This is a genomic window from [Mycobacterium] fortunisiensis (genome assembly GCF_019050325.1).
Classification (GTDB): Bacteria; Actinomycetota; Actinomycetes; order Mycobacteriales; family Mycobacteriaceae; genus Mycobacterium; species Mycobacterium fortunisiensis.
Genome location: NZ_VOMB01000004.1, coordinates 56,780 through 114,450 on the forward strand (window position 1 = coordinate 56,780; position 57,671 = coordinate 114,450).

Sequence of the window (57,671 nt, forward strand, 5' to 3'; positions counted from 1 at the left end):
CGCATTGGTGGACCGGCCCGAGGCGCTGGCCGCCGACCCGATGCTGGTCAAGCGTCTGCGCCGGATGCGGGCGACCCGGCAGAAGGCGCGGGCCGCGCGGCGGCTCGGCTTCGATATCACTACCTAACGGTCACGCAATGTGGGATCGGGCGGCTCGCTCGATACAGTGGTGGCGATGAATCAGCGAGACTCCTCCGGGCTACCCCTGCGCGCCATGGTGATGGTGCTGTTGTTCCTCGGGGTGGTGTTCCTGCTGGTCGGTTTCCAGGCGATCGGCTCGGACGACGACTCTGCCGAGCAGCAGTCGCCCGTGGCCACCACGTCGGCGACCACCACCACGAAGACGTCGGCAAAGGCCGCACCGGCCGCCGACGTCAAGGCCGACGTGCGGGTGTACAACATCTCCGACGTCGCCGGTGCCGCCGAGACCGCGGCCAACCAGCTGCGCGAGTCGCACTGGAACGTCACCGAGACCGGCAACCTGGACCCCATGGACGGGGTGAACGGCACCACGGTGTTCTACGGCGACACTCCCGATGAGAAGGAAGCCGCCGAAAATGCGGGCAAGGTGCTGCACGCACCGGTGGAACCCCGCCGTCCGGAACTTCTCGAGCAACCACCGGGCGTGATCGTGGTCGTCACCGGCTAGGCTTTGGGCCATGCTGAAGCCCGTCAGTGTTGCCGTCTTGTTCGCTGCCCCTGTTGTCGCGCTGAGCGCCTGCAGCCCGCCCGGTCAAGTGCCGTCCGACGCGCCCGGCACCACGCCGGCGATCTGGACCGGATCGCCGTCGCCGTCGGCCGCGCCCGGCGAGCACGGCGGTGGTCACGGTGCCCAGGGCACCACCGGCGGCGAGACGCTGACCGCCGAGCTGAAGACCGCCGACGGGACCTCGGTGGCGACGGCCGATTTCCAGTTCGCCGACGGATTCGCGACCGTGACGGTCGAGACGACCGCGCCGGGCAAGCTGGCCCCCGGATTCCACGGCCTGCACATCCACTCGGTGGGCAAGTGCGAGGCCAACTCGGTGGCTCCCACCGGTGGCGCACCCGGCGACTTCAACTCGGCCGGCGGCCACTTCCAGGTGACCGGCCACAGCGGTCACCCCTCCAGCGGTGACCTGAGCTCGCTGCAGGTCCGCGCGGACGGTTCGGGCAAGCTGGTGACCACCACGGACGCCTTCACCGCCGAGGATCTGCAGGCCGGCGCCAAGACCGCCATCATCATCCACGAGAAGGCGGACAACTTCGCCAACATCCCGCCGGAGAAGTACCAGCAGGTGGTTGGCGGCGCACCCGGCCCCGATCAGGCGACGCTGGCTACCGGCGATGCCGGCAGTCGGGTGGCGTGCGGTGTCATCGGCGCCGGCTGACAGCCGGATCGACTTCGCCGGGTCGCCCCGGCCAACTGTCGGCGTCGAGTGGGAGTTCGCTCTCGTCGACGCCGACACCCGTGACCTGAGCAACGGCGCCGCCGAGGTGATCGCCGAGGTGGGCGAGAGCCCACACGTGCACAAAGAGCTGCTGCGCAACACCATCGAGATCGTCACCGGAATCTGTGACAACACCGGTGAGGCGATGGACGATCTGCGCAGCACGCTCGGCCCGGTACGCCAGATCGTGCACGACCGCGGCATGGAGCTGTTCTGCGCGGGCACCCACCCGTTCGCGAAATGGTCGGCGCAACAACTGACCGACGCGCCGCGCTACGCGGAGCTGATCAAGCGCACCCAGTGGTGGGGCCGGCAGATGTTGATCTGGGGCGTGCACGTGCACGTCGGGATCTCCTCGGCGCACAAGGTGATGCCGATCATCTCCTCGCTGCTCAACCAGTACCCGCACCTGCTGGCGCTCTCGGCGTCGTCCCCGTTCTGGGAGGGGGAGGACACCGGGTACGCCAGCAACCGGGCCATGATGTTCCAGCAGCTGCCCACTGCGGGCCTGCCCTTCCAGTTCCACACCTGGTCCGAGTTCGAAGGTTTCGTGCACGACCAGAAGAAGACCGGCATCATCGACCATCTCAACGAGATCCGTTGGGACATCAGGCCGTCACCGCACCTCGGCACGATCGAGGTGCGGATCTTCGACGGGGTTTCCAACGTGCGCGAGCTCGGTGCCCTGGTGGCGCTGACGCACTGCCTGATCGTCGATCTCGACCGCCGCCTCGACGCCGGTGAGCAGTTGCCGACCATGCCGCCCTGGCATGTGCAGGAGAACAAGTGGCGGGCCGCGCGGTACGGCCTGGACGCGGTGATCATCCTGGATGCCGACAGCAACGAGCGGTTGGTCACCGAGGATCTTGATGAGTTGCTCAATCACCTTGAACCGGTTGCCAAGTCCTTGGGATGTGCCGACGAGCTGGCGGCGGTCACCGACATCTACCGCGGCGGCGCCTCCTATCAACGTCAGCGGCGGGTGGCCGAGGAAAACGACGGCGACCTGCGTGAGGTTGTGGACGCACTGGTCGGTGAACTCCAACTGTAGGGATGAGGGTCATGTACCGGTGGGCTGTGGCGGCAATGCTCGGGTTGGGGATCGCGCTGGGCGTAGGACTCACCGGCTGTAGCACCACCACCGCCGGCACACCGATGGCCGATCCCGACCAGACCGGCCTGTCCACGACGACCACCAAACGCACCCCCAGCTGGACTACCGAACCGTCGCGCCCGTCGCTGCCGGGCCCACGCACCGGTGGGGTCGCCGCCACCCCGCCACCGAACGGCATGTCGACCACGTGCCGCGAATACGTCGGTCTGGATGAATCGACCCAGCTCGGCATGGTTGAACTGCTCGGCGAGAACGGCTACGCGGGGATGAAGCGCAACCCGTTCCTGTGGATCTCGTACATCAGGGTGAAATGCGTGCTGGCCGACCGCGACGCGACCGTGGTCGAGGCGATCAACGAGAAGACACCGGGCGGCTGATCCGGCGGCTGATTGACCAAACACCGAACCGAGGACGATCCTGACGCCATGACGGTCTCACCGATGTTTCCGCTCGAAGTGGCCATGCTGCCCGGTCAGGAACTGCCGTTGCGGATCTTCGAACCCCGGTATGTGGCGATGGTCGGTCACTGTATGGCCATGCCGGAACCGTCTTTCGGGGTGGTGCTGATCTCGGCCGGCCGCGAGGTCGGCGGCGGGGACCGGCGCTGCGACGTCGGGGCGCGGGCGAAGATCGTGGACTGCCGCGAGTTCGGGGTGGGCAAGTACCGGCTGCTGTGCGTGATGGGGGAACGGTTCCGGGTGCAGCGTTGGCTCGACGACGATCCATACCCGCGCGCCGAGATCGAGCCCTGGCCCGACGACGCCGACGCCCCGGCCGCCGCCGCCCGCATCAACGAGGTCGAAGAGCGGATGGTGGCGCTGCTGGACCGGATCGGCGAGGCCCGGGGCACGCCGATCCGCAGCCGCGAGATCGTCGAATCCGCCGCGGTGGACCCGGAGAACCGGTTGTACGCCCTGGCCGCCCGGCTGCCGATGGGCCAGGCCGACCGCTACTCGCTGTTGGCCGCTCCCTCGGAGGCCGCCCGCGTGGAGGTGCTCAGCGAAGCGGTGGACACCGTCACCGCGATGGTGGAGTTCCAGCTGTCCGAGTAACCGGCCCGCGTTTGTACGACCGAAATCCCGGGATGTCAGAGCCGAATGCCTTCGACGAAGTCGGTGAGCATGGTGCCCTCGGTGGTGTCCGCGGGCAGCGGGCGGTGGTAGCGCGCCAGCAGATCGTCGGCCGGCAGCGTCGACACCTCCCACCGGTGTTCGCTCAGCCAGGAGCCGACGTCGTCGCGTTCCTCGATGAACCACAACTGATCGGGATCGGGCATGTCCTCACCGGCCGCGGCGGACTCGGCCCGCATCTGCTCGATGCGCTCGCGGCGACGGGCCAGGTGCTCTTCGGAGAAGAAGTCGGCGCTGAACGCCTCGACCGCGATCCGGCTGTCCCGCGCCGACAGGTCGTCGATCCGCTCGAACAACAGGTGCTGGGCGTCGGCGGGCAGATAGGGCAGCAGGCCTTCGACCGACCAGGCCGTCGGCCGGCTCGGGTCGAAACCGGCCTGTCGCAACGCTTCCGGCCAGTCCTGGCGCAGGTCGACCGGTACGGCGACGTAACCGGCCGTGGCGGTGACCCGGTGCGCCGCCAGCACCTCCTGCTTGAACCGCAGCACCTGGGGCTGGTCGATCTCGAACACCACGGTGTCGTGGACCCAGGGCAGCCGCCACACGCGGGCGTCCAGGCCGGCGGCCAGGATCACCGCCTGACGGATGCCCGCCGCGCCTGCGGCCAGGAAGAATTCGTCGAACCACTTGGTGCGGGAGGCGGCATAGTTGCCGATGGCGCGGATCCGATCGGCCATCACCCCGGCCGGTGGCCGCCAGCCGCGTTCGGCGGCAGCGTCGAGGAACAGCTGCGCATATCGGTCGGTGAACAAGGGGGATTCGGCGGCGGTCTCCCGCGCCCGTGCCATCGCCACCCCGAGCGCAGTGGCGCCCACGCTCTCGGTGATGTCCCAGCTGTCGTCGTCAGTTCTCGTCATCGCTATCAGTCTCCTCGAACTCCGCCATGTCGTCACGGACCAGCAGATCGTCGCGAATGTTCTGCTCGCGGTAGGCCAGTTGCCCGACGCGGTTGGCGATCACCGGAGCGGTGATCAACGTGAACAACCCGGTGAGGATCACCATGCCGATGTCGGCATGCCCGCGCAGCCGGATCGCGGCCCCGGCCAGCACCAGCAGCAGGCCGAGAACCTGCGGCTTGGTGGCCGCGTGCATGCGGGACAACGTGTCGGGGAAACGCACCATCCCGATGGCCGCCGTCAACGCCAACGCCGATCCACTGAGAATCAGCACCGCGGTGAGGATGTCGAGAAAGTTCATCGCGGCCCCCGGCGGCCGTGAAGTCCCCACTGTCCCCGCCGAACCCGTTGCCGGGCCGGGGGCTCCTCGACGTCGGGCACCCGGAACCGGGCCACACTGATCGAGCCGACGAAGCTGATCAACGCCAGCGCGGTCAGGCTGTAGGTGACCGTGGTGTCGATGCTGAAGGCCGCCCAGGTGCCGATGCCGCACATGGCCACCGCGATCAGGGTGTCCAGCGCGACCAGACGGTCCAGTGTGCTCGGCCCGGCCAGCACGCGGAACATCGTGAGCGCCGAAGCGGCGATCAGCATGACCGCCGCGACGATCCAGACGGTCATCATGTGTGCCCCGCCTCCCGCTCCGGTGACGGCCGCCAGTCCTCGTCCCGCTCAAAGGTCGCCACCAGCAGTTGCTGTACCTGCTCGACCTGCCGGTGGAACCGGTACATCGTGTCCTCCGATCCGGCGTCGATGACGTGCAGGTAGAGAACGCGTCGAGCCTGATCGATCTCCAGCACGATGGTGCCGGGAATCAGGTTGAAGATGTTGACCGCCAGCGCCAGGACGAGGTCGGATTTCAGGGCGGACAGGTCGGCGCGCAGCACTGCCACCTTCGGTGGTGGTCCGGGACGGATCGCCAGCCAGGCCACCTGCCACGACGACATCAGCAGGTAATAGACCACCAGCACAAGGAGTTTCAGCAACGACAGCGGATGAAGCCGACCTTCGACGGGCACCGCGGGCAGCGGCAGCAGCACGGTGATGGTCAACGCCACCGCGAGGCCGCTGGCCACGTTGGCCGCGGTGAAGTGGCCCCACAACAGCACCCAGACCAGAACCAGGAAGCACACCAGCCAGATGCGCAGCAGGACATGTCGCAGGCTCATGGGGCAGCTCCCAGCACCGCGGTGATGTACTGCCCCCGGTCGAGGACTTCGGCTGCCGAGCGTTCGGTGTAGCCGAAGATCGGCCCCGCCGCGACCGTCAGCGCCAAGCCCACGGCGATCAGCGCCCCGGTCGGCACCAGCATGCCCGCCGGCATCCGCCCCACACTGTCGCGATCGGCGAACTCGATGTCCTCGATGTCGTCGAGCAGCACCGCCGGCGCCGCCCCGGAAAGATGGCCCTCGGGGGCATCGGCCCGCGCCCGCCAGAACGCCTTCGTCCAGACCCGGGCCACCACATACAGCGTCAGCAGGCTCGTCACCACCCCGCCGGTCACCAGGGTCCAGGCCAGCACCGAGCCGTTCTGGGCGCCGGCCTCCATCAGCGCGATCTTGCCGATGAAACCCGAGAACGGTGGAATGCCACCCAAGTTCAGGGCCGGGACGACGAACACGAACGCCAGCAGCGGGCTGGCCGCGGCCAGGCCACCGAGCCGGTTGAGGGTGGAGGCGCCGGCCTGCCGCTCGATCAGGCCGACCACCAGGAACAGCGTCGTCTGCACCACGATGTGGTGGGCCACGTAGTAGATGGCCCCCGACATGCCCAGCTCATTGCCCAGCGCGACGCCGAACACCATGTAGCCGATGTGGCTGACGAGCGTGAACGACAGCAACCGCTTGATATCGCTCTGCGCGATGGCGCCCAGGATGCCGATCACCATGGTCAGCAACCCGGCGATCAGCAGCACCGTGTCCAGGGTGCCGCCGGGGAACAGCAGGGCGTGGGCCCGGATGATCGCGTACACACCGACTTTCGTCAGCAACCCGGCGAACACCGCGGTGACCGGGGCCGGCGCGGTGGGGTAGGAGTCGGGCAGCCAGGTCGACAGCGGGAACACCGCGGCCTTGATGCCGAACGCCACCAACAGCACCGCGAACAGGGCGTTGCGGGTGCCGGCGGGCACGTCGTCGAGGCGGACCGCCAACTCGGCCAGGTTCAGCGTGCCGGTGGCGGCGTACACCAGCGCGATGCCGATCAGGAAGATCAGCGAGGACACCATCGACACCATCACGTATGAGATGCCGGCCCGCACCCGTTCCTCGCTGGCGCCGATGGTCAGCAACACGAAGCTCGCCGAGAGCAGCACCTCGAAACCGACGAACAGGTTGAACAGGTCCCCGGCCAGGAATGCGGTGCAGACACCGGCCGAGAGCACCAGATAGGTGGGCAGGAAGATCGACACCGGCTGGCGTTCGTCACCGTCGCGGATACCCTGCCCGATGGCGTAGACGACCACGGCCAGCAGCACGATCGCCGACACCACCAGCATCATCGCCGAGAGTCGGTCGACGACCAGGGTGATGCCCAGCGGCCCCATGCCCGGCACGCTCTGTCCCCACCCGCCGACATGCAGCACCAGGGTCCCGTCGCGGTCGGCCAGATAGACCAGCGCCGCACACACCGCGACGGTGGCGGTCAGCGCGGTCTGGGTGATGATGCGCTGCAGTTGCGCCCGCCGTCCGGCGATCAGGGTCAGCGCCGCGCCGAGTGCCGGGATCAGCACCGGCAGGGGGATCAATGCCTGGGCGGTCATTTCGACCCCTCGAAACCGGGCAGCGCGTCGAGCTCGTCGGGCGCGTCGGTGTCGAGGTGGATGTCGGGTTGCGGGATCGTCGGCTCCTCCTCGTCGTCTTCGGTGCCGATCTGCTGCGAGACGCGGGTGTCCTCGGGGTCATTGCTGACCTCTTCCACCGTGGTCAGCCGGTAGGCCCGGTAGGCCAGCGCGAGCACGAACGCGGCGATCCCCATGCTGATCACGATGGCGGTCAGGATCATGCCCTGCGCCAGCGGATCGGCGGTGGTGGTGGCGCCGTTGCTGGTGCGACCCCGGATCGGTGGGTTGCCGCCGACCCCGCTGACGGTCAGGATGAGCAGGTTCACCGCATTGCCGATCAGCAGCAGTCCCAACAACATTCGGGTCAGGTTGCGCTCCAGCAGCAGGTAGACCCCGGTGCTGGTCAAGCCGCCGATCAGGATCAGCGGAATCAGGAACGTCGTCATCGTGTCACCGCCTTCGTGGTCACGGCGGTCTCCACGTCCACCCGCGCGCCGAGGCTGCGCAGCACATCGAGCACCAACCCCACCACGATGAGGTACACGCCGAGATCGAAGAACAGTGCGGTCACCAGTTTGACGTGGCCGAAGACCGGAAGGTCGAACTGCAACACCGCCGAGGACAGTGCGGGTGCGCCCAGCAGGATCGAGATGACGGCCACGCCGGCCGACAGTCCCAGCCCGGTACCCAGGATCTTGCCCGCGTCCAGCGGCAGTGTCTCACCGAGCTCGTAGCGCCCGCCGGCCAGATACCGCAATACCAGGGCCAGGCCCGCGGTGAGTCCGCCGGAGAAGCCGCCGCCGGGGGTGTTGTGCCCGGCGAAGAAGAAGTACGCCGACAGCACCATGATGAGCGGGAAGATGATCCGCGTCGCGACCTCCAGGATCAGCGAGCGATATCGCGGATCACGCATCTCCGAGCCGCGCAGCCAGGTGACATCGCCGATGGCCGGGCTGTAGGCGAAGACCGGCGCGATGTCGGGCTGCCCGGCGGGCGCGGTGACGCGCGGGGCGGTGCCGACCCTCGGTGCGGTGCCGAAGCGACGGTGGCGGAACACCAGGGAGGCCACCCCGGTCGCGGCCACCAGCAACACCATGACCTCGCCCATGGTGTCCCAGGCCCGGATGTCGACCAACAGCACATTGACGGTGTTGGCGCCGTGGCCGCGGTAGTAGGCGGCGTCGGGCAAGAGCTCGGCGATGCCGACGCCGGTGCGGGCGGCCATCGCGTAGACCGTCAGGGTGGTCACGGCGGCGCCGACGGCCAGGGCCAGCAGGGCACGCGGCAGCCGGTGGCTGTTGATCTTGGCGGCGTCGGACTCGGCCGGCAGGGTGCGCAGCACCAACACGAAGATCACCAGGACCAGCGTCTCGACCAGGAACTGGGTCAGGGCCAGATCAGGTGCGCCGTGGAAGGCGAAGATCGCGCCGCAGCCGTACCCGGCCACCCCGATCAGCAGCACCGCGGCCAGCCGGTTGCGCATCAGCGTCGCGCCGATCGAGGAGGCCAGCATCAGTAACCCGATCACCACGACCAGCGGTGAGTCCCACAGCGCGAAGTGCGGGTGATCGCGGGTGCCCACGGCCAGGGCGCCGAGGGGAAAGGCCACCAGCGTGCACAGGATCACCGACTGGGTGACCGGCAGCGAACCGCGCTGAGTCGAACCGGTGAGCCGGACCGAGAGCACGTCCAGACCACGGATGGTGGCGTCGTATATCCGGTCGGCGTTGCCCAGTGGAAGGTAGGCGACGCGATTGCGGGGCAACCGACGCCGAATCAGGAATGCCGCGACGCCGGTGGCAAGGACCACCGCCGACAACACCAGCGGCAGGCCCAGCCCATGCCAGAGAGCCAGGTGGTAGCCGGATCCGCCGGGGATCGAGTCGGTGTATTCGTCGAGGGCGGCATCCAATCCGGCCGGCCACAGACCGAACAGCAGTCCGGCCGCGGCCAGGACCGCCGGGGCGGCCAGGAACGTCACCGGCGGGCGGTGCATTTCGGCCACCCGGGCACTGGGGCGGTCCAGCCCCTTGTCGCTGAACGCGCCCCACAGGAAACGCAGGCTGTAGATCGTGGTGAACACCGAGCCGATCACGATGCCGGCCAGCACATAGGGCGCCGCGGCGCCGAGCGCCGGACTGTGCGCCACCGTCTCCAGATCGGCCTCCTTGGCGACGAACCCGAAGAACGGCGGCAGCGCGGCCATGCTCGCGGTGGCGCCGACGGCGATGGCGAACAACGGTTTGTGGTGACGGCCCAACCCGGCCAGCCGCCGGATGTCACGGGTCCCGGTGGCGTGGTCGATCACGCCCACCACCATGAACAGTGCGGCCTTGAACATCGCGTGCGCGCACAGCATGGCCAGCCCGGCCAGCATCATGTCGCTGCCGCCGGCCCCGACCATCACGGTGATCAGTCCCAGCTGACTCACCGTGCCGAACGCCAGGATCAGCTTGAGGTCGTACTCGCGCACCGCGCGCCAGCCGGCGACCATCATGGTCACCAGCCCCAGTCCCACCACCATGGGACGCCACAGCGGGGTGTCGGCGAACCCGGGCGTCATCCGGGCCACCAGGTAGACGCCGGCCTTCACCATGGCCGCGGCGTGCAGGTAGGCGCTCACCGGGGTGGGGGCGGCCATCGCCCCGGGCAGCCAGAAGTGCAGCGGCACGATGGCCGATTTCGACAGCGCGCCGACGAGGATCAGGGCCACACCGATGGTGGCGGCGGTGCCGGTCGGCGGCGCGGCGATCAGCTCCGACAGCAGGTAGGTGCCGGCCAGGTGGCCCAGCACCACGATGCCGATCAGCATCGCCAGCCCGCCGAACGTGGTGACCAGCAACGCCTGGGTGGCGGCCCGGCGGCTGGTGGCCCGCTCGGCGTAATGGCCGACCAGCAGGAACGACAGCACCGTGGTGGTTTCCCAGAAGATGTAGAGCACCAGCATGTTGTCGCTGATCACCAGGCCGAACATGGACCCGGAGAAGGCCACCAGCTCGGCGGCGAAGCTGGGCAGCCGCTTCTCGATGCGGCCGTCACGGTGATGGAAGTAGTCGGCGCAGTAGAACAACACCAGGGCACCGATGGCCAGCACCAGCACGCTCATGATCGCCGCGAGCGAGTCGAAGCGCAGCGTGATGTTCATCGACAGCTCTTCGACCCATGGGATGTTCAGGGTCGGCACGTGATCGCTGTCGGGCCAGTTCAGGGCGACCCAGACCAGCGAGCCCAGCGGCACCAGGGCCAGCGGATAGAACGCCATCCGTCCCCATCTGGCCACCAGAAGCGGCGCCAGCGCGGTGGCAACCGCGTGGGCGAGCAGGACGGCGAGCATGGCACTCCGATCGGGTTGGGGTCGGGGTGTCAGCCTTATAGCTAGATATGGCTTTTTCGGCTTCGGTTACCCCATTCTACGTGGGCTGTTGTGGCTGCTCCGCAGGCCCGGTCACCGGGCCCGCAGTGAAACGCCGCTCAGAACTCTGCTCAGAACTCTCCTCAGAAATAGCGCAGCCAGACGTACACCCAGGCCAGGGTGGTGCTCAGGGCAGTGACGACGATGCCGTAGCGGGTGAACCGCCAGAAGCTGATCGGGTGCCCGGCCCGCTGCGCGATGCCGATGGCCACCACGTTGGCACTGGCTGCGATCGCGGTGCCGTTGCCGCTGAAGCAGGCGCCCAGCGCGAACGCCCACCACAGCGCCTGGCCGGTCTGCAGGTCCGGGGTCTGGGCCACCATGCTTTCCACCACCGGCGTCATCGTCGCGGTATAGGGGATGTTGTCGACGAACGCTCCCACCACCGACGAGCCGAACAGCAGCGCGGTGGCCGCACCGAACCAGTTGTCGCCGAACGCGGACTCGGCCACCGATCCGAGCGCCCCGATGACGCCGGTGTGTACCAACCCGGCGACCATCACGAACAGCCCCATGAAGAACACCAGCGTCGGCCACTCCACCTCGGGCAGCACCTCGGCCACATCGATGTCGGTGACCAGCAACATGGCCCCGGCGCCCAGCAGTGCCACGATCGAGGGCGCCACGTGCAACACCGAATGCAGTGCGAACCCGACGATCACCACGTTGAGCACCAGCAGCGAGCGGAACAGCAGCCGCGTGTCCTTGATGGCACGGCGTTCCTGCAGGGCCATCACCTCGTCGATGTGCACCTTGCCGGCATGCAGCTCGGAGCCGAACAGCACCCGGGTGAACAGCACGAACGACGCGAAGATGATCACCACGATCGGGGCCATGTGGATCAGGAAGTCGTTGAAGGTGAGGCCGGCACGGCTGCCGATGATGATGTTCGGCGGGTCACCGATCAGCGTCGCGGCGCCGCCGATGTTGGAGGCGAGCACCTCGGCGATCAGATAGGGCTGGGGTGCGATGCGCAGCCGGTCGCAGATCACCAGGGTGACCGGCGCGATCAGCAGGATGATCGTGACGTTGTCGAGCACCGGTGAGGCGAACGCGGTGATCGCCATCAGCATGACCATCAGCCGCACCGGACTGCCGCGGGAGCGTTTGGCCGCCCAGATCGCGAGGAAGTCGAAAAGCCCGGTCTGCTTGATGACGCCAACGATCACCATCATCCCGAGCAGCAGGAAGATGACATTCCAGTCGATGCCCTCGTGCTCGGAGTAGAACACCTTCGCGCCGGGGATCAGCCCGAGCAGGGCCATCAGGCCGGCGGCGATCAGAACAGTTTTGACCTTGTCGGCTCGCTCGGTGGCGATGAACCAGAAGGCGACGACGAAGATCGTCAGCGCCAGGGCCGGGGCGAGCACGAGCCCGGGGGGTCAGTCGCCGGGACCGGCGACGGCAAGGCTGGTCAACAGCCGCTCCAGGGTCACCGCGCCGGTGAGCCGTCCGCCGCTGTCGACGACGGCGATCAACGGGCTGCGCTTGTTGGCCATCACCGTGGCGATCTCCAACAGGGTGGCGTCCGGCGTCACGGTCGCGGGCTTGGTGGCGGGCCCGGGCAGGCAGTCGCCGACGGTGAGTTTGCCGGGCCCGTGCCAGAACAGGTCGGCGTGGATCTCGTCGACGGTGCGGACCAAGGCCGGGTCGTCCTGGTAGGACTCGGGGATCGCCAGGCGCAGCACCTGCGTGCCCGGCAGCACCGCCACCGGACGGCCGCTGTCGTCGACCACCACGAGGCCGGGCAACCGGTTGACCACCATCAGCTGGACCGCTTTGGAGACCGGATCGTCGATCCGGACCGTGGGCAGGTGAGCCGCGATTTCATGTGCCTGCATGAGCTCGTTCCAATGCGTTGCCAGTGTCATTGTCCTCGTTCTCCGAGTGCTCGTTCTCCGATCGGCCCGTGTCGCGGCTCCTCCCAGCGGTGGTGTCAGTGTGTGCGGGTCGGTGCCCGCTGACCATCGGGGCTGACACCCATTCCGACGGGGGTGCGGCATGTATGGACAACCACACTGGTCACAGGTCACGCTGGGGTGGTGAAACCGGCGCGCACCCCGGCGGCCGCGTTGTTCCGGCGGGTGTTCTTGATCAACGGGCTGATCTTCACGCTGGGCACCCTGATCCTCGCGTTGTCCCCGGCGTCGGTGTCCGCCCGCATCAAGATCACCGAAATCCCGGTGCTGCTGGTGGGTTTGGTGGTTATCCTGACGGCCAACGGTCTGTTGTTGCGTTCCAGTCTTGCCCCACTGGATCGGCTCGCCGCGTCGATGCGGCGAGTCGATCCGCCCAAACGTACCGACCGCGTCGACCACCGCGACAGCGGCGACCTGCAACATCTGATCGAATCGTTCAACGCGATGCTGGATCGGCTGGAGACCGAGCGCACCACGGCGAGCGCGTCGGCGCTGGCGGCCCAGGAGAACGAACGTCAGCGCATCGCCCGGGAGCTGCACGACGAGATCGGCCAGACCCTGACCGTCGCGCTGCTGACCCTCAAACGCGCCGTCGATCGGTCACCGGCGGCGATCCGTGGCGAGCTCGCCGATGCGCAGGAGATCGTGCGGTCCAGCCTCGACGAGGTGCGCGAGATCGCCCGACGGCTGCGCCCGGAGGCGTTGGAGGATCTCGGGCTGCACAGCGCCCTGAATGCGCTGTGCAGCGACTTCGCTCAGGCCAGCGGGATCGCCGTGGTCAAACACATTGCCCTGCAAGAAGATCGGCTCAGGTCCGAGGTCGAGCTGGTGTGCTACCGGATCGCCCAGGAGAGCCTGACCAATGTGGCCCGCCACTCCGGGGCCCGCAAGGTGTGGGTGGACCTGCACACCGGGCGGGACGAGCTGACGTTGCGGGTCGCCGACGACGGCCGCGGCGGAGTGGAGGTCGAAGGTGCCGGCATCAACGGGATGCGCGAGCGGGCCCTGCTGGTGAACGCCGAGCTGACGCTCACGTCCCCGGCGGGTGGTGGCACCGAGGTCCGGTTGGTGATCCCGGTGCGGAGTAGCTGACGTGGCGGCCCGCATCCTGCTCGCCGACGATCACGCCCTGGTCCGCAGTGGCCTGCGGATGATCATCGACGCCGAATCCGATCTGCAGGTGGTGGCCGAGGCCGCCGACGGGTACGAGGCGCTGGACGCGCTGGAGTCGACGCCGGTGGATCTGGCCATTCTCGATATCGCGATGCCGCGGATGACGGGGTTGCAGGCCGCGCGGGAGATCAACCGGAGCCATCCGCATGTGCGGATCCTGATCCTGTCGATGTACGACAACGAGCAGTACTTCTTCGAGGCGCTCAAGGCCGGAGCTTCGGGGTATGTGCTGAAGTCCGTGGCCGACCGGGACCTGTTGGAGGCATGCCGGGCCACCATGCGCGGTGAACCGTTCCTCTACGCCGGGGCGGTGACCGCGCTGATCCGCGATTATCTGCACCGGTCCCGCCACGGTGGGGAGTTGCCGGAGACCATCCTCACGCCGCGTGAGGAGGAGGTGCTCAAGTTGATCGCCGAGGGGTACTCGACCCGGGAGATCGCCGCGACGCTGACCATCAGCGCCAAGACCGTCGACCGGCACCGGACCAACATCCTGGCCAAGCTCGGGTTGCGGGACCGGTTGGCGTTGACCCGCTACGCGATCCGGGCCGGGCTCATCGAACCGTGAGTGGACGCACCTGGCGGCCGATGCGTTTGAGGGTTTGGCGGACCGCCACCGCGTGGCCGCCCGAGCCGATCACCAGGGCGCGGTAGATCTTTCCGTGCAGGCCAGGGAAGTCCGCCCAGGTCTGTGAGCGCACCCTGGTGCGGTGCGGGCCGAGCTCGTCCAACTCGAAGATCCATTCGTACACCGCGAACGGGTGCCGGCCCTTGAGGACGAGGCGTTGGCGCGGGGTGCACTCGCCGATGGCGAAGCCGAGTGGCGGGCGCGGGGCTGCGGGGTCGGTGCACATCGTGCGCAGGACGGCGGCCCATGTCGTAGCCGCGTCGGCGTCGAGGATTGTGGCATGCTCATCGATATAGGGTAAACGTTCCATATAGAAGGACTGTACTAGATCATGGCGCCTCCGCGGAAGCATGGAACCGACGCGATCTTGGACGCGACGCGGGCGTTGGTGCTTGCCGAAGGGCCCCGGGCGGCAAGCGTTGCGGCGATCGCCAAGGCCAGCGGCGCCCCGGCGGGCACGCTCTACCACCGGTTCGGCAACCGCAACGGGGTGCTGGCCGCGGCCTGGCTGCGCGCGTTGGACCGGTTCCAGAGTCGGGCGATGGCCGCGACGGGAGAGGACCCGGTGGAGATCGCCGTGTCGATGGGGGTGGCGGCCGTGGGTTTCGCCCGCGAGTTCGGTGACGACGCGCGTATGCTGCTGACCATCCGGCCCAGTGACCTGCTCGACGGTGCCCCCGACGCCGAGTTCACCGCGACGCTGGCGGCGATGAACGTCCCGCTCATGGAGCGACTGCGCGAGCTCACGCGCCGCGTCTACGGCGACGACGATGCCCGCGCGATGGATGCAATGTCGCGCGCCGTCGTCGATCTGCCGTATGCGGTGGTCCGCCGGCACGCGCACGATGCCGAGTTGCCGTCGTGGCTGGAGGCGGACCTGGCCGCGGCGATCCGTACGTTGCTGACCACACCGCTGACTACGCCGGCGTCGACACGCAGCGGCGCCAGGTGACCGGACCGGTGATGCCGTCGGATTCGATGCCCTGGCTGCCCTGGAACTCCCGGACGGCCTGTTCGGTGACCGGGCCGTAGGCGCCGTCCACCGCGACAGGCGCCGCTTGCCGCAGGTTCATCCGGACCTGGATGCCCTTGACGGCCTCACCGGTGCTGCCGCGCCGGACCGTGATGAACAGCCGCGACCACGTCACCGGGCCCACGATGCCGTCGACGACGATGCCCTGGTTGCCCTGGAACCGGCGCACCGCCTGTTCGGTGACCGGCCCGAAGACGCCATCAGCGCTCAGGTCGAATCGCCTGGCGCGCAACAGATGTTGCAGGATCCGGACGAAGGGGCTCTCGTCGCCGCGCTGCAGTTCGATGATCTGTGCCGGTTGGCCGGTTTCGTCGCCGAGCGGGTTGAGCAGGTCGGCCCGTCCTTCGAACGCGAACAGCAAGAGATCCACCATCCGGAACGTCAGCGGGTCGGGGCCCAGGGTGGGCCGCCAATGCGGATCGCGCACAATGGAATACGTGCTGCCCTCCATCGCCCGGTGGAAGGTTTCGGCCACGATACGGCCGCCGACGCCGGTGAGCCGGCCGCCGTTGAGTTCGGCCTCCCGCAGGATGTAGGGCCACAGCGGGGTGTTGGTCACGAACTCGGTGCGCACAGCGGGGGTCAGCCCGGTGAGGTCGACGCCGGTGCCGGCTCCCTCCACGAGCTGCTTCTCGCTCAGCTCGGCAACGTTGGCGAGGGTGGCCATCTGCTGACCGCTGGCGAGCTTGACCATGTTGGCGCGGGACAGATTGCGGAACGCCAGATTGGCGTGCAGCGGCGGCACCGGGTCGTTGCGGTCACCGAACGAGCCGGCCGGCAGGGTGGCCAGCGGGTCGGTGAGCCTGGTGTCGATGGCGCGGGCATGGTTGAACTTCGCCTTCGGCACCACCAGATCCGGACGCCCGGCTTCAGCGAAGTCGTACAGGCGCCGGAAGTCGGCAATCCAGTTGGACGGCAACGGAAACTGGCCCGTCAGGGAGCCGCTGGTGCCCGAGAAGTCGAACAGAAACGACAGGGTCCCGCCGCCGTTGTCGAAGATGCGGTTCCAGTGATACGCGTCGCGGACCATGCTGTGGCCGAGCCGGAACGCCGCCACCGAGAACTCGATCGGCATCGTGGGTGCATCCCCGGGCACCACGGACGTCTCGAAAAGTGTGCGTCCGTTGGTGAATACGTCCTCGATGATGCCGGGGTCGACGATCCGGGGCAGATAATCGGTGCGCAGCATCCACTGGTAGTGCTTGACCACGCGCTCTTGCGCCGCCTCGAACCTCGCCGCGACGGGCCCGGGGGCAATGGTGTCGGCCACCCGGTTGTGGAACCGGATGAAGGCGAGATGCGTCTGGGCCACCGCCAGGTTCTCGTCGTTGCGGTGGTCGGGGATCAGGGCGGTGCTCTGCTGTGGGTCCCGCGGCAGGTCGAAGCCGTCGAAGGCAGGCAGATCACCGATCGAGGCGGTGCGGCCCATCTTCAGGTGCAGTCCGTCGGTGTAGAACTGCGGGTCCGCCGCCGGGCCATGGCCGTACAACGAGTCGAGGTCCAGGCTGGGCGAACGCCCCTGGATCAGCTCGTCGACCGTCAGGTCCGATCCGAGGTCGGCCACGGTGTTGTCCCTGGTCATGTCATGGTCGACGAATTGCCCCAGATAGGTGTACCCGGCCGGGACGTCGTCGTCGGCATCCGGTGGTTGCGTGGTGATCGCTTCGGCCAGCGCCGTCACGAGTTCCGCGCTGGCCGGCGTCCCCGGCGGCCCGATGCGGGAGAACCGGAACTGCCTGAGTTCGTCGGCGTCCGACAGATGTGGCGTGGCCGCGGCCTTCCCGTCAGACGTCAGGATGCCTTCCCCGACGACAAAGAAGCTCTCTCTACCGTGTCGCATGACCTTCCCCCTTCACGTGGTGTGTCCGTGCGGGTCAGTCAATGCCGCGCCACGGCGGGCGTCGTGAGTAATGCACTACCTGTGTTCGAGTGGGCGATCGGTATGGTCGGGCGCATGGATGGTGACGCTTCCCGTGTGGTCTCGGCCCGCCGAGAAATCGCGGCGCCGGCCGAGGTGATCTTCGAATTGATTGCCGACCCGGCGCAGCAGCCGCGCTGGGATGGCAATGACAACCTGGCCGAGGCGCCGGCCGGGCAGCGCGTGCGTGCGGTCGGTGAGGTGTTCGTCATGACGATCACGAAGGGCAGCGACCGCGAGAACCGCATCGTGGAGTTCGAGGAAGGACGCCGGATTGCCTGGCGCCCAGCGGAAGTCGGCAAAGAGCCGCCCGGCCATCTGTGGCGCTGGGAGCTGGAACCGTTGGGCGACAACCGAACCCTGGTCACCCACACCTATGACTGGTCGCAGCTCACCGACGAGAAGCGGTTGGTCCGGGCCCGCGCGACCACTTCCGACAAGCTGCGGGCGTCGATCGATCGGCTGGCTGCGATCGCCGAGCCGTAGCCGCAGCCGAGCCGTAGCCACATTTGCCACACTGGCCCCTGCGTGGAAACGGTAGGCGTTGTGCCCGCCTGTGCGCGACAATCGAGCGACAATCGCCACCTGGGTCACGCTGACAACTCCCATCCCAAGTCCATTCATTACACGAGTTACTGACGGCGCATTCGCCTCGTGCGCAACAGAATTCGGGTTGTCCAGCTATCAGCGACACTGTCGCTCGTAGCTGGACACCGGGCTGATGAGGCACAAGAGGCCTCAGTTGCGTCAGTGCCGGATGAGCACATCGCTGCTGTGGCTCGTGATATACCAGGGACCTGAGAGGCGATTGTCGCTCGATTGTCGCGCATAGGCGGGCAGCTCGAGTAGACGTTCGGCGCAAGCGATTTCGGGGGCGTACCTCAGCGCCAGGCCATACCTCAGCGCCCGGCGGAAAACTCCCGCAACGACGCCACCTGTGCCGCATCGAGCGACGGCCGCACGGTTTCGCGGGCCTTGGCGACATCGGCTGCGGTGACGTCGGCGGCGTCGATCGAGCGGCGCATCGCGGTCAGCGCCGATTCGCGGAGCAGTGCCACGCAGTCGGCCGCGCTGTACCCGTCCAACTCCGCGGCCAGGGCATCGAGATCGACGTCGTCGGCCAAGGGGATGGATTTGCCTGCGGTGCGCAGGATCTCGCGGCGGGCATCGGCATCCGGGGGTTCGACGAACACCAGCTTCTCCAGCCGTCCCGGCCGCAGCAGCGCCGGGTCGATGAGATCGGGGCGGTTGGTGGCCCCCAGCACCACGACGTCGCGCATCGGTTCGATGCCGTCGAGCTCGGTCAGCAGCGAGGCCACCACCCGGTCGGTCACGCCTGAGTCGAAGCTCTGCCCGCGGCGTGGGGCCAGCGCGTCGATCTCGTCGAGAAACACCAGCGACGGAGCCGAGTCGCGAGCCCGGGCGAACAGTTCGCGCACCGCCTTCTCGGATGAGCCAACCCATTTGTCCATCAGCTCAGCACCTTTGACCGCGTGCACGGAAAGCTTCCCGGAACTGGCCAGGGCACGCACCACGAACGTCTTGCCGCAGCCGGGCGGCCCGTACAGCAGCACACCCCGTGGCGGCTCCACGCCCAGGCGCGCGAACGTGTCCGGATGCTGCAGCGGCCACAGCACCGCTTCGGTGAGTGCCTGTTTGGTCTCGACCATGTCGCCGACGTCATCGAGCGTCACCGAGCCGACCGACACCTCTTCGGCAGCCGACCTCGACAGCGGCCGGATCACCGTCAGCGCTCCGGTGAGATCCTCCTGCCACAGCACCGGCTCGTTCCCGTCGGCGCTGGCCCGGGAGGCGGCCCGCAAAGCCCCTTCGCGGACCAGGGCCGCCAGATCTGCCACCACGAAACCCGGTGTGCGGTCCGCGATCTCACCGAGGTTGAGCTCGGCGGTCGGAACACCGCGCAGCAGTACCTCCAGCAGGGACTTGCGGGTGGCGGCATCGGGCAGGGTCAGCGCGAGTTCGCGATCGCACAGGTCCGGGGCGCGCAGCCGGGAATCCACCCCCACCGGCACCGCCGACGTCGCGACGAACGCCGCCCCACGGGTCCCGACGGCGTCCCGCAACTCGGCGATGATCAGCGCGGCGACCGGCTCGGGGGCCCGGTCCGTGGCGGCGGGAAGCAGCGCGTCGACATCCGAGATCAGCAACACCCCACCGCCGTCGCGCACGGTGGCCACCGCGTCGGAAACCCGACTGAGCCGGTCGTCGGCGGCCAGCGCGCCCACCTCGGGGCCGTCGAGTTCCACCAGCCGCCGCTCGGCGCAGACCGTGCGCACCATGGTGGCCTTGCCGACCCCGGCGGGGCCGGTCACCAACACCCCGAGATGCGGTGTGGCACCCAATGTTTCGAGCAGCTCGGGCTCGTCGAGGGACAGCTTGAGCCACTCGGTGAGCTTGCCGGCCTGGACGTGGGAGCCCTTGAGATCGTCGAAGCTGACCGCAGGCTCGGCGCTGGCCGGGCTGATCGTGTGCGCGCCGACCGTCGTGTCCACGGTGGTGCCGGTGGCGTCGGCGCTCCCGGAGGGACCCGGCTCGATGCCCGACCCCCACGACACCACCGAATTCGGCTGGATGCTCACCGGTCCGCGCGGATCGACACCGGTCACCGTCAGCAACTCCGAGGTCCAGGTGATCCCCACCGACGACGCCAACGCCGCGGTGGCCGCCGACGACGACGTGCCCGGGCCGAGATCGCGGGGCAGCAGGGACACCGTGTCGCCCACCGTCATCACCTTGCCCAGCAGGGCCTGACGCAGCGTCGCCGACGAGATCGAATCGGTGGCCAACTTGGACCCGGTCACCGTGACCGCCCGGGCGCCGTACACCGTCACCGGGGCCACGATCACCGTGGCGTTCTCCCGGATCCCGGCGTTGGACAACGTGACGTCGTCGAGCAGGGCGGTGCCGGCCGGGGTGCCCCGCGGCGCCAGCCCGACCACGGCTGCGGTGGTGCGCGATCCGGTCAGGGCAATCGCGTCCCACTCCCGGATGCCCAGCGCGGCCACCGCCTCCGGATGCAAGCGGACCACGCCGCGCCGCGAGTCCAGCGCCGAGGTGTTCAGCCGCGCGGTGAGACGCAGATGCCCGAGCGCGTGATCCTCGTCGACCTCGAGCTCCGACATCTCAGCGCCCTGGCTTCCGCAGCCCCAACCGGGCCATCGACCGGCGGTGCGGCTGCGCCCGGCGAATCGCGCGGCGCTGGGCCCGGCGCTGCTGCGGCTTGTCGTCCCACGACTCGGGATGGCTGGCCACCCACTTCTTGGTACGCACCGCAAACGGGATGTGGAGCACGTAGGCCACGATAATCACCATGATCACGATGTAGCCGTAGAACACCGAGGCGGCCACACCGATGGCGACCAGCGCCAGCAGCGGGGCCACCATGTTCGGCGGCACCGCGAAGGTATGGATCTTGCGCATCGGGATCCGGCTGACCACCAGCAGCGAGACGCCGACCATCCAGAGCGACACCGCCCACTCGCTGGTCCACCAGCCCTCGCCGAACTGCATCTTGGCGGCCAGCAGGCCGATCGCCCCGATCGCGCCGGCCGGCGCGGGCATGCCGACGAAATACTCCTTCTCGTACGCGGGCTGATCCACGTCCAGCAGCGCGTTGAACCGGGCCAGCCGCAGCACGATGCACACCGCGTACAGCAGCACCACGATCCAGCCGATCCGGGAATGCGACAGCAGGGTGCCGTAGACGATGAAAGCCGGTGCCACACCGAAATTCACCGCATCGGCCAGGGAATCGATCTCCTCACCCATCTTGGAGGTGGCGTTGAGCATCCGGGCCACCCGGCCGTCGAGCGCATCGAGGATCGCCGCCACCGCCAGAAAAGCCATCGACTCGGTGGGCCGTTCGTCGAGCGCCATCTTGACCGCCGACAAACCCAGACAGATGGCCGCCACCGTCATCGCGCTCGGCAACATCCGCACGCTGAACGGTGGCGGCTTGATGCGGGGCCGCACCCGGGCTTTGATCATTGCAACCCCGCGATCATTGCAACCCCGCGATCATGGCAACTCCGCCAGGACGGTCTCCCCGGCCAGCGTCCGCTGACCCGGCGTGACAAGCAGGTTCGAGCCGGCGGGCAGGTAGGTGTCCAGCCGGGAGCCGAACCGGATCAACCCGTACGTCTCGCCGATGTCCAGCTTGTCGCCGACGTGCGCGTTGCACACGATGCGCCGAGCCACCAGCCCGGCGATCTGCACGGCGATCACCTCGACGCCGTCGGGCGTGCAGATGACCACGCTGTTGCGTTCGTTGTCCTCGCTGGCGGCTTCGAGCTCGGCCGAGTGGAAGCGACCGGGACGATGCTGGACGGCGACCACGTCACCGCCGATCGGGGCGCGCTGCACATGCGCATCGAGCACCGACAGGAAAATGCTGACCCGCGGCAGCGGAGTGTCGGGCAGGCCCAGCTCGGCGGGCGGCACCGCGTCCTGGACCAGGCACACCAGCCCGTCGGCAGGCGCCACCACCACGCCGGGGCGGGTCGGGGGGACCCGTGGCGGGTGGCGGAAGAACGCCGCGTTGGCGCCGGCGGCCAGCAGTCCGGCCCGCCGCACCCAGCGGTGCTTGCGGCCCAGGGCCGCCACGGCCAGGCTGGCGCCGACGAACGGCAGCCCCGCCGAATGCATCGGCGGAACACTGGAGCGCACCAGGGCAACGAGGCGTTCTGGTCCGGAAGGGAGATCGGGGCGTCTGGCCATCGGGAGGATTCTACGTGCGGACGGTGCCGGATTCGTCAGCTCAGGTCCCAGACGGGGACCGGCGACCCGGCAGCCAGTTCGGTGACGTCCTCGCCGATTTCCAACAGGCAGTTCGCCGAGGCGAGCCAACGCAGATGGTGCGACGCCGGCGGGCCATAGCTGCTCACCGAATCTCCGCTCAGCACACCGCGGCGGAACTGCCGTTTCCCGCGCGGCGAGGTCAGGTCCTCGGTCAGCTGCGCGGTACGGCGCGGCCGGTCCGGGTGAGCATGGCCCATCGCGGTACGCAGCGGCGAACGGACGAACACCTCGAAGGACACCAGCGCACTGACCGGGTTGCCGGGCAGCGTCACGATCGGCACCCCGCCGACGGTGCCGGCCCCCTGCGGCATGCCGGGCTGCATCGCCACCTTGACGAACTTCACCTGATCCGACAGCGAATCCTTGACCACCTCGTACGCGCCGGCGCTCACGCCGCCGGTGGTGATGATCAAATCGGCCTCGCCGCTGTGGGCGGCCAGCGCGGCGCGGAACGCGTCGACATCATCGGCCGACATCGGGGCGATCGTGGCCTGGGCGCCGGCCTCGCGGACCGCGGCGGCCAGCATCACCGCATTGGACTCGTAGATCTGCCCGGGCTGCAACTCGGCACCCGGTGCCACCAGCTCGGTACCGGTGGACATCACCATGACGCGTTGCGGCGGCACGACGGGCAGCGTCGCCAGACCCAGCGCCGCGGCCAGGCCCAACGCGGCCGGGCTGATCACCTGGCCGGCGTGCAGCACCGCGGTGCCGGCGGTGACGTCCTCGCCGGCGCGGCGGATGTGCTTGCCGGGCGGGGCCGAGGCGCGGATGGTCACGACGTCCGTCGCACCGTCGGTGGCCTCCACCGGAATGACCGCGGTGGCACCGGACGGCAACGGGGCGCCGGTCATGATGCGGTGCGCGGTGCCCGGCTGCAGGGTCAGCGGGTCGGTGCGGCCGGCCGGGATGTCCTCGGCGACCGGAAGCCGCACCGGAGCGTCCTCGGTGGCCGACGCGATGTCGTCGGCCAGCACGGCGTAGCCGTCCATCGCCGAGTTGTCGAAACCGGGCAGTGACAACGGCGCCACGACATCGGCGGCCAACACCAGCCCGAGCGTGTCCGACAACGGTAACTGCTGTGCCGCACGGGGTTTGATGAGCCCGGCCACCACCTGCTGGTGCTCGTCGACGGTGCGCATGCTCACACCGGGAAGTGCACGCCGGTGAGCTCTTCGGACACGGTCCAGAGCCGGCGCTGCAGGTCTTCGTCGTGCGACTGCGGGCTGGAGGACACCAGCTTCGGATACCCGCGCATCTCCTGGAAACCGTCCGGACCGTAGTACTGCCCGCCGCGCACGTCGGGATCCGTCGCCGCGCGCAGCGTAGCCAGCGCACCCTTCAGCGCGCTGTTGACGAGCAGCGCGGTCACCTGGTTGACACCCGGCAGCCCGGCACCGGGGATGTGGCGGGTGAGCTCGGTGGCCGAGACGCCCGGGTGGGCGGCCACCGCGATCGTCGGCGCGTTCTTGGCGGCCAGGCGACGCTGCAGTTCATAGGTGAACAACAGATTCGACAGCTTGGACTGCCCGTAGGCGGCCACCCGGTTGTAGCTGCGCTCCCACTGCAGATCGTCGAAGTGGATGGCGGCCTGGATCCGGTGCGCCACGCTGGCGACCGCGACCACCCGCGACCCGTCGACCGGCAGCAGATGGTCGAGCAGCAGGCCGGTCAGCGCGAACGCACCCAGATGGTTGGTGCCGAACTGCAGCTCGAAGCCGTCGACCGTGGTCTGCTTCGGCGGGTACATCACGCCGGCGTTGTTGATCAGCAGGTCGATCCGCGGATAGGCGGCCTTGAGCTCGTCGGCGGCGGTGCGCACCGAGTCGAGGGAGCCGACATCGAGTTTCTGCAGGGTGAGGTCGGCGTTCGGCACCTCGGCGGTGATCCGGTCGACGGCCTCGCGGCCCTTGTCCAGGTTGCGGACCGCGACGACGACGTGTGCGCCCTTGGCGGCCAGCACACGCGCGGTCTCATAGCCCAGACCGGTGTTGGAGCCGGTGACGATCGCGATCCGGCCGGACTGATCGGGCACATCGGCCTCGGTCCACTTGGAGTTGGCACTCATGCCTCGAACTCTACGGGTGGTCCGGCCGTCTCACACCGCTGAGATCAGTGAGGCCGATGACCGCGTGCGCATGACGTGATCGATATGGATCTGCCCGGCGATGAACCGCGCGTTGTCCGCTACGGCGGCCAAGCCCGTCCGGGCAAGCGAGTTGCCTTCGGGCAGCCCGGCGTAATACAGCCCGGGCAGTGCGCCCAGCATGCCGCCGCGCTGCAGCGGTACCCCGTCCTCGTCGAGCGCTTGAGCGGGCAGTATCCGGTAGTCGGGCCGGAATCCGGTGCACCACACAATGGTTGAAATGTCGTGCTGTGCCAGGTCGAGCCGGGTACCGAAACCCGCGATCACGTCGAGATCCACCGCGGGTGCCGGTGGCTGCGCGGGTACGACGAAGCCGCGCTGGCGCAGCCCGGCGTCGATCTTGTCGATCACGGCACGGAACGAGAGCGCCGATTCCTCGGCGACGTCGACGACGTTGTCCGCCAGCGTCAGTACGGTTCCGCGGGCCCCGCGCGCCGAACCGACAAGGACGACGCCTTTGGCGGCCAACGTGCCGAGATTGAGTTCGGCGGTGCCAAGCCTGTTGCCGCACACCGGCAATCCGGGAAGCCGTGCTCCATCGGCGGCCCCGGCGGTGACGAAGTCGTCGTACAGCGAGAACGCGTGCATCCATTCGTGGATGGTGCGGCCACGGTGGCAACGGGGCCAGGCGCGGTGTCGCCCCACCGACAGGAAGACCCGTCGTCCGGCATCGCTGAGTTCGTCGGCGATCTGCTGACCGCTGATGCCGGCACCCACCACCAGGACCGCCCCGGCCGGAAGCGAGCCCGGATTGCGATAGTCGGCCGAATGGACTTGGTGGATCGCCGAAGCGACGTCGCAGGACAGGCTGGGCTTGCGCGGCTGGGCGTAGCCGCCCACAGCCGCGACGAGGTTGCGTGATTCGACCGTCGCGCCGTCGTGCAACCGGGTCCGGAACCGCACGTCGTCCTCGGGTGAGCCCGGACCGCCCTCGACGGCCTGTACCGGGGCGTGCTCACGGACCACCAGGTTGCGGTCCCGCACATAGTGGCGCAGATAGCCGGCCACCTGTGGGCCCGAGGGCAGGGCGAGCGGGTCGTCGCCGTCGTAATCCCACCCGGGCAGCCGGATCGACCGGTTTCCGCTGCCGACGAGCAGGCTGTCCCACCGCTCATGCGCCCATCGTTGGCCGATCTCGCCCTTGTCGAACACGATCGCCTCGTGGTCGATTTCCTGTAGTGCTCCGGCCACCCCGCAGCCTTGCTGACCTGCTCCGATGATGACTGTCTCGCAGTATTCGGTTCCCATGGGAGGGCCTTTCTTTCCGCGCCGATTAGTTAGGGTGGCCTAACCAGAACATTTCAAGTCGGCTTGAAATCAAGGGCCGTGAGCGCGGTGGTGACATGAGTGATGACGACTTCATCGGCATCGGTGCGGCTGCGCGACGGTTCGGTCTGGCCGAATCGGCACTGAGGTACTGGGAGAAGCGCGGCCTGCTGCACCCTGCCCAGCGCCGGTCCAGTTGGCGGTTGTACGGCCCGGAGCAACTCCACCGGATCGGGCTGATCAAGATGTGGCGGGAAAGCGGCCTCATGAGCCTCGACGAGATCGCCACGATTCTCACCGTCGGCGACCATGACTGGCGTGACGCCGTCCGGGACCGCCTCGATGCCATCCAGCGTCAACAGGATCGGTTGGCGAAAGCCAGGGACCACCTTGAGCACTTGCTCACCTGCCCGGACGAGAACCCCGCCGAAGACTGCCCGTACCTGCGTGCGATGACATCTGGGTACCAGGCCCGGTGAAACGGATGCTGGACGGCACCCCGGCGCCATAGCAGGGTGGGAGCCATGCGCAATGTGATCGCGGTTCTGCTGAGCTTGCTGCTGACCGTGACCGGCTGCACCTCGGGCGAGGGCACGGCCGATCCGTTGTCCGCGTGGAACGACGTGCCGGCCAAGACGTCGATCACGGAGTTCGTCGAGCGGGTCACCACCGGCGACACCCCGGACTTCGTCGAACCGGAGGACCGCATCGCGGTGTTCGACAACGACGGCACGCTGTGGGCGGAGGCGCCGCTGCCCTTCCAGGCCGCGTTCGTCATCGACGAACTCAAGCGTCGGGCACCGCAGGAACCAGCGCTGGCCGCCGACCCGATGGTGCAGGCAGCGCTCAACGGGGACGTGGCGACCCTGCTGGCCGGGGACCGGCACGAGGGTCTGTTGCACGTGCTGGCGCTGACCCACACCGGCATGACCACCGGCGAGTTCGACCAAGCGGTGACCAACTGGTTGGCGCGCGCTCGGCATCCGCGCTTCGACCGACCGTACGACCAGCTGACCTACGCGCCGCAGCAACAGCTGCTGTCCTATCTGCGGGACAACGGTTTTCGTACCTACATCGTCTCCGGCGGCGGTGCCGACTTCATGCGGGTTTTCTCCCAACGTGTCTACGGCATCCCGCCCGAGCAGGTGGTCGGCTCGACCGGCACCACCAGATACGAACTGCGCGATGGCAAGCCGGTACTCGTCAAGACCCTGGATTACGTCTTCGTCGACGACAAGGCAGGCAAGCCATCGGGGATCCACGAATTCATCGGGCGCCGGCCGATCCTGGCCGTCGGCAACAGCGACGGGGACCAGGCGATGCTGGAGTACACCACGATCGACAACCCGCTGCCCAGCCTCGGCGTGCTGGTGCACCACACCGACGCCGAGCGGGAATACGCTTACGACGCCGATCCGCCGGCTTCCGGAAAGCTCGTCACCGCGCTGCAGGAAGCCGGCCCGCGGGGCTGGACCGTCGTCGACATGAAGAACGATTGGAACACGGTGTTCGCCCAGTGAAACTGACCGATCCCGCACATCCGCCCAGCCGTAAGGCCCCACTGGTGTGGGCGCTCAGCGCCGCCATCCCATGGGCGTTCCTGGGCTTCGCCCAGCTGATCTGGCTCGTGCTGGACCGGCGGATGCTGTGGCTGCACGGCCTCGCCGCGCTCGCCACGATCCTCGGCGCGGTGCTGTTCATCGTGGTGGTGCCGATGTGGCGTTTCCGCGTGCACCGCTGGGACATCCACGTCGGATCCGGCACACCCGCGGTGTACACCCGCACCGGGTGGCTGGTGCAGGAGCGGCGCATCGCACCGATCTCGCGGGTGCAGACAGTGGACACCTACCGCGGCCCGCTGGACCGGCTGTTCGGCCTGGCCAACGTGACGGTGACGACGGCCTCCTCGGCCGGCGCGGTGCGCATCGTGGCGCTGGACGACGACGTCGCCGAGCGGGTGGTGGCGCAGTTGACCGACATCGCCGCGATCGGCGAACAGGACGCGACATGACAGGGCCGGCTGTCGAGCCGGCCTGGCAGCGGCTGAGCCCACGTATGCTGCTGGTGCACCCGGTCCACGAAGTGCTGCAACAGATTCCACTGCTCATCGGTGCGGTGGTGCTCGGCTCGGCCACCGGCAACTCATGGTGGACGATTCTCGCGCTGGCCGCCACCGTCGGCGTCGGGCTGGCCCGCTGGTTCACCACCGGCTACCGCATCGAACCCGACGAGGTGCAGCTGCGCACCGGCCTGCTGCAACGCAAGGTGCTGTCGGTGCCGCGTAACCGGATCCGGTCGGTGTCCACCGACGCCCGGCTGCTGCACCGGCTGCTCGGGCTGACCGTGCTGCGGATCAGCACCGGGCAGGAAGCCAAGGGCGACACCGCATTTGCCCTCGACGCGGTCGAGGCGCAGCAGGTGCCGCGGCTGCGGGCGATCCTGCTGGCCGATGCCGTCCCGGTCGCCGACACCCCGGCCGGCCGCGAACTGGCCCGCTGGCAGCCGTCGTGGTTGCGATACAGCCCGCTGAGCCTGACCGGCCTGGCCATGATCGCCGCCGCGGTGGGCGTGGTGTATCAGGCCGGAGCTGGTGCGGCACTGGAGGATTCAGCAGTCGCACGATCGGGTGTGGCGGTGGCCGAACGCCTGGGTGTGCTGCTCAGCGTGATCGTGGTCGTCGCTGCGGTGCTGCTAGCCTCGGTGGTGTTGTCGGTGTCGAGGTCGTTGCTGACGTACGGGAATCTGGTACTGCGGCGCGATTCCGACGTGCTGAACCTGCAGCACGGGCTGGTGCGGCTGCGCGAACACACCTACGACATGCGCCGGATGCGTGGCGGCACACTGCGGGAACCACTGCTGGTGCGGGCCTTCGGCGGGGCGCGGCTGGACGCCGTGATGACCGGTGTCGGCGGCGAGGGCGAGGCCTCACTGCTGCTGCCGCCGTGCCCGGCCGGCACCGCCCGGGCTGTGCTGGCCGAGCTGATCGACAACCCCGGGGTGGTGAATGCCGCCCTGCTGGGCCACGGCCCGGCCGCGGTGCGGCGGCGTTGGACCCGGGCCCTGACGCTGCCGGTCGTGCTGGGCGCGGCCATGCTGGTGCTCGGCGTGCCGGCCTGGGCCTGGGCGCTGTGGGCGGTGCTCGCGGTGGCGGCGGGGTGCCTGGCCGCGGACCGGTCCCGATCGCTCGGCCATCTGGTGCGCGACGGCTGGCTGGTGGCCCGCGCCGGCAGTGTTGAGCGGCGCCGCGATCACCTGGACACCGCCGGGATCATCGGATGGACGGTGCGCCAGACGTTCTTTCAGCGTCGTGCCGGGGTGGCGACCCTGATCGCGGCGACCGCGGCGGGGGAGAAGCGGTACGCCGTGCTCGATGTTCCCGCCACGCAGGCCTGGGCCGTCGCGGTGGCCGCCTCACCCTGGGTGGCCGACAACGGCTGGGCCGGCGGGGTGGCGGGCCCCGAGTTGCGCTGAACTCGCCGCCGTTTACTGTCGCTGCATGGCTATCGGTGGAGTGCTCTTCGACATCGATGGTGTGCTGGTGACCTCCTGGCAGCCCATCGACGGCGCAGCGCAGACGTTGCGGGTGTTGGAGGAGCACCAGATCGCCCGGTCCTACCTGACCAACACCACCACCCGCACCCGCGCGCAGATCGCCGAATTGCTGTCCGCGGCCGGTATGGAGGTTGCCGCCGATGAGGTGATCACCGCGGCGGCGTTGACCGCCGAGTACGTGCGGGACCGCTACCCGGGCGCCCGATGCTTCCTGGTCAACAGCGGGCAGATCGGCGAGGACATGGCCGGCGTCGACGTCGTCTACTCCAGTGAGTTCACCGGGCCGCGCGCACCCGAGCCGCCGGATGTGGTGCTGCTCGGCGGAGCCGGCCCGGAGTACAACCACCTCACCCTGAGCTGGGTGTACGACTGGATGGCCCAAGGGGTGCCGGTGGTGGCCATGCACCGCAGCACCGCCTGGAACACCAGCGACGGCCTGCGCGTCGACACCGGCATGTATCTGACCGGGATGGAGGCGACCTCCGGCCGCAAGGCCACCGCCGTCGGCAAGCCCGCCCCGGAAGGGTTCCTGGCCGCCGCCAACCGACTGGGCGTCGACCCCGACGAGATGTACATGATCGGCGACGACCTCAACAACGACGTGCTGGCCGCGCAAGTCGTGGGGATGGCCGGGGTGCTGGTGCGTACCGGCAAGTTCCGTCAGGACACGTTGGACCGTTGGGCGGCCGACGAATTCGCGATGCAACCCAACCATGTCATCGATTCGGTGGCCGATCTGCCCGAGTTGTTGGGGTTGTAGGGGTTATCGCCCCGCGGGCTGCCGCCTCCTCCGCGCGGCCGCGCCGCCGTTTTCCACCCCTGGGTCGTAGATTTTGGCTGAGCGCGACCCCTGGGTAGAAATCAGCGAGCAGCCGATAGGTGGAGTACCCGCTACACCGTGTAACGCTTGTAGTAGCCGGCCTGCCGGTCGGCGATCTGCTGCTCGCGGTCGTAGACGTCCTGGTTGTCCTGCACGTTGTCCTTGACGTCGTCGAGTTTGACCACCGTCGTCGTCACCGTCGGCGCGTCGCTCGAATCCGGGTCGACGCCCTGGAACCGGATCGAGATCGTGCCCTGGTTCAACCCACCGGTGGACACCCAATTCGCCACGCCCGGATCATTTTTGGAGATCACCACGGTGTAGGTGCCGTCGGGGTTGCCGTTCTCGTCGAGGTTCTGGATGGCCTGCCCGTTGTTGAGGCTGGTCTGCTGATCCCAGTAGTTGTCGGTGATCGTCCAGTCGTTGTAGACCGGCACGCTGAAGTACGTCGCAGTGCCCGGATCGATGGTGACGATCATCGCCTCGTCGTCGGCCAACTGGAAGTACCCGGCACTCTGCAGCTGGGTGGACAGGAACGCCGCGTTGTGCGCCGGCTCGGACAGCGTGTTCGGCTCGCGCAGCTCCCCGGTGACCGGGTCGGTCGTGGCGACCTGCATGTAGGTGTTCTCCCCGCTGATCCCGGTGACGAGCATGAGCAGCGCCGTCTCGGTCGACGACAGCAGCAGCGGAGCCTTGTCGAATGCCGGGATCAGTGAGACCAGATTCAGCAGCGCCGAATTCTCCACCACCGCAGGCCCGATGCCCGGAATCGCGAACCCGCCGATCTGCCCGAACAGGCTCTCCGGCGGACCGCTCACCCGTTCGATCGTCAGTGTCATCGGCTGCTGGGTGTCCCAGTCGGACATCGTGTTGCGGGTGGTGAGAATCGTTGCGTTGGAAGGCAGTTGCAGGTGGTTGGTCTCGCCGTCCTCGGCCGGCCGGGCGCTCACCGTGATGACGAAGTCGCCGTTCTCGTCGACCACGATGTCCTTGCCGCTGAGATTGGCCGCGGTGGTGCCGGTGATCCCGGTCAGCACACTGATGTTGGTGTCGGTCGGGTCGGTGCCGGGCTCGATGTGGCCCCTGATCACATACTCCGACGCCGCGTTGACGCCGCTGAACCGATAGACGGTATCGGGGTTGTCGTACCAGACCCGGGTGCCACCGGCATCCTGCCCGTACCAGCTGTGCGGCGGGTTCACCTGCAGCAGCAGCTTCGGATCGTTCGAGTTGAGCAACAGGAACTCGGTAGCGGACTGGTTGGCGTATTCATCGGCGGCCTTGTTGAGCTGCGCCAGGTTCGCGGCATCCGGGCCGCCCACCGTGGCGAAGTTCTTCATGGCCTGGACGTACCAGGCCACCTTCAGTACCGCTTTGGCCAGCTGCACGACGGGCGTATTGACGATCTGGCGGACCTGCTGCTCGGCGGCCAACTGCTCTTCGGTGGCCAGGGTGCTGTCGGTGGTCTGCGAGGCGGAGGTGGTGGTGCTCTGCACGGCGGTGGCCTGGACCGCGGCGGGACTGGTGCTCGCCACGCTGCTGGACGTCACCAGTTGACTTTGCCGCCGCGTCCAGCCCAGCGCCGTCCACAGGGCGATGTTCTCAATCGGGTTGGGCGCCTTGGGGGATCGCGGGGCCAGCCCCTCCAGCGACAGGACGGTCGACAGCAACCCGGGCCGGGGTGCCGCCGCGGCCGGGGCCAACCGGGTGGCCTTCGGTGTTGGGGTGAACACCTGGGTGGCCACCGGCTCCACCGCCGTCGTGGCTGCGGTGGTGCTCGCCGGCTCGACGGCCTCGGCTTGCGGCGTGGCGACAGGTTCTTCGGCGGCCGGTTTGTCGGTGTGGGAGGTGGCGGTGACCGTCCGCGTCACCGCGCGCTGCCCGGTGACGGGCGTGGCCGAACGACTGGACTGGTCGGCCTTTTCGGTGTGTGCAGCGGCCTGCTCGGAGGTCGCCGACCGGCGCTTCTTGACCTTCGACGCGCTGACCTTGGCCGCGGGCTCGGCGGCGTCGGGCCTGTCGGTGGTCTTGCCGGCCAGCTTGCTCTTCACCCGGTCGGCGCGGTGCTCTGTGTCCTTCTGGGCACCCTTGCGGGGCCCCGTCCGCGACGACGACGAGTGCGTGGAGGCCGAGTGCGATGAGGCCGACGAGTCCGAACCGCCGGTGTCCGCTGTGGCGATCGCGGCGCTGTTGCCCAGTGCCGCACCGATACCGAGTGCCACCGCGAGGGCGCCGACCCGGCCGATGAACCGTGCGCCGTCGGCGGTACTGGACGTCGACATCATGTCGCCTCCCCGAACAGTTCTGGCTGTCACAGAACGCAATTGGCCGACTGTAACAAGTTCCAGTTCGGTCGCGGGGCGGTTTGACGAGACCCGTCAGGCCTTCAGCGTCCGGATCGCCTCGATGCGTGCCTTGAGCTGATCGGTGGTCGCGGCGGCCACCGGCGGCCCACCACAGATGCGTCGCAGCTCGTTGTGGATCCAGCCGTGCGGCTTGCCGGTGCGATGGTGCGCGATGGTCACCAGCGCGTTGAGTTCCCGACGCAATTCCCGCAACTGGCCGTGCGTGGTGCGCGGCGGCGGCGGTCCGCCGGCCACGGCGGCGTCGGCCGTGCGCTTCGTGAGTTGTTCATCTTGCCTGCGGCGCAACAGGTCTCGCATCTGTTCGGCATCGAGCAGGCCTGGGATGCCGAGATAATCGGCCTCCTCGTCACTGCCGGCCGGGGTCGCGGTGCCGAACGATGCGCCGTCGAAGATGACCTGGTCCAACTCGGCGTCGGCGCCCAGGTACTCGAAACCGTTCTCCAGTTCGCTCTTCTCGTCCTGGCGCTTCTCGGCGGCTTCGAGTGCCTCGTCATCGAGCCCGTCGGACTCGCGATGCGGCTTACCCAGCACATGGTTGCGCTGAGCTTCCATCTCACTGGCCAGCAGCAGCAGGTTGGGCACCGACGGCAGAAAGATGCTGGCGGTCTCACCCGGGCGGCGGGACCGCACGAAGCGGCCGATGGCCTGTGCGAAGAACAACGGCGTCGACGCGCTTGTGGCATAGACGCCGACCGACAGCCGCGGCACGTCGACACCCTCGGAGACCATGCGCACCGCGACCAGCCACCGGCCCGTGCCCTCGGAGTACTGGCTGATGCGATCGGAGGCGGTCGGGTCGTCGGAGAGCACCACGGTGGGCGCCTCGCCGGTGATCTTGGTCAGCAGATCGGCGTAGGCGCGGGCCGTGGTCTGGTTGGTGGCGATGATCATGCCGCCGGCGTCCGGCACATGCTGGCGCTTCTGCTGCAGACGCTTGTCAGCGGCGGCGATGACGGCGGGCATCCACTCGCCGGCGGGATTGAGCGCGGTGCGCCAGGCCCGCGCGGTCTGCTCGGCGGTCAGCGGCTCACCGAGGCGGGCCGCATGTTCCTCGCCGGCACTGTCCCGCCAGCGTGCCTCACCCGAATAGGCCAGGAACACCACCGGGCGCACCACGCCGTCGGCCAGCGCATCGGCGTAGCCGTACACGTGGTCGGCCTGTGAGCGCTGGAACCCGCCCTCGTCGGGCTCGTAGCGGACGAACGGGATCGGGCTGTCGTCGCTACGGAACGGGGTCCCGGTCAGGGACAGGCGTCGGGTGGCGTCGTCGAAGGCTTCGCGCATTGCGTCGCCCCAGCTCTTCGCGTCTCCGCCATGGTGGATCTCGTCGAAGATCACCAGCGTCTTGCGGTTCTCGGTGCGCACCCGGTGCCGCGTCGGGTGGCTGGCCACCTGGGCATAGGTGACGACGACACCGTGGTATTCGGCCGAGGTCTGCGAGTTGGAGTTGCTGAACTTCGGGTCCAGCGCGATGCCGTTGCGGGCCGCCGACTGCGCCCACTGGATCTTGAGGTGCTCGGTGGGCACCACCACGGTGACCGCGTCGACCGTGCGGTCGTTGAGCAGTTCGGCCGCGATCCGCAGCGCAAACGTGGTCTTCCCTGCGCCCGGCGTCGCGACAGCCAGGTAATCCCGCGGTTTGGCCGTCAAATACTTCACCAGCGCCTTGCGCTGCCAGCCCCGAAGTGCCTGGGTGCTGGGCGCTGCATCAGCCCGCACCCAAGGCCTCCTCTCAGTCGGAATGCAGTCTAGGCCAGTGCGTTCCGCCGGCGCATCTCTGCAGGAAAGTGTCGGGCGTGTCGGCAGCAAACCCCCGTTTCACCGCCGATTTCTACCCCAGGGTCGCGCGCGTCGCGGTGGAGCAGCCCTGTGGTAGAAACCGACGACACGTTCCGGGCCGAATTCGGGCGGTGCCTCCGGCGGCCGTGGGAGACTGCTGCCGGTGACGGCTCTTCATTTCATCTCGGGCCTACCGCGCTCGGGGTCGACACTGCTGGCGGCGCTGCTGCGGCAGAACCCGCGCGTGCAGGCGGGGATGTCGGGCCCGCTGGCCGGACTGTTCGACGCCCTGGTCGCCCAGATGAGCCCCCGCAACGAATTCTCGGTGTTCCTCGACGACGCCAAGCGGCGGCGCATCCTGCGCGGGTTGTTCGACAGCTTCTACGCCGACAGCCCCGCCGAGGTGATCTTCGACACCAACCGCGCCTGGTGCGCGCGGATGCCGGCCATCGCGCAGTTGTTCCCGGACGCGAAAGTGATTGCCTGCGTGCGGGAGATGCCATGGGTGATCGACAGCATCGAGCGGCTGGTGCAGCGCAACGTGTTCAGCCCGTCGTCGATCTTCAACTACAGCCCCGGCGGCACCGTCTACACCCGGGCCAACGACGTCGCCGCCCAGGACGGCATGGTCGGCGGGCCCTATGACGCCCTCAAGCAGGCCTGCTACGGCGGCCAGCGCGACCACCTCCTGCTGGTGCAATACGAAACCCTGACCACCGAGCCGGCCAAGGCCATGCACGCCATTTACGACTTCATCGGTGAATCGGTGTTCGAGCACGACTTCGGCCACGTCGAATACGACGTCACCGAGTTCGACGAGCGGGCCGGCACGCCCGGGCTGCACACCGTGCGCGGGCAGGTCAAAGCCGAACCACGCGAAACCGTGCTGCCGCCGGACCTGTTCAATCGCTTTGTCCACGACGCGTTTTGGCGTGACCCGAGCATGGTGCCGGCGGGCCTGCGCGTGGTGTGAGGTGCAACGGGCGAGATAGGAAAGATCCCGGACCGCGATGGCCCGGGGTCTTTCCGTTGTGCTGCTCCGCTATCTGGTCAGGGGTTGTTGGATCCCGGTGTGCCGACGACCACGTCACCGTCGGCATCGGAACCGGACGCCGTGATTGCTCCGGTGCCGCCGTTTCCGCCGGTGATGCTCGTACCCGTCCCGGTTCCGCCTTCGCCACCCGTCGCCGAGCTGTCGGTGACATCGAAGCCGTTGCTCGCGGAGATTGTCCCAGCACCTCCGGCGCCACCGCTGCCGCCGTTGAGACCCTCGCCGGCGGCGCCGCCCCGGGCGACGCTGTCGGATATCGATCCTCCGCCGGTGAGACTGATGTTCGCACCGCCGCCGACCGCGGTGTCAGAGTTGGTGCCTGCGATTGCCTGGCTGTCGGTGATTTTGCCGGGTTCTGTTGTTGGGTTCGGGGTTGGGTCTTGGATCGTGATCAGCGCGTTCTGTCCGGTCTTGGTGCCCACGGCATCACCAGCGGTTGCGACGGTTCCGCTGATCTCGGATTTTTCGCCCCACGCTCTGATCTGGGCGTTACCGCCGTGGCCGCCGTTTGCACCGACCACCCCGTTTGCGCCGTCGCCGCCGGTAGCCGTGCCCTCGGAGTACGCCCCACCCGGAGCGCCGCTATTGGCCCTGCTGACATGCACGTTGGCGATGCCGCCGTTTCCTCCGACCGCGCCGGAGCCGGTACCCGACCCGGAAGCTCCGCCGATAGCGGTTCCTTCCGCACGCCCGTTCGAGACACCACTCCAGATCTGACCGGTCGCAAGACTGCCGCTACCGCCTTGGCCGCCGTTGATCCCGTCGCCACCGCGGCCGCCCTCGGCGTAACCGCTCGCCGAAGCGTTCTGCACGGAGACGGCTGCGCCCCACGCAGACCCGATCATGATGTTGCCCGAACCGCCGATTCCGCCTTTACTCCCGGCGCCGTTGGCGTTACCGCCGTCACCGCCTATCGCCGTTCCCTCGACAGAGCCGCCCGAATCTGGGTTGGCCCCGGTGTTGTTGGTGTAGCCGGCCTGAACGAAGCCACCTGCGCCGTCGCCGCCGATGCTCCCGGCTCCGTTGGCGCTACCGCCGTCGCCGCCGTCCCCGTCGCCATCAGCCGTGCTGCCGGCGATGAATGCGAAGACGCCGCCGTTGGCGCCGTCACCGCCCTCGCCGCCGTTCTCGGCGTCGCCGCCGTCACCGCCCGTCCCGGTACCGGTCGCCGTGGCGTTGGTGTTACTGGCCCACACCCGCCCGGCGGCGGCGTTTCCGCCAACACTCGACGTTCCGTCGGCGGAACCGCCTTCGCCGCCGGTGCTTTCGCCCTCTGCTGTGCTGCCGACACCACTTGCGACTACCTCGCCGAAGCCGCCGGTACCGCCCTTGCCGCCGTTCTCGGCGTCACCGCCATCTCCGCCGTGTGCCTCGCCGCTCGCGGAACTGCCGGCGGCGGTGGCATTGATCTGGCCGAAGGCACCCGCACCACCGACACTGCCCGCGCCGGTGGCATCGCCCCCGTCGCCACCGGTGACCGTGCCATCGGTGACCGTGCCGTTGGTGGCCGTCGCCCTGGCTTCCCCGCCGACACCGCCCACGCCGCCGTCGTCGTCGCCAGCACCGGCGTCACCGCCGGTGATGTGGGTGTTGGTGATGGAACTGCCCGAGCCGGTTGCCGCCAAATTGGCCGCACCGCCGGCAGCGGTGTCCGAACCGTCCCCGCCGGTCGCGGAGCTGTCGGTGATGGTGCCGCCACCAGAGGCCCTCGCCGCCGCGTTTCCGCCGGCACCGCCAGCCCCGGCGTCACCGCCGGTGACCTGGGTGTCAACGATGGAGCTGGGTGTACCGCCGCTGGCGTTGATGATGGCGCTACCACCAGTGGCCTGGGTCCCCGTGTTGCCGTCACCACCGTCTGCAACGCCACGGAGGACCTGGTCGTCGTTGCCTTGGGCCCTGATACTCCCTGCACCACCAGCACCACCGTTGACGCCGTCCTGGCCGTCCCCGCCATCGCCACCTGTCGCGGTGCCGTTAGCGTTGCTGCGGAGGCCGGCACCGCTGCTGTTTTGCCCGGAACCGATGAGGGCGTCACCGCCGGCGCCACCCGTAACGCCGGTGCCGGTTCCGTCCCCGCCGTTGCCGGAGGTGACAGTGCCGCTGGCTTCGGAATCGTTGCCGCCGGCCGTGATCTGCGCTCGCATAAAGGCCTGACCAACGATGTAGCCGCCGCCGGTTCCACCGTCCGCACCGTCGCCACCGTTGCCGCCGTACGCGCTGCCGCTGGCCGTGGAGCGGTCGCCGGAAGCGATCACGGTGGCGAAGCCGCCGGCCCCGCCGTGGCCGCCTGTCGTCCCTGACCCGCCGGCACCGCCGCGGGCGTAACCGCTGGCGTTACTGTCATCGCCGCGGCCGGCGTAAAGCCCGGTTTGGATGAACGCATTGCCGCCGTTTCCGCCGGTGCTACCGACTCCGTCGGCGTACCCGCCCTCACCGCCGACGGCGTCGCCGTCGGCTGTGCTACCCGACCGCTGCGCGACCACCCCGCCGGTGGCACCGGCACCGCCCACGCCGCCGTTGCTGCCAACTCCACCGGCACCGCCGGTGCCCGTGCCGTTGGCGGTGCTGTCGGCGGCTGTGGCGGAAACCGTTCCCGCGCCGCCGGCGCCACCGCTCCCGCTGCCGATCGCGTTGCCGCCCGCTCCGCCCCGGGCTGTGCCGGTGGCACTGCTGTCCGCCCCGGTTGCGGAGAGCGTGCCGGTGGCACCCTTACCGCCAGTTCCGCCGACCGCGGTCGCCGAACCATTGCCACCGGCCCCGCCGGCGCCGCCGAACGCGTCACCGTCGACTGTTCCACCGTTGGCAGTGCGTAGGACGGCTCCGCCGCCGCCGCCGCCGCCGCCACCGCCGTACTGGGCGCTGCCGGTGCCTCCGGCCCCGCCGGTGCCGGCGGTGGCTTCCCCGATGATGTTGTCGCCGTCTACCAGTGCATATCCGTCGCCGCCTTCGCCGCCGTTACCGCCGACGCCGCTGGCGGTTCCGTTGTTGCCCGCGGTGCCGTCGGAGCCGAGGAAGCCGAAGTGTCCGCCGCCGGTGCCGGCCGCCCCGCCGATACCGCCGGTGCCGTTGCCGCCGGATCCGCCGGCGCCGCCGTCTCCACCGTTGAGGTGGGTGGCGTTGCCGTCGGCGCCTGCCCCGCCGTTGCCGCCTCCGCCGCCGTCGCCACCGTCGCCACCGTTGCCGCCGCTGGCGAAGAAGAATCCGGTGGCGTTGCCGCCGGCGCCACCGTTGCCGCCGGTGCCGCTGCCGGCGCCGCCGTCCTCACCGTTGCCGTTGCCGTTTCCGTAGTCGACGCCCCAGACGCCGTCTCGGCCGTCGGCGCCGGTGAGGCCGTTTCCGCCGCGGCCGCCATCGCCGGCGATACCGAAGAACCAACCGGGGGCGTTTCCGCCGTCGCCACCATCGCCGCCGGTGTTGCCGGCCACGCCGCCTGCGGCTGCGCCGCCATCTCCGCCGTCTCCGCCGAGACCCATGAAGCGTCCGCCGGCACCGCCGTCGCCGCCGTCGAGGCCGGCCCAGCCCGCCCCGCCTTCACCGCCGTCGCCGAACCAGCCGGCGTCGCCGCCGTCGCCGCCGGCCTGCGCGGTGGACACCCCGTCGTAGCCGTCGCCGCCGTCACCGAACCACAAGCCGCCGTCACCGCCATCGGGATTGTCGACGGTGCCGTCGGCGCCGTTGCCGATCAGGAACTGGCCCGAGATGTGGTTGATCGCGTTGGCGATACCCGATCCGATTGGGCTGACAACCCAAAACTGTTGTCCCGCATTGTGTAGCGGCTGGTAGACCAGCCAGTTGATGATGTCTGCGGCGTCAAACGAAGCCGGGCCCAGCAGGGTCGTCACGGCAGGGGCAGCAGCGTTCGGGGTCAGGGTTTGGCCGCTGAGCGCCGAGGGTTGGACGTTGGGCGCCAGCCGGTTGAGGTTGTCCTGGGTGATCACCGACTGGCGGCGCACCCAGGCCATCACGGCCCACACGCCCGGGACGTCGGCAGGTTGGTTGGGTGCGTTGGGGGACAGGGTTACGCCGAGGTTGATCGCCGAGAGCAGCCCGGTGATCGGGTTGCTCGGTGCTGCCGGTTGCGGGGTCTGCTCTTCGGCCGGCGGGGCGACGAACGCGGTCGCGCGCTGGGTGCTCGGAGCGAGATCTCCCAGTCGATCGCTGAGTGAGTCGCTCGCTACGACAGCCTCGGGTTGGGTGTCGTCGGCCGTGGGCGACTTCGTCAGTGCACCGGCAACTCGTGCGGTCCGTTCGACGAGTCTGTCGGTTGTGGGTTCGCGATTCGATTGCGGTTTCAGGACTTTGGGCGCCTCGGTGGCCGCCGGCGATTTGTTGTTGTCTTGGGGCGTGCTGTTGTCATCAGCATCATCAGCGGCCCCGACGTTGGTGCCGGTCGGGGTGAGTCCGGCGCCCTCGGCGATGTCGTTGAGGGTGTCGTTGACGTTCTTGGTGACCTCGTCGGCCCGGGCACGAAGGCGTTCTTGCCATGCTTTGGTGCTAGGGCGCCGTGGCGTGTCGACCGTGGGCGTGTCTTCGTCGGCTTCATCGGTCGCAGTGCTGCCGGTGCTGCCGGTGGTCGTCGTGCTCCCGGTGGTGGTGCGGGTGTTCTTGGTCTTGGAGGTGACGTCGCTGCGCGAGCCAGTACGAGAAGTGTTGCCCGCAGACGCTTTTGGCTTCTCGGCTTTGGACTTGGCTTTCGCAGTGCCAGAACTGGAGTTGTTGTCGCTGTTCGAGCCCTCGGTGTTGACGAGCATCACGTCCGCGGTCACCGACCTCATCGTCGGCGAATCCGGGCCCAGCAAAAGCATGACGCCAGCACCTGCCAACGCCAGGCTTGCCAATCCGGCCGTGGCGATCGAGCCGGCCGGAGTGCGTCGACCATGTACGCGCGCAACGTTGTGTTTCCCCACCGTTTTCCCTATCTGCAGCATGAATAATGAGTGCTCCGTCAATGGAACTGGCGGGGCTGACACCACTCACCTGGCTACGTAGTTCAGGGGCGAGAGGTCCCCGAGGGCGCTGCCGGCATGAGCGAAGTTACGCAGGGTGTGCCGAAATCTCAGGTGTTTCTCAGGGGGTACGTGCAGATGTTTGCAGAGGAAAACAACTAGCGCGGGGTGCGGTATTGCCGCAAAGGTCAAAAAGGCGAGAATCATGCAGGTAAACGACGATCTTGAAGTTAGCTGGCAAATTATTTGCTCTTCAAATTTCCGCCGCTACCGATGTCTCAGGTTGTCGTGCAGCTGAAGGGCCATGTGGCAGTGGGTAGTTGGGGGAGGTCAATCGGGGCGGGGTTGTTCCTTGGCGGGCCGTGCGCGGACGAAGCGCCGCGTCGAGTTAGCCGGCCGCGCCGTGATTGCTCGCCTGGTGGAGCATCGAGCGAAGACCGAGATGTGCCGTCGCCGCTTTCTGCGTGATGGTCGCTGCGCTGCGGTCGCAACAGCCCTGAGGTGGAAAGCGACGAGTTCGCTTGATGGCCAACGCAAAACGCTCGGCCGGGGGTGTCCCGGTCGAGCGTTTTGCGTGAACCCTGAGCGGTCAGGGGTGATATCTACGGCGTCTGCGGGTTGTCCGCACCTGCGGTGAGGTTGGCGGTCGTGCCAATAACCTCGTCGCCCGGAGTGGCCGTAGCCGGGATGTCTCCGAACGATGCCGATTGGGTCAGGTTGGTGGCCTTGCCTCCCGTCGCTCCGTCGCCGACGCCGCCCTTACCGCCGATGACGGTGTTGTCGGTGTAGGTAGCACCTTCCTGATCAGCGAAGCTGTACGCGCCGACCTGGAAGTAGCTGCCCGTGCCGCCCGTACCTCCGTTGATACCGTCGCCGCCATCGCCGCTCGTCGCTTCGTTGCCGATCGCCTTGGCATTTGGTCCCAGCGCACTCAGCGAGGAGAACTGCACGACGCCATTGTTGCCACCTCCAGCGCCGCCCTTACCTCCGTTGATGCCGTCTCCGCCTGACCCGCCGGTAATGGTGCCGTCGACTTCAGCGTTTTGGCCGGTAGCTTGCAGCGCCACCTTGCTTCCCTCGCCGCCCTTCGAACCGGGTGTGCCGTACGCGTTGCCGCCATTGCCGCCCTGCGAGGTGCCGTGGGCCAAGGAATTGTCACCTGGGAGCGGTGTGAAGTTGGGCGTACCGGTGGGGGAGCCAACCGGCGGGGAAACGACGAACGTGCTCCTACCCGCGTTGATGTTGGAACTGCCCCCATCGCCGCCGGTATTGCCGGCACCATCGACGTGACCGCCGGCACCGCCAGTCGAATCACCGTACGCCGTGCCGCCATTCCAGGTCTGGACGAGCGCAAAGCCACCGTTCCCGGCGATGCCCCCGGCGGCAGCGGTGCCCTCCGGGTTGCTGTCGCCCGTGCCACTGTTTCCTCCGGCTCCGCCGGTGGCGGCCGCACGATGATCTGCGGTGCCGCTGTGCCCGCCGAGTGAGGCATCCAATGTGGCCGAGCCGCCCGAGCCGCCCGTGCTGCCGTCACCGACCCCGATACCGCCGGCGCCGCCCGTGGCCTCGCCGATGGCGCTGCTATCTGCGCCCACAGCCGTGACGTTGGCTGCTCCACCGTCACCGCCGCCGGCAGCCAGACCCGTGCCCTGGCCGTCGCCTCCATCGCCGCCTTGCGCGAGGGTGTCTGCATCCCCGGCCTGGCCGCCGCTCGAAGCGGTAATGAAGCTGTCTCCGCCTTTGCCGCCCTGGCCCGGGTCGCCATCGTCGGTGATGCCTTCGCCGCCTGCCCCGCCCTTGGCGGTTCCGGTAGCGACAGTTTTGTCGGTACTGCCGAATCCGGCGTAGATCTTGGCCCAGCCGCCTTCGCCGCCCACCGAACCAGCGCCGCTGGCGTTGCCGCCCTCACCGCCTTCTGCGTAGCCGCTGGCAGTGCTGCCGCCATCTGGCGTCCAGTAGGTGCCTTCCGCGCGGATCCAACCGTCGCCGCCCTGGCCGCCTTGGGCCGCCAAGCCGTCGGCGTCGCCGCCGTTGCCGCCCTTGACCTCGCCGGAGGCGGTGCGATCCGGATTCAGCGAGGAGATCCAGCCCAGGCCCCCGGCGCCGCCGCTACCGCCGGCGGTGGCGTCACCGCCGTCACCGCCAGTGGCCTTGGCATTGCCTTCAACCGTCGCTCCGTTGACACCGAACAACCAACCGTCGCCGCCGGTGCCGCCGGTGCTGCCGTCGCCGGTACCGGTACCGCCGGCACCGCCCTGCGCGATTCCCTCGACATGAGCGTTCGGGTACGGAGCCGTGCCCGGTCCGGGGTCACCGTAGGTGTCGACGTATCCCCAGCCTCCGTCGCCGCCGGTTCCGCCGTCCCGGCCGTCACCGCCACGACCACCGGTGGCTTCGCCGCCGGCAACGGTCTGGTCGCCAAAGGCGCGAATGAACGCACCGCCGCCGTCGCCGCCGGTTCCGCCGTCTATCCCATCGCCGCCACGGCCACCGAGAACGTCACCACTGGCCTCACCGGCGCCGGAGGTCCGGCCCGCAAGGAGAGAGGCGTCGCCACCGGCACCACCGTGGCCGCCGTTGATTCCGGAGCCGCCGTCGCCGCCCTGGACAGTGCCGCTGGTTATCTCGCTGCCCGCGACCGTCGCCGTAGCGGTGGCATCGCCGCCCGCACCGCCGACGCCGCCTTCGGTGTCGCCGAAGCCGGCGTTACCACCGATCGCCCGGACGTCGGTAATCGACCCGCCATTAGTGGCTTGCACCACTGCGTCACCGCCGTCTGCGCCTGCGGTGCCGTTTCCGCCGACCGCGCTGCTGTCGGTGATGGTGATGTCGGTGTCGGCCACGTCGGAGCCATTGCCGGCATGGCCGATCCGGCCGATACCACCGGCGCCGCCATTGAGACCGTTGCCGCTGTCACCACCGTCACCGCCTGTGGCAGAACCATTTTCGACTTCGCTGCCGTAGCCGCCGGCGCTGACCCGGCCGGTGCCGCCGGCGCCGCCGGTGTAGCCGACCCCGCCAACGGTGATGCCGTCGCCGCCGTCCCCGCCCTGGGCGGTGCCGGTGACACTGCCACCGCCGCCGCCCTGCATGTCGGCGCGGATCTGCCCGTCGCCACCGATACCGCCGGTGCTGCCGATGCCGATGCCGTCGCCACTGTCACCGTTGATCGCGGTACCGCCGGCGTGGGCGTTTTCGCCGAAGGCCGCGATCTGGGCGTAGTAGGTGTACCCGCCGCCGGTTCCGCCTTCGATGCCGTTGCCACCGTCGCCGCCGCGGACCAGGCTGTCGGGGTCGACAGTCGCGCCCTCGCCGGCGGCGTAGATGCGGGCGCCGTGGCCGGCCCCGCCGCGTCCACCGGTGATGCCGTCGTCCGCCGTGGTGGCATCGCCACCGTCACCGCCGATCACGGTGCCCGCAGCCGAACCGCCGTCCTGGTAGTAGGCGCCGGTGGACATGCGGGCCGAACCACCCAGGCCGCCAACGCTGTTGACGCCGGTTCCCTTGCCGCCGTTGCCGCCGGTGACCACGCCCGTGACGTCGCCGCCGACATGGGCGGTGTGGTCGTTGGTCTGGTACAGCGTCCACATCTCGGCTGTACCCCCGGCGCCGCCGCGGCCGCCATCGGCGCCGTCTCCACCGTTCCCGCCGGTGACCGTGCCGTTGGTGACCGATCCGTTCAGTTGAGCGATGGCCTCGGCGTCACCGCCGGCACCACCGATACCACCATCGGCGTCACCGCTGCCGGCGTTGCCGCCCTTGACCGTGGTGCCGCTGATGTCGCCGGCCAACCGATCCTCGGTACCGTCGGCAGCCAGCGACGCCAGGGTGCCACCGGCGATGATGCGCGCTGCACCACCGTTGGCCGAATCCGAGCCGTTCCCGCCGATGGCGTCGCTGTCATCGACCGTGCCGGTGTCAGTGGCCAAAATCGAAGCGGCGCCGCCATTTCCGCCGGTACCCGCGAGGCCACCGGTGGCGGTGCTGTCGGTGATGGAGCTGCCGGTCCCGGTAGCGGTGATGGTGGCCGCTCCGCCGAGCGCGGTCTCGGAGTTCTCCCCGACGGTCGCGGTGCTGCCGGAGATCGAGCCGCCGTCGGTGGCACGCACGGTCGCGTAGCCGCCGAACCCGGCGGCGGTGCTGTCGCCGGCGTCGGCCTTGCTGTCAGAAATGGTCGCGTTGATCGCTTCGACCTTGGCGATGCCGCCGTTGAACTCGGCGGCGTCTCCGCCGAGGGCGGTGCTGCCGGTGATCTTGCCGCCGCTGGCGGGGACACCGTACTCGCCGGCCCACACGTAGGCCTGCCCGCCAAGAGCATTGGCGTGGTTGCCGCCGTCGGTGGCGTCGCCGCCGGCCCCGGCTGTCGCGGTGTTGCCGGTCGCGATGCTTCCGTCGCCGAAGGCCACGATCCGGCCCTGGCCTCCGGTACCGCCCTTGCCGCCGGCTTCGGCCGCGCCGCCGTCACCACCGATGGCCGTGCCGCCGGCCTCGCTGTTCACACCCCAGGCCTGGACGTTGCCGATGGTGCCGTTGCCGCCGACGCTGCCGGTGCCGGTGGCATCCCCACCGTCACCGCTCTGGCCCTTGCCGCTGGCCTTCGCATTGGTGTTGAGAGCCGCGACCTGGCCGCTGCTGCCGTTGCCGCCGGTGCCATCGAGCAGTCCATCGCCGCCGTCACCACCGAGGCCGGTGCCGTCGGCGTCGGCGCCGGTGCCGCCGGCGATCACATTGCCGAGACCGCCGGTGCCACCGGTGCCGCCACCGGTGGCAGTACCGCCGTTACCGCCGATTGCCGTCCCGCCGGCCGTGCCGTTGTTGCCGCCCAGGCTGCCCTGCTTCCAACCGGCTTGGATGCTGCCGGTGCCGCCCGCGCCGCCGACGCTGCCGACGCCGTCACTTCCGGCGCCTGTGGCGTCACCGCCGACGCCGCCGGTGGCGACACCGGATGCGGTGCCACCTGTTCCGCCGGCCAGCCCGGCGCTGATCTCGGCGTACCCGCCGTCGCCGCCCTGGCCGCCGTCGGACCCGACACCACCCGCGCCGCCGGTGGCACTCGCGTCGGACACCTTGCCGCCCTTGTTCGCGCCGACCAGGGCAGCACCACCGTTGCCGCCGATGCCGGCATCTCCCTGGCCGCCAGCCCCGCCGGTGGCGTCACCGACGGCTTCGCTGCCGGCCCACTTGGCCGAGATGGTGCCCGTTCCACCGTCACCGCCGGTGCCGCCGTTGAGGCCGTCGCCGCCGGCCCCGCCAGTGGCGGTCGAATCGGCGTCCCCGGCCACCTCGTCCTGGGCGGAGGTGATGATCTTCGCCACGCCGCCGTCGCCGCCGGTGCTGTCGGCACCCGTTGCGTCACCGCCATGGCCGCCTACGGCCGTGCCCTTGACATCGCTGCCCCCGTAGCTGCTTGACGCCTGGAGCCAAGCCTGGCCGCCGTCGCCGCCGGCCGCGTTGGTGCCGGTGGCGGCGCCGCCGTCACCGCCGGTTGCATCGCCGATCGCGGTATTGGCTTCGCCGGGGTTCACGTAGGTGCCGGTCGCCGTCACCACACCCCGACCGCCGTCGCCGCCCACAGCGCCGGTGCCGTCCGCGTCGCCGCCGCTACCGCCGGTCGCGTTGCCGTCGGCCAACCGCTTGTCGTTGATGGCACGGACCCAGCCCATGGCCCCGTCGCCACCGGTGCCGCCATTCGTGGCGTCGCCACCCTCACCGCCTTGGCCGGTGCCGGTCGCGGTGGCGTTGCCGATGGCGAACACCCAGCCGTCACCGCCCAGGCCGCCTTGGCTACCTGCGCCGGTGCCGTCACCACCGTCCCCGCCGTAGGCCTCGCCGTCGATGTGGCCCTCGGAAGGTGAAGTGCCCGGGCCGAAGTCACCGTAGCCGGCGTCGAGGAGTCCCCATCCGCCGTCGCCGCCCTTGCCGCCATCGAGGCCGCCGTTACCACCGTCGCCGCCCTCAGCGATGCCGGTCGAGGTGGTGTTGCTGCCGACGGCCCTGATCCAGCCGCCACCGCCGGTCCCGCCGGTACCACCTTCGGAGACAAGGGAGCCATCGCCGCCCTTGCCGCCGGCACCGCCTGTGGCCGTGGAGGTTTCGTCGCCGGCGGAACCGCCGACAGCCCCGAAGATGGTGGCGCCGCCGCCACCGCCGCCGCCACCGCCGCCGTAGCCCGGTCCGCTGGCCGTGCCTGCGGCGCCGGTGCCGCCAGCGCCCCCGGTGCCGCCCTTCACGGTGCCGGCTGCTGCGCTGTTGGGATCGGTGTCGTGATCGAGCAACTCTTCGCCGGTGCCACCGGATCCACCGGCGCCACCGGCGCCGTATGTGCCATCAGTCGTGGTTGTGGTGCCGCCGGTGCCGCCCGCCCCGCCGGTGCCGCCGGCCTGGGCGAGTCCAGCGGTCCAGCCGGTCACGCCACCTTCGCCGGCGCCACCCGTGCCGCCGTCACCGCCGTCACCGCCGATGGGGCCGTCGCCGCCGTCACCACCGCGCCCGCCGGTGCCGGCCACCAGCTCGCCGCTGCCCCCGACGCCGTCGCCACCGCGGCCGCCCTCACCGCCGAGTCCACTGAACGCGCCGGATGCGCCAGTCACCCCATTGCTGACGAGGAAGCTGAAGGTCCCGGAGCCGACACCGGCCGCACCACCGACTCCGGCGTTCACGCCGGAGGCGCCGCCCTTGCCGCCGTCGCCGCCGTCGTACTCACCGAGGTCCGCGTCACCGATCGCGCCCGCACCGCCGGTGCCTCCGGTGCCGCTCTTACCGCCGGCCCCGCCGTCGCCGCTCTTGACGAAGAGGAACCCGGTGGCGTCACCGCCCTTACCGCCATCGCCACCGGCGCCACCGTCACCGCCGTCCTCCCCGTTGCCAAACCCGTTGCCGTAGTCGACATTCCAGTCGCCGGTTGCACCGGTGAGGCCGTCGAGGCCGTCGCCGCCGCGCCCACCGTCACCGGCCATGCTGAACAGCCAGCCGGAGGCGTCGCCACCGTCACCACCGCTGCCCGCGGCCAGGCCGTCCCGCGCCGCGCCGCCTTGACCACCGGTGCCGCCGATACCCATGAACGTGCCGCCGTCACCGCCGTCGCCACCATCGAGGCCGGCCCAACCATCGCCGCCCTCACCGCCGTCACCGAACCAGCCGGCGTCACCGCCCTCGCCGCCGGCCACCCCGGTGGCCACTCCGTCGTAGCCGTCGCCGCCGTCACCGAACCACAGGCCGCCGTCGCCGCCGTCGGGGTCCGCCGCGGTGCCGTCGGCGCCGTTGCCGATCAGGTACTGCCCGGAGATCTGGTTGATCGCATTGCCGAGGCCCGAGCCGATCGGGCTGACGACCCAAAACTGTTGTCCCGCATCGTGCAGCGGCTGGTAAACCAGCCAGTTGATGATGTCTGCCGGGTCATACGAGGCCGGCCCGGCGAGCGTGGTCACCGTCGGTGCCGCGGCCGTGCGGGCCAGGGTCTGGCCGCTGAGCGCCGACGGTTGGACGTTGGGCGCGAGTCGGGTGACGTTGTCCTGCGTCACCACCGACTGCCGGCGCACCCAGGCCATCACGGCCCAGGCCGCGGGAACGTCGGCGGGCTCGGTCGGGGCGTTGGGCGCGAAGATGGTGCCGAGGGTGACCGCCGACAGCAGCCCGGTGATCGGGCTGACCGGCGCGGCTGGTGCCGGGGCGGGAGCCGGCGCGACGAACGCGGTCGGCTCACTGGCGGGCGAGGCGGAATCATTCGATTCGTCATCGAGCGAACCGGTGGTCGCTGTGGCGTCCAACTGTTCGTGGTCGGTGTCCTTGGTCAGGGCACTCTTCAGCTGTCCGGTGACTTCGGTGGCGCGGTTGCTGCTGACCGGACCCGGCAGCGCGTTGGCGTGTTTGCGCCCGCGCAGCGCCGAGTTCAGCTGGTCGACCGCATCGGACTCGGTGAATTCAGAGTGCTTCTGGTCCCGCCGTGAGTCACGGGCTTCGTCGCCGGCGTCGGTATCCGCGCGGGGGCCGGTGTCTCCGGCAGCGTCCTGGAGAGCCTCGGTGGCCTCGTCGAGGGCCTTCTTTGCCTCGGCGGCCTTCTCGCTCAATCGTTCGCGCACCTGCCGGCCGACGGAGCGCGGTGTTTTCTCGGCGGTGGAGTCGGAGTCGGAGTCGGAACCCTGCGTCGTGGTGCCGGGGACGCGATTAGTTCCGGTGGTGGTCTTGGCGTCGACGCGACCCGGCTTCTTGCCTTTGGTTTTGTTCTTGGCGGTGCCCGCGGTGCCGGGCGATTTACCTGCGCTGGAGTTGGCGCTGCTGTCGCCGGACGGCCCCTCGGTGTTGACGAGCTTGACGTCCGCGGTCACCGATCTCATCGTCGGCGAGTCCGGCCCCAACAGCAGCATGACGCCGGCACCTGCCAACGCCACGCTTGCCAAGCCAGCGGTCGCGATCGGACCTGCTGCGTTCTTCCGCCCACGGCCTCCGGTGACGCTGTGCTTACCCACGTTCTCCCCACTCTCCGACAGCACCGATTAACGCAACCGTCAATATTTCGACAGAAGCGGAAATCAGGTTGCTGACGACGTTGCTCCAGTAAGTGAAATCCCCTCAAGGTCGAGGGGTGACTCCCTCGGCTAGCGAAGAAATCTACGCACCGACAGCCCGAAATCTCAGTTTTTTCTCAGGTGGTTCTGGGCGGTAGTTGCATACGCAATCAGTTAAGCGATCCTCTTGCTTGCCGCAAGTCTTCGGGGGTGCCCAAACCTGCAGATAGATCAAGATTTCGCAATTTGCCAGAAATTTGTTGCCGGGGTAAAACGTCTCGCTGAGACAGTTGCTGGTCCGGCGTGGCCCGCCTGAATGGCACTGTGGCCGTGGGGAACCTGGCCGAACCCGTCAAAACAGGTGGTCACTGTCCGTTGGATGCGGCGCCGGAGGCGCGGCGTGAGGACTTGGCCAGACGGCTTCATGGGCCGGGCTGCCGGTTCGCTCGGCGAATGCCCGCCGGCTCGCCACGCCCGTCGCTGGCCCCGCCCCGGGGGTAGCGTCAGCCACATGAAGTTCGGCATCGCCACATTCGTCGACGACGACAGCATCGACCCGGTATCGCTGGCCCGCGCGACCGAGGAGCGTGGGTTTGCCTCGCTCATCGTCGCCGAACACAGCCACATCCCGGTGAGCCGGGAATCCCCGTATCCAAATGGTGGCGACCTGCCGCCGTGGTACTACAACACGCTCGACCCGTTCGTCACGCTCGCCGCAGCGGCGGCGGTGACGTCGGAGATCGAATTGGTCACCGGGGTGGCACTTCTCATCCAGCGCGATCCGATCCACACCGCCAAGGAATCCGCGAGCATCGACCTCATCTCGGGCGGCCGGTTCGTGCTCGGCGTCGGCGCCGGCTGGAACCTCGAGGAGATGCGCGACCACGGCACGGACCCGAAAACCCGTGGCGCACTGCTGGATGAGAGCATCGAGGCCGTCAAGGCGCTGTGGACCGACGAGCCTGCCGAGTACCACGGCAAGTACGTCAACTTCGACGCGTCGTACTGCCGGCCCAAGCCGGTGCGCAAACCGCATCCGCCGATCTACGTCGGCGGCAACTCCGATGCCACCGTCAAACGGGTGATTCGCCATGGGGCGGGCTGGATTTCGAATCCGCTGCCGCGGGAAGAACTGGCCGAACGGATCGGGCAGATGCGTGACGGCGCCGGCCACGACGTACCGCTGGCGATGTTCGGTACCCCGATCAAGCCCGACTACTGGCGCGCCGCTGAGGATCTCGGCTTCGGTCAGCTCGGGTTGTTCCTGCCGTCGGTGGGCAAGGAGGAGTCACTGCGGCTGCTCGACGAGTACGCCGCGCAGGTGCGGGAGTATCAGTCGGGGAGCTGAGTTGGGCCGGCGAGCAAGCCGGCGGGCTCAGGTCAGGCGGGCTGGGCCATCGCGGCGTGGCAGGCACCCGCCACACGCATTGATACATGAACTCCGGGGTCGATCCGCCCCAACTTCCGTGCCCTGCAGACGCTGCGCATGCATCTCGCCCGCGCCTACCCCAAGGTGATCGAGACACTGCAGACCCTCGGCGCCGGCCATCTTCGACGGCGGCGATCACGAGATCGTGGTCGCGCGGGTGGAAGCGATCGACGTCCACGGTGGCAAGCCACTGGTCTACGCCGACGGCCGCTTCGTCGACGTCAGCCAGGCGTCCAGCCCCGCTGTCGACATGCCGAACGAGTGGTTGTTGTCTGCGCCCTGGTGAGGGTGTGCGTGTTTGGTCTTGGCCTTGCCGAGGGTTCCGTAGTCAACCCACAGCTGCTCGACGGGTTGGCATCAAGATTCGCGCTTACCGTTCGGCAGGTGATCACCAGGCGGGCATTCGTGACGGCCGCCGTCGGCTCGATCGCCGCGGGACTCGTGGTGCGATCGGGTGCCCGAGCCTGGGCCGACCCGAATGCGATCGACCCGCCGTCGGTCGCTGTGCTCAACAAGCGTCGCGTGCCCACACAGTGGGGGATGGCGTTGCCGGGTATCGTCACATCCTTCGTCGCCACCGGCCGCCAACTGGCGCTCACCTTCGATGCCTGTGACGGCGCCTGCGACGACGCGCTGCTCGACACCCTGCAACGCCACGGGGTACCGGCGGTGCTGATGCTCAATTCGAAGTGGGTTGACCGGAACCCGGACCGCGCACGGCAATTGGCCGGCAATCCGTTGTTCGAGATCGGTAATCACGGCACCCGGCATGTCCCGCTGTCGGTGACGGGTCGGTCGGCCTACGGCATCGCCGGAACCCGTTCGTCCGACGAGGTGGTCGATGAGTTGTGGGGCAATCATCAACGTCTGACTGCGTTGACCGGCCGGGCCCCGACCTGGTTCCGGCCCGGTACGGCGCATTACGACGACGTGGCTGTGCAGATCGTGCGTGAACTCGGTGAGCAACCACTCGGCTTCAGCGTGAACGCCGACGCCGGTGCGACGGCCTCGGCCGGCGTGGTGCGCGCCAACGTCATGGATGCGGCTCCCGGCTCGATTGTGCTGGCCCACATGAACCACCCCCAATCGGGCACGCATGTCGGATTCGCCCAGGCCATCCCGGCGATGCAGGCGGCAGGGTGGCAGTTCGTCTCGCCGACCGGGCGGGCGGTGCGTTGAGGGGCTGCTCGGCCGATGAGGATGAGATTGCCGCGTCGCAGCCCACTCGCGGGCGATTAACCTCGACAAATGAGTCGAAAGGCCAAGTGGTGGCTGATTGCGGCCGTCGTGCTGGCGTCTGGGGTGGGGCTGCTGATCGTGACGTCTGTCCTTGCCTACCTCTTCCTCGGATTCGGTGACGACGACCTCGGTCCGCATGACCTTGACGCCGGCAAGGCGGCTGAGGGGATGCAGCTGCGTGGTATCGGAATCCCCAACGGCTCCACCTTCGAGCAGATGATGGTGGTCCGACAGTTTGTCGGCGCCGACTCCTATCGCGGCCACTATACGATGAGCGGTACTTTCGAGGCCGCGAAACAGGCTCTTGCCCAAGCGAATCCAGACTTCCCCGGGTTGCGAAGTGCGACGTGTGGTGACGAGATCGTGAACCAGGACTTTCTGGTCGGGGAGCCGGAATTTCACTGCGACGCGGAAACCGAGCTTGCGGTCAGCACCCGGTCGGTCGATGGCGCGGATGTCTTGACAGACAACTACCGTGGCACCCCGCCGGACTCTGAGACTGTGTTGTTGGTGGGCAACGGAAACCGCGTCGAGTTGTTCGTGTTGTCTCAAGGGCACTGACGCTTGTCCCAAGGGTGTTGATGCGCGGGGTTCCGGAGGGGCTGGTCGGTCGCGGTGACCAACAAGTGCCGGGTGCCAAACCGGTGGGGCGGCCATCGAGACTGTAGTGAGGGACAGAATCGGCCGATTTTCTGTCCCTCACTACAGTCTCGATGCGACCACTCGAGGCGGACCAGCGGGCATCCGGCGGGGCCGCCAGCGCCAGCGCCAGCCGCGTTTCGCCAGGGGCGTAGCCGGGGAGCCGGATCAAGCGCCCAACAACCTTGCACTCGCCCTGGTCGAGTGCTAAGAATGCAGTTGGCACTCTCGATCAGTGAGTGCTAGGTCGGGCCGGTGAGGCAGGGGCCGCACCTGCGGGAGCACACCCAGGCCGTCCGTCGCGGGCACTGAACCTGACCACACAACGTGCGATCCCCTATCCGGAGGAATCACTTCGCAATGGCTAAGACAATTGCGTATGACGAAGAGGCCCGTCGCGGCCTCGAGCGGGGCCTGAACGCCCTCGCCGATGCGGTAAAGGTGACGCTGGGCCCCAAGGGTCGCAACGTCGTCCTGGAGAAGAAGTGGGGCGCCCCCACGATCACCAACGATGGTGTGTCCATCGCCAAGGAGATCGAGCTGGAGGACCCGTACGAGAAGATCGGCGCTGAGCTGGTCAAAGAGGTCGCCAAGAAGACCGACGACGTCGCGGGCGACGGCACCACCACTGCCACCGTCCTGGCTCAGGCCCTGGTTCGCGAAGGTCTGCGCAACGTCGCTGCCGGCGCCAACCCGCTCGGCCTGAAGCGCGGCATCGAGAAGGCTGTGGAGAAGGTCACCGAGACCCTCCTCAAATCCGCCAAGGAGGTGGAGACCAAGGAGCAGATCGCTGCCACCGCCGGTATCTCCGCCGGTGACCAGTCCATCGGTGACCTGATCGCCGAGGCCATGGACAAGGTCGGCAACGAGGGTGTCATCACCGTCGAGGAGTCCAACACCTTCGGGCTGCAGCTGGAGCTCACCGAGGGTATGCGCTTCGACAAGGGCTACATCTCGGGTTACTTCGTGACCGACGCCGAGCGTCAGGAAGCCGTCCTGGAGGATCCCTACATCCTGCTGGTCAGCTCCAAGGTTTCGACCGTCAAGGACCTGCTGCCGCTGCTGGAGAAGGTCATCCAGTCCGGCAAGCCGCTGCTGATCATCGCCGAGGACGTCGAGGGCGAAGCCCTGTCGACCCTGGTGGTCAACAAGATCCGAGGCACCTTCAAGTCTGTGGCCGTCAAGGCCCCGGGCTTCGGTGACCGCCGCAAGGCCATGCTGCAGGACATCGCCATCCTCACCGGTGGCCAGGTCATCAGCGAAGAGGTCGGCCTCTCGCTGGAGACCGCCGATGTCGCGCTGCTGGGCCAGGCCCGCAAGGTCGTCGTCACCAAGGACGAGACCACCGTCATCGAGGGTGCCGGCGATGCCGACGCGATCCAGGGCCGCGTCGCCCAGATCCGCGCCGAGATCGAGAACAGCGACTCCGACTACGACCGCGAGAAGCTGCAGGAGCGCCTGGCCAAGCTGGCCGGCGGTGTTGCGGTGATCAAGGCCGGTGCTGCCACCGAGGTGGAGCTCAAGGAGCGCAAGCACCGCATCGAGGACGCCGTGCGTAACGCCAAGGCTGCCGTCGAAGAGGGCATCGTCGCCGGTGGCGGCGTGGCCCTGCTGCAGTCGGCTCCGTCGCTGGAGGAGCTGTCGCTCACCGGTGACGAGGCCACTGGCGCCAACATCGTGCGGGTTGCGCTGTCGGCTCCGCTGAAGCAGATCGCCTTCAACGGTGGTCTGGAGCCCGGCGTCGTCGCCGAGAAGGTCACCAACTCGCCCGCCGGCACCGGCCTGAACGCCGCCACCGGTGAGTACGAGGACCTGCTCAAGGCCGGCGTTGCCGACCCGGTGAAGGTCACCCGCTCGGCGCTGCAGAACGCGGCGTCCATCGCGGCGCTGTTCCTCACCACCGAGGCCGTCGTCGCCGACAAGCCGGAGAAGGCCGCCGCACCCATGGGCGACCCGACCGGTGGCATGGGCGGTATGGACTTCTAAGAAGTCCTGCACTTCCGAGAACAACGGGAAAGCCCGGTCTGCTTCGGCAGGCCGGGCTTTTTCTTTGTCGTTCTTTGTCGGCCAATGATTTGCTCTTCTGCGGCTGGGCGCGGGTGGCGAACCCGCTGCCGGTGAGGTGATGTGACCGTGATAGCGTGCGGGCGCCGATAGCTGTCGTGGCTCGGTGGGGGGAGATCGAATTGTTGACGTTTCACGAGATCGGGTTTGCTGCGTGACTCAGCCGCCGCATTCGCAGTTCGGGGGACCCAACCCCGTCGACGGAACCGCCCCGCAGACTTCCGGCTACCGGCAGGCACCGCCGCCCCCACCGCCGCAGCAGTGGGACGCACCTGCGCATCCCGCGCCGCACCAGACCGCGCCGCACGGCTACGGCGCGCCGGCGGCCGGTGGGCCGCCGGCACCGCCGCCACCGCCCCAGGGTGGCTGGCAGGGCCCCCTGCAGCCCGGCTTCTCGCCGCAGCCGCCGCGTCGTAACAAGAAGGCGCTGCTCATCACGGCCGGCGCCACCGCTGCGGTGCTACTGGTCGTGGGCATCGTGGTGGGCATCGTGTCGTTCTCGGGCGGTGGACCCGGCGGGATCGGTGGCCGCGGTGCCAGCTCGGCCAGCGAGGCGGTCAAGGGCTATCTGGACGCGCTGTCGAAGGGAGATGCCAACGCCGCGTTGGCATTCGGATCCGATCAGCCCGCGTCGAAGGATTTCCTGACCGACGAGATCCTCAAGCAGCAGATCGAGAAATGGCCGATCACCAACGTCCGGATTCTCAGCGCCAACGAGACCGGCGACATGGCGCAGGTGCACGTGGTGGCGAACTTCGGTGATCAGAGTTCAGATCAGACCCTGATGGTGAAGAAGCAGGACGGTGGCTGGAAGCTGACGAGCGCGGCGGCCAAGCTCAACCTCGCCGCTGCGACGCTGACCAGCAACCCGGTCACCGGTCAACCGCTGCCGGCCCCGCCGATATCGCTGTTCGGCAAACCGATTTCGAACGGGTCGGCGGTCTACGTGTTCCCCGGTTGGGTGGACCTGGGCTCGTCGAACAAGTACATCTCGGTGGCGGCGCTGCGGCCGGTGTTGCTGGACGGACTGGTCAGCCAGTCCGTCACGGTGCCGGCGGGGCTCCAGCTGCAGTTGACTGAGGAGGGGTCGGCGGCCGCCAAGAAGGTGGTGGCCGACGCAGTCGCCGAATGCGCGAAGTCCACCGCGCTTGCACCGCCGAATTGCCCGCAGCGAATGCTCAATCCGGCGCTGGCAGACGGTACCGCGCACTGGGAAGCCCCCGATCTGGCCGCGGCCAACCTGCAGTACAGGTTCATGTCCTACGACCTGTCGGTGCACGTGTTGGGCACCTCGCAGTGGAAGCTCACCGCCAACGGCACCGACGGCGTGCCCATGCAGGGCAACCCGGTTGTCGGGATCATGGGATCGATTGACATGACCCAGGATCCGCTGACCGTGAAGTGGGCTGGACAATGACCGTCACGATGACACCCCAGCCGACCCGGGACGAACTCGACCGGGCACGTGTGGTGGTGGGTGCGCTGTCCGGCGCCTTCGCCGCCAAGGTTGTCGGCCAGACCGGACTGCAACAGAGCCTGCTTATCGGTCTGCTCACCGGCGGCCACGTGCTGCTGGAAAGCGTTCCGGGACTGGCCAAGACGACGGCCGCGCGGGCCGTCGCCGATGCGGTCCAAGCCAAGTTCCGGCGCATCCAGTGCACCCCTGACCTGCTGCCCAGCGACATCATCGGCACCCAGATCTTCGACGCGGCCCGCGGTTCCTTCCACACCCAGTTGGGGCCGGTGCACGCCAACATCGTGCTGCTGGACGAGATCAACCGCTCCAGCGCCAAGACGCAGAGCGCCATGCTGGAGGCGATGGAGGAACGCCAGACCAGCATCGCCGGCGAGATCTACAAGATCCCCGAACCGTTCCTGGTGCTCGCCACGCAGAACCCGGTCGACCAGGAGGGCACCTATCCGCTGCCGGAAGCGCAGATGGACCGGTTCATGTTCAAGGAGATCCTGACTTATCCGACCCCGCAGGAAGAGTCGGAGATGGTTTTCCGGATCGACGCCGGGGTGTACACCAACCACCGGACCGCACCGGTGGCCTCGCTGGACGACATCCTCTATATCCGCGACATCGTGCGACGGGTCTATCTGGACCCCGCGATCGTGCACTACATCACCCAGATCGTCGCGGTGAGCCGCACGCCGCAGCAGTACCTTCCGGCGAACCTGGCCCGGCTCATCGAGTACGGCGCCAGCCCGCGTGCGACGATCGCCTTCACCAAGGCCGCGCGGGCGCTGGCACTGCTGTCGGGGCGCAATCACGTGCTGCCCGATGACATCAAGGCACTCGCGCATCGGATACTGCGGCACCGGCTGATCCTCGGATTCGAGGCGGTCGCCCAGAATGTCACCCCGGAAGTGTTGATAGACAACATCATTCAGGCAGTCCGTACCCCGTAGCCGCTATGGGAGTGCTACTGCAGGAGGTGAAGGCCGCCACCCTCGCCGGTAACCGGCTGTCGGGTCCGAACGGGGTGTCCCGCGGTCTTCTCGAGGGGGAGCATCGGTCGATGTTCCACGGGCGCAGCCTGGAATTCGACGATCTGCGCCCCTACATTCCCGGCGACGACGTCCGCGACATCGACTGGAAGGCGTCGGCGCGGTCGACGGACGTGCTGGTGAAGCGGTTCGTCTCCTACCGGCAGCAGCGCGTCCTGATGGTCGCCGACCTCGGCCGCAACATGCTGGCGCTGGCCGCCGGCGGCGAGGTCAAACAACGCGTGCTGCTCAACGCCGTTGGCCTGGTGGGACTGCTCGCCATCAGCAAGGGCGACGAGATGGGCCTGGTGTACGGCGACGCCACCGGATCGGCCCATATGCCCAACCGGCGCGGCGAGGCCCACCTCGAGCACATCCTGGAGCGGGTCAACCGCCACCATGTCGCCGACAGCGGCCGCAGCGACATATGCGTCCAATTGCAGTATGTGCAGCAGCATTTCCGCCGTCGGCACATCGTCTTCGTGGTGTCCGACGAGCCCGATGTCTCGCCGGAACTGGACGAGCAGTTCCGCAAGGTGGCGGCCCGTCACGACGTGTACTGGATCACGGTGCGCGACGCCCCGCTGATCGGCGTACCGGCCTTCGGCGGTGAAGGGTACGACGTCGACAGCGGCAGAACCCTGCTGCGCGAGGAGATCCTGGGCCACCGCGTGCTGGAGGCCTACCGCCGGGCCGAGATGCAACGCGAGGCCACGTTCGCCGACTACGTCAACGGCTCCGCGATCCCGTGCGCGCGGGTATCGGCCAGCGGTGAGTTGTTCGGGGCCGTCACCCTGATGCTGAAGAAGGCCGCCCGTGGCAAGTGAGCATCTGAAATGGATCGTGGCGCCACTGCCGTATTCGGTGCTGTGGCTGGTGCTGGGCGTGCTGCTGGTCCTCGGAGTCATCGGATGGTTCGTCGGGGTGGTGGTGTGGACGCTTCCGGTGGAGCGGCTGCGGACCATCCCGGTGATCCGTGATATCAGCGCACGGGTGTTGCGGCGCAAGTTCGGCCTGGCGATCGGCAAGGTCAGCGCGCGTCACCACGCCGGAGAGCTGACGTCCCGCCAGGCATACACCGAAATGAGCCGGATACTGCGTAACTTCGTCTACTTCCGGACCGG

General features: G+C 68.7%; 46 protein-coding genes (2 of these 46 running past the window's edge). 25 read left to right on the forward strand and 21 right to left on the reverse strand.

The window, feature by feature from the left end:
* The 6 genes in view from napA to FR943_RS03265 are tightly spaced (at most 48 nt apart) and all read left to right on the forward strand, a layout consistent with a single transcriptional unit that may run on beyond the window.
* Window positions 1-127, forward strand: partial view of a nucleoid-associated protein NapA gene (napA, locus tag FR943_RS03240; protein WP_217154878.1) — the 3' end only. 185 nt of this gene lie to the left of the window's left edge; the window shows 127 of its 312 coding nt (coding positions 186-312); its start codon lies off the left edge, out of view; the stop codon is at window positions 125-127.
* 48 nt (window positions 128-175) lie between these two features.
* Entirely contained in the window at window positions 176-649 is a 474-nt protein-coding gene (locus tag FR943_RS03245; protein ID WP_217154879.1) for a LytR C-terminal domain-containing protein, read from the forward strand.
* A gap of 10 nt (window positions 650-659) precedes the next feature.
* Window positions 660-1,370, forward strand: a complete 711-nt coding sequence (sodC, locus tag FR943_RS03250) for a superoxide dismutase[Cu-Zn] (RefSeq protein ID WP_217154880.1) — start codon at window positions 660-662, stop codon at window positions 1,368-1,370.
* Window positions 1,351-2,481 (forward strand): glutamate--cysteine ligase, encoded by a 1,131-nt coding sequence (locus tag FR943_RS03255; RefSeq protein WP_308170440.1) that lies wholly within the window; start codon window positions 1,351-1,353, stop codon window positions 2,479-2,481. Before sodC ends, FR943_RS03255 begins: the two co-directional genes overlap by 20 nt.
* Window positions 2,482-2,492: 11 nt before the next feature.
* Window positions 2,493-2,921 carry a DUF3558 domain-containing protein gene (locus tag FR943_RS03260; protein ID WP_217154882.1) on the forward strand — a complete coding sequence of 143 codons (429 nt, stop codon included), beginning with the start codon at window positions 2,493-2,495 and terminating at the stop codon, window positions 2,919-2,921.
* Window positions 2,922-2,969: 48 nt separating this feature from the next.
* Window positions 2,970-3,596: an LON peptidase substrate-binding domain-containing protein gene (locus tag FR943_RS03265; protein WP_217154883.1), complete on the forward strand. Its 627-nt coding sequence runs from the start codon at window positions 2,970-2,972 to the stop codon at window positions 3,594-3,596.
* 35 nt (window positions 3,597-3,631) lie between these two features.
* Here FR943_RS03265 and FR943_RS03270 read toward each other — a convergent pair whose 3' ends face one another.
* The 9 genes from FR943_RS03270 to FR943_RS03310 form a co-directional block, all read right to left on the reverse strand.
* Window positions 3,632-4,531 carry an SAM-dependent methyltransferase gene (locus FR943_RS03270; protein WP_217154884.1) on the reverse strand — a complete coding sequence of 300 codons (900 nt, stop codon included), beginning with the start codon at window positions 4,529-4,531 and terminating at the stop codon, window positions 3,632-3,634.
* Window positions 4,518-4,871, reverse strand: a complete 354-nt coding sequence (gene mnhG / locus FR943_RS03275; protein ID WP_217154885.1) for a monovalent cation/H(+) antiporter subunit G — start codon at window positions 4,869-4,871, stop codon at window positions 4,518-4,520. Before mnhG ends, FR943_RS03270 begins: the two co-directional genes overlap by 14 nt.
* On the reverse strand, window positions 4,868-5,194 hold the full coding sequence (locus FR943_RS03280; RefSeq protein WP_217154886.1) for a monovalent cation/H+ antiporter complex subunit F: 327 nt from the start codon (window positions 5,192-5,194) through the stop codon (window positions 4,868-4,870). The genes mnhG and FR943_RS03280 overlap by 4 nt, the downstream gene beginning before the upstream one ends.
* Window positions 5,191-5,733 (reverse strand): Na+/H+ antiporter subunit E, encoded by a 543-nt coding sequence (locus FR943_RS03285; RefSeq protein ID WP_217154972.1) that lies wholly within the window; start codon window positions 5,731-5,733, stop codon window positions 5,191-5,193. The genes FR943_RS03280 and FR943_RS03285 overlap by 4 nt, the downstream gene beginning before the upstream one ends.
* A gap of 2 nt (window positions 5,734-5,735) precedes the next feature.
* Entirely contained in the window at window positions 5,736-7,331 is a 1,596-nt protein-coding gene (locus FR943_RS03290) for a Na+/H+ antiporter subunit D (RefSeq protein WP_217154887.1), read from the reverse strand.
* Window positions 7,328-7,798 carry a Na(+)/H(+) antiporter subunit C gene (locus FR943_RS03295; protein WP_217154888.1) on the reverse strand — a complete coding sequence of 157 codons (471 nt, stop codon included), beginning with the start codon at window positions 7,796-7,798 and terminating at the stop codon, window positions 7,328-7,330. Before FR943_RS03295 ends, FR943_RS03290 begins: the two co-directional genes overlap by 4 nt.
* Window positions 7,795-10,686: a Na+/H+ antiporter subunit A gene (locus tag FR943_RS03300; RefSeq protein ID WP_217154889.1), complete on the reverse strand. Its 2,892-nt coding sequence runs from the start codon at window positions 10,684-10,686 to the stop codon at window positions 7,795-7,797. Before FR943_RS03300 ends, FR943_RS03295 begins: the two co-directional genes overlap by 4 nt.
* Before the next feature lie 161 nt (window positions 10,687-10,847).
* A complete protein-coding gene (locus tag FR943_RS03305; protein WP_217154890.1) occupies window positions 10,848-12,134 on the reverse strand; it encodes an ArsB/NhaD family transporter in 1,287 nt (428 codons plus the stop codon).
* A 12-nt stretch (window positions 12,135-12,146) separates the two neighbouring features.
* Window positions 12,147-12,635, reverse strand: coding sequence for a CBS domain-containing protein (locus FR943_RS03310; protein ID WP_246584800.1), 489 nt, complete (start codon window positions 12,633-12,635; stop codon window positions 12,147-12,149).
* Between the two features lie 171 nt (window positions 12,636-12,806).
* On the opposite strand from FR943_RS03310, the gene FR943_RS03315 reads away from it, so the two are divergent.
* Window positions 12,807-13,775 (forward strand): HAMP domain-containing sensor histidine kinase, encoded by a 969-nt coding sequence (locus FR943_RS03315; protein WP_217154891.1) that lies wholly within the window; start codon window positions 12,807-12,809, stop codon window positions 13,773-13,775.
* Window position 13,776: 1 nt separating this feature from the next.
* The gene (locus FR943_RS03320) at window positions 13,777-14,424 is read left to right on the forward strand and encodes a response regulator (protein WP_217154892.1); all 648 of its coding nucleotides are present in this window, start codon (window positions 13,777-13,779) and stop codon (window positions 14,422-14,424) included.
* Here the strand turns inward: FR943_RS03320 and FR943_RS03325 are convergent.
* A complete protein-coding gene (locus FR943_RS03325) occupies window positions 14,411-14,794 on the reverse strand; it encodes a hypothetical protein (protein WP_217154893.1) in 384 nt (127 codons plus the stop codon). The genes FR943_RS03320 and FR943_RS03325 overlap by 14 nt on opposite strands.
* Before the next feature lie 21 nt (window positions 14,795-14,815).
* Here FR943_RS03325 and FR943_RS03330 point away from each other — a divergent pair, with 21 nt between their 5' ends.
* The gene (locus tag FR943_RS03330; RefSeq protein WP_217154894.1) at window positions 14,816-15,436 is read left to right on the forward strand and encodes a TetR/AcrR family transcriptional regulator; all 621 of its coding nucleotides are present in this window, start codon (window positions 14,816-14,818) and stop codon (window positions 15,434-15,436) included.
* On the opposite strand, the gene FR943_RS03335 is transcribed toward FR943_RS03330, so the two are convergent.
* Window positions 15,402-17,357 carry a peptidoglycan-binding protein gene (locus FR943_RS03335; protein WP_217154895.1) on the reverse strand — a complete coding sequence of 652 codons (1,956 nt, stop codon included), beginning with the start codon at window positions 17,355-17,357 and terminating at the stop codon, window positions 15,402-15,404. The genes FR943_RS03330 and FR943_RS03335 overlap by 35 nt on opposite strands.
* A 114-nt stretch (window positions 17,358-17,471) precedes the next feature.
* Between FR943_RS03335 and FR943_RS03340 the strand changes: the two genes are divergently transcribed.
* The gene (locus FR943_RS03340) at window positions 17,472-17,921 is read left to right on the forward strand and encodes an SRPBCC family protein (protein WP_217154896.1); all 450 of its coding nucleotides are present in this window, start codon (window positions 17,472-17,474) and stop codon (window positions 17,919-17,921) included.
* A gap of 413 nt (window positions 17,922-18,334) precedes the next feature.
* Here the strand turns inward: FR943_RS03340 and FR943_RS03345 are convergent, their stop codons facing one another.
* The 6 genes from FR943_RS03345 to FR943_RS03370 are packed head-to-tail and all read right to left on the reverse strand — an operon-like array spanning window position 18,335 to window position 25,647.
* A complete protein-coding gene (locus FR943_RS03345) occupies window positions 18,335-20,578 on the reverse strand; it encodes an AAA family ATPase (protein WP_217154897.1) in 2,244 nt (747 codons plus the stop codon).
* A 1-nt stretch (window position 20,579) separates the two neighbouring features.
* Window positions 20,580-21,443 carry a CDP-diacylglycerol--serine O-phosphatidyltransferase gene (pssA, locus tag FR943_RS03350; RefSeq protein WP_217154898.1) on the reverse strand — a complete coding sequence of 288 codons (864 nt, stop codon included), beginning with the start codon at window positions 21,441-21,443 and terminating at the stop codon, window positions 20,580-20,582.
* Between the two features lie 30 nt (window positions 21,444-21,473).
* Entirely contained in the window at window positions 21,474-22,172 is a 699-nt protein-coding gene (locus tag FR943_RS03355) for a phosphatidylserine decarboxylase (protein WP_217154899.1), read from the reverse strand.
* 35 nt (window positions 22,173-22,207) lie between these two features.
* Entirely contained in the window at window positions 22,208-23,395 is a 1,188-nt protein-coding gene (moeA, locus tag FR943_RS03360) for a molybdopterin molybdotransferase MoeA (RefSeq protein WP_217154974.1), read from the reverse strand.
* Between the two features lie 2 nt (window positions 23,396-23,397).
* Window positions 23,398-24,321 carry an SDR family NAD(P)-dependent oxidoreductase gene (locus FR943_RS03365; RefSeq protein WP_217154900.1) on the reverse strand — a complete coding sequence of 308 codons (924 nt, stop codon included), beginning with the start codon at window positions 24,319-24,321 and terminating at the stop codon, window positions 23,398-23,400.
* A 30-nt stretch (window positions 24,322-24,351) separates the two neighbouring features.
* Entirely contained in the window at window positions 24,352-25,647 is a 1,296-nt protein-coding gene (locus FR943_RS03370) for a flavin-containing monooxygenase (protein WP_217154901.1), read from the reverse strand.
* A gap of 95 nt (window positions 25,648-25,742) precedes the next feature.
* Between FR943_RS03370 and FR943_RS03375 the strand changes: the two genes are divergently transcribed.
* Genes FR943_RS03375 through FR943_RS03395 form a run of 5 tightly spaced genes read left to right on the forward strand, consistent with a single transcriptional unit; the run spans window position 25,743 to window position 29,977 of the window.
* A complete protein-coding gene (locus FR943_RS03375; RefSeq protein ID WP_217154902.1) occupies window positions 25,743-26,144 on the forward strand; it encodes a MerR family transcriptional regulator in 402 nt (133 codons plus the stop codon).
* A 45-nt stretch (window positions 26,145-26,189) separates the two neighbouring features.
* Window positions 26,190-27,185, forward strand: a complete 996-nt coding sequence (locus tag FR943_RS03380) for an HAD family hydrolase (protein WP_217154903.1) — start codon at window positions 26,190-26,192, stop codon at window positions 27,183-27,185.
* Window positions 27,182-27,676, forward strand: a complete 495-nt coding sequence (locus FR943_RS03385) for a PH domain-containing protein (RefSeq protein WP_217154904.1) — start codon at window positions 27,182-27,184, stop codon at window positions 27,674-27,676. Before FR943_RS03380 ends, FR943_RS03385 begins: the two co-directional genes overlap by 4 nt.
* A complete protein-coding gene (locus tag FR943_RS03390) occupies window positions 27,673-29,136 on the forward strand; it encodes a PH domain-containing protein (RefSeq protein WP_217154905.1) in 1,464 nt (487 codons plus the stop codon). Before FR943_RS03385 ends, FR943_RS03390 begins: the two co-directional genes overlap by 4 nt.
* A 25-nt stretch (window positions 29,137-29,161) precedes the next feature.
* Window positions 29,162-29,977: an HAD-IIA family hydrolase gene (locus tag FR943_RS03395; protein WP_217154906.1), complete on the forward strand. Its 816-nt coding sequence runs from the start codon at window positions 29,162-29,164 to the stop codon at window positions 29,975-29,977.
* A 131-nt stretch (window positions 29,978-30,108) separates the two neighbouring features.
* On the opposite strand, the gene FR943_RS03400 is transcribed toward FR943_RS03395, so the two are convergent.
* Both FR943_RS03400 and FR943_RS03405 read right to left on the reverse strand, forming a co-directional pair.
* Window positions 30,109-32,322, reverse strand: a complete 2,214-nt coding sequence (locus FR943_RS03400) for a DUF1214 domain-containing protein (protein ID WP_217154907.1) — start codon at window positions 32,320-32,322, stop codon at window positions 30,109-30,111.
* A 93-nt stretch (window positions 32,323-32,415) separates the two neighbouring features.
* Window positions 32,416-34,122 (reverse strand): DEAD/DEAH box helicase, encoded by a 1,707-nt coding sequence (locus tag FR943_RS03405; protein ID WP_217154908.1) that lies wholly within the window; start codon window positions 34,120-34,122, stop codon window positions 32,416-32,418.
* A gap of 223 nt (window positions 34,123-34,345) precedes the next feature.
* Here FR943_RS03405 and FR943_RS03410 point away from each other — a divergent pair, with 223 nt between their 5' ends.
* Window positions 34,346-35,155 carry a sulfotransferase family protein gene (locus FR943_RS03410; protein WP_217154909.1) on the forward strand — a complete coding sequence of 270 codons (810 nt, stop codon included), beginning with the start codon at window positions 34,346-34,348 and terminating at the stop codon, window positions 35,153-35,155.
* Window positions 35,156-35,232: 77 nt separating this feature from the next.
* Here FR943_RS03410 and FR943_RS26590 read toward each other — a convergent pair whose 3' ends face one another.
* Together FR943_RS26590 and FR943_RS03420 are read right to left on the reverse strand one after the other, a co-directional pair.
* The gene (locus FR943_RS26590) at window positions 35,233-39,999 is read right to left on the reverse strand and encodes a beta strand repeat-containing protein (RefSeq protein WP_217154910.1); all 4,767 of its coding nucleotides are present in this window, start codon (window positions 39,997-39,999) and stop codon (window positions 35,233-35,235) included.
* 782 nt (window positions 40,000-40,781) lie between these two features.
* Complete coding sequence (locus tag FR943_RS03420) at window positions 40,782-48,566, reverse strand: beta strand repeat-containing protein (protein ID WP_217154911.1); 7,785 nt, start codon at window positions 48,564-48,566, stop codon at window positions 40,782-40,784.
* A gap of 628 nt (window positions 48,567-49,194) precedes the next feature.
* On the opposite strand from FR943_RS03420, the gene FR943_RS03425 reads away from it, so the two are divergent.
* From FR943_RS03425 to FR943_RS03465, 9 genes are all read left to right on the forward strand, one after another.
* Window positions 49,195-50,031 (forward strand): LLM class F420-dependent oxidoreductase, encoded by an 837-nt coding sequence (locus FR943_RS03425; RefSeq protein WP_217154912.1) that lies wholly within the window; start codon window positions 49,195-49,197, stop codon window positions 50,029-50,031.
* Between the two features lie 238 nt (window positions 50,032-50,269).
* Window positions 50,270-50,398 (forward strand): hypothetical protein, encoded by a 129-nt coding sequence (locus FR943_RS03430; RefSeq protein WP_217154913.1) that lies wholly within the window; start codon window positions 50,270-50,272, stop codon window positions 50,396-50,398.
* Window positions 50,399-50,496: 98 nt separating this feature from the next.
* Window positions 50,497-51,291 carry a polysaccharide deacetylase family protein gene (locus FR943_RS03435; RefSeq protein WP_217154914.1) on the forward strand — a complete coding sequence of 265 codons (795 nt, stop codon included), beginning with the start codon at window positions 50,497-50,499 and terminating at the stop codon, window positions 51,289-51,291.
* A gap of 69 nt (window positions 51,292-51,360) precedes the next feature.
* Window positions 51,361-51,912: a hypothetical protein gene (locus FR943_RS03440; RefSeq protein ID WP_217154915.1), complete on the forward strand. Its 552-nt coding sequence runs from the start codon at window positions 51,361-51,363 to the stop codon at window positions 51,910-51,912.
* A gap of 438 nt (window positions 51,913-52,350) precedes the next feature.
* Window positions 52,351-53,976, forward strand: coding sequence for a chaperonin GroEL (gene groL / locus FR943_RS03445; RefSeq protein WP_217154916.1), 1,626 nt, complete (start codon window positions 52,351-52,353; stop codon window positions 53,974-53,976).
* 232 nt (window positions 53,977-54,208) lie between these two features.
* Window positions 54,209-55,471 carry an Rv0361 family membrane protein gene (locus FR943_RS03450; protein ID WP_217154917.1) on the forward strand — a complete coding sequence of 421 codons (1,263 nt, stop codon included), beginning with the start codon at window positions 54,209-54,211 and terminating at the stop codon, window positions 55,469-55,471.
* An 8-nt stretch (window positions 55,472-55,479) separates the two neighbouring features.
* Entirely contained in the window at window positions 55,480-56,469 is a 990-nt protein-coding gene (locus tag FR943_RS03455) for an AAA family ATPase (RefSeq protein WP_246584804.1), read from the forward strand.
* Between the two features lie 5 nt (window positions 56,470-56,474).
* Complete coding sequence (locus FR943_RS03460) at window positions 56,475-57,374, forward strand: DUF58 domain-containing protein (protein ID WP_217154919.1); 900 nt, start codon at window positions 56,475-56,477, stop codon at window positions 57,372-57,374.
* A protein-coding gene (locus tag FR943_RS03465; RefSeq protein WP_217154920.1) for a hypothetical protein crosses the window boundary here: on the forward strand, window positions 57,364-57,671 show its 5' portion. It continues 166 nt past the right edge of the window; the window shows 308 of its 474 coding nt (coding positions 1-308); the start codon lies at window positions 57,364-57,366; the stop codon falls past the right edge of the window. Before FR943_RS03460 ends, FR943_RS03465 begins: the two co-directional genes overlap by 11 nt.

What these genes read in the sequence shown, in the direction of transcription:
- FR943_RS03460 (WP_217154919.1), top strand. Translation starts at nt 56,475, where the DNA reads ATGGGAGTGCTACTGCAGGAGGTGAAGGCCGCCACCCTCGCCGGTAAC.
- FR943_RS03400 (WP_217154907.1), bottom strand. Translation starts at nt 32,322, where the DNA reads ATGATGTCGACGTCCAGTACCGCCGACGGCGCACGGTTCATCGGCCGG.
- pssA (WP_217154898.1), bottom strand. Translation starts at nt 21,443, where the DNA reads ATGATCAAAGCCCGGGTGCGGCCCCGCATCAAGCCGCCACCGTTCAGC.
- FR943_RS03280 (WP_217154886.1), bottom strand. Translation starts at nt 5,194, where the DNA reads ATGATGACCGTCTGGATCGTCGCGGCGGTCATGCTGATCGCCGCTTCG.
- FR943_RS03310 (WP_246584800.1), bottom strand. Translation starts at nt 12,635, where the DNA reads ATGACACTGGCAACGCATTGGAACGAGCTCATGCAGGCACATGAAATC.
- FR943_RS03390 (WP_217154905.1), top strand. Translation starts at nt 27,673, where the DNA reads ATGACAGGGCCGGCTGTCGAGCCGGCCTGGCAGCGGCTGAGCCCACGT.
- FR943_RS03245 (WP_217154879.1), top strand. Translation starts at nt 176, where the DNA reads ATGAATCAGCGAGACTCCTCCGGGCTACCCCTGCGCGCCATGGTGATG.
- FR943_RS03295 (WP_217154888.1), bottom strand. Translation starts at nt 7,798, where the DNA reads ATGACGACGTTCCTGATTCCGCTGATCCTGATCGGCGGCTTGACCAGC.
- FR943_RS03345 (WP_217154897.1), bottom strand. Translation starts at nt 20,578, where the DNA reads ATGTCGGAGCTCGAGGTCGACGAGGATCACGCGCTCGGGCATCTGCGT.
- FR943_RS03355 (WP_217154899.1), bottom strand. Translation starts at nt 22,172, where the DNA reads ATGGCCAGACGCCCCGATCTCCCTTCCGGACCAGAACGCCTCGTTGCC.
- FR943_RS03340 (WP_217154896.1), top strand. Translation starts at nt 17,472, where the DNA reads ATGGATGGTGACGCTTCCCGTGTGGTCTCGGCCCGCCGAGAAATCGCG.
- FR943_RS03330 (WP_217154894.1), top strand. Translation starts at nt 14,816, where the DNA reads ATGGCGCCTCCGCGGAAGCATGGAACCGACGCGATCTTGGACGCGACG.
- FR943_RS03425 (WP_217154912.1), top strand. Translation starts at nt 49,195, where the DNA reads ATGAAGTTCGGCATCGCCACATTCGTCGACGACGACAGCATCGACCCG.
- FR943_RS03395 (WP_217154906.1), top strand. Translation starts at nt 29,162, where the DNA reads ATGGCTATCGGTGGAGTGCTCTTCGACATCGATGGTGTGCTGGTGACC.
- FR943_RS03370 (WP_217154901.1), bottom strand. Translation starts at nt 25,647, where the DNA reads ATGGGAACCGAATACTGCGAGACAGTCATCATCGGAGCAGGTCAGCAA.
- moeA (WP_217154974.1), bottom strand. Translation starts at nt 23,395, where the DNA reads ATGCGCACCGTCGACGAGCACCAGCAGGTGGTGGCCGGGCTCATCAAA.
- FR943_RS03300 (WP_217154889.1), bottom strand. Translation starts at nt 10,686, where the DNA reads ATGCTCGCCGTCCTGCTCGCCCACGCGGTTGCCACCGCGCTGGCGCCG.
- FR943_RS03335 (WP_217154895.1), bottom strand. Translation starts at nt 17,357, where the DNA reads ATGCGACACGGTAGAGAGAGCTTCTTTGTCGTCGGGGAAGGCATCCTG.
- FR943_RS03325 (WP_217154893.1), bottom strand. Translation starts at nt 14,794, where the DNA reads ATGGAACGTTTACCCTATATCGATGAGCATGCCACAATCCTCGACGCC.
- FR943_RS03375 (WP_217154902.1), top strand. Translation starts at nt 25,743, where the DNA reads ATGAGTGATGACGACTTCATCGGCATCGGTGCGGCTGCGCGACGGTTC.
- FR943_RS03290 (WP_217154887.1), bottom strand. Translation starts at nt 7,331, where the DNA reads ATGACCGCCCAGGCATTGATCCCCCTGCCGGTGCTGATCCCGGCACTC.
- FR943_RS03265 (WP_217154883.1), top strand. Translation starts at nt 2,970, where the DNA reads ATGACGGTCTCACCGATGTTTCCGCTCGAAGTGGCCATGCTGCCCGGT.
- FR943_RS03260 (WP_217154882.1), top strand. Translation starts at nt 2,493, where the DNA reads ATGTACCGGTGGGCTGTGGCGGCAATGCTCGGGTTGGGGATCGCGCTG.
- mnhG (WP_217154885.1), bottom strand. Translation starts at nt 4,871, where the DNA reads ATGAACTTTCTCGACATCCTCACCGCGGTGCTGATTCTCAGTGGATCG.
- FR943_RS03380 (WP_217154903.1), top strand. Translation starts at nt 26,190, where the DNA reads ATGCGCAATGTGATCGCGGTTCTGCTGAGCTTGCTGCTGACCGTGACC.
- FR943_RS03365 (WP_217154900.1), bottom strand. Translation starts at nt 24,321, where the DNA reads ATGAGTGCCAACTCCAAGTGGACCGAGGCCGATGTGCCCGATCAGTCC.
- FR943_RS03455 (WP_246584804.1), top strand. Translation starts at nt 55,480, where the DNA reads ATGACACCCCAGCCGACCCGGGACGAACTCGACCGGGCACGTGTGGTG.
- sodC (WP_217154880.1), top strand. Translation starts at nt 660, where the DNA reads ATGCTGAAGCCCGTCAGTGTTGCCGTCTTGTTCGCTGCCCCTGTTGTC.
- groL (WP_217154916.1), top strand. Translation starts at nt 52,351, where the DNA reads ATGGCTAAGACAATTGCGTATGACGAAGAGGCCCGTCGCGGCCTCGAG.
- FR943_RS03270 (WP_217154884.1), bottom strand. Translation starts at nt 4,531, where the DNA reads ATGACGAGAACTGACGACGACAGCTGGGACATCACCGAGAGCGTGGGC.
- FR943_RS03440 (WP_217154915.1), top strand. Translation starts at nt 51,361, where the DNA reads ATGAGTCGAAAGGCCAAGTGGTGGCTGATTGCGGCCGTCGTGCTGGCG.